The organism is Bacteroidota bacterium (assembly GCA_018816945.1).
Lineage (GTDB): Bacteria > Bacteroidota > Bacteroidia > Bacteroidales.
In genome coordinates, this window is sequence record JAHIVC010000025.1 from 1 (window position 1) to 57,671 (window position 57,671).

General features: G+C 34.6%; 45 protein-coding genes and 1 tRNA gene (1 of these 46 running past the window's edge). 24 read left to right on the plus strand and 22 right to left on the minus strand.

The window, feature by feature from the left end; translation table 11 throughout:
- The 3 genes from KKG99_04740 to KKG99_04750 form a co-directional block, all read right to left on the minus strand.
- Positions 1 to 543: hypothetical protein (locus KKG99_04740; GenBank protein MBU1012290.1), on the minus strand; the 543-nt coding region annotated here is incomplete at its 3' end.
- Positions 544 to 620: 77 nt separating this feature from the next.
- Positions 621 to 1,208 (minus strand): YceI family protein, encoded by a 588-nt coding sequence (locus KKG99_04745; protein ID MBU1012291.1) that lies wholly within the window; start codon positions 1,206 to 1,208, stop codon positions 621 to 623.
- A gap of 406 nt (positions 1,209 to 1,614) precedes the next feature.
- Positions 1,615 to 4,842, minus strand: coding sequence for a PDZ domain-containing protein (locus KKG99_04750; protein ID MBU1012292.1), 3,228 nt, complete (start codon positions 4,840 to 4,842; stop codon positions 1,615 to 1,617).
- Between the two features lie 106 nt (positions 4,843 to 4,948).
- Here KKG99_04750 and KKG99_04755 point away from each other — a divergent pair, with 106 nt between their 5' ends.
- The 6 genes from KKG99_04755 to KKG99_04780 all read left to right on the plus strand — a co-directional run bounded on the left by KKG99_04755 (position 4,949) and on the right by KKG99_04780 (position 10,220).
- Positions 4,949 to 5,308: a hypothetical protein gene (locus KKG99_04755; GenBank protein MBU1012293.1), complete on the plus strand. Its 360-nt coding sequence runs from the start codon at positions 4,949 to 4,951 to the stop codon at positions 5,306 to 5,308.
- A gap of 166 nt (positions 5,309 to 5,474) precedes the next feature.
- The gene (locus KKG99_04760; GenBank protein MBU1012294.1) at positions 5,475 to 6,302 is read left to right on the plus strand and encodes a mechanosensitive ion channel; all 828 of its coding nucleotides are present in this window, start codon (positions 5,475 to 5,477) and stop codon (positions 6,300 to 6,302) included.
- 116 nt (positions 6,303 to 6,418) lie between these two features.
- Positions 6,419 to 8,047: a M14 family metallopeptidase gene (locus KKG99_04765; protein ID MBU1012295.1), complete on the plus strand. Its 1,629-nt coding sequence runs from the start codon at positions 6,419 to 6,421 to the stop codon at positions 8,045 to 8,047.
- Between the two features lie 71 nt (positions 8,048 to 8,118).
- Positions 8,119 to 8,664: a TIGR00730 family Rossman fold protein gene (locus tag KKG99_04770; protein MBU1012296.1), complete on the plus strand. Its 546-nt coding sequence runs from the start codon at positions 8,119 to 8,121 to the stop codon at positions 8,662 to 8,664.
- 134 nt (positions 8,665 to 8,798) lie between these two features.
- Positions 8,799 to 9,227 (plus strand): NUDIX domain-containing protein, encoded by a 429-nt coding sequence (locus KKG99_04775; GenBank protein MBU1012297.1) that lies wholly within the window; start codon positions 8,799 to 8,801, stop codon positions 9,225 to 9,227.
- A gap of 60 nt (positions 9,228 to 9,287) precedes the next feature.
- A complete protein-coding gene (locus KKG99_04780; protein MBU1012298.1) occupies positions 9,288 to 10,220 on the plus strand; it encodes an MBL fold metallo-hydrolase in 933 nt (310 codons plus the stop codon).
- Here the strand turns inward: KKG99_04780 and KKG99_04785 are convergent.
- Complete coding sequence (locus KKG99_04785) at positions 10,217 to 10,669, minus strand: hypothetical protein (GenBank protein MBU1012299.1); 453 nt, start codon at positions 10,667 to 10,669, stop codon at positions 10,217 to 10,219. The two genes, KKG99_04780 and KKG99_04785, sit on opposite strands and share 4 nt — an antisense overlap.
- Before the next feature lie 92 nt (positions 10,670 to 10,761).
- On the opposite strand from KKG99_04785, the gene KKG99_04790 reads away from it, so the two are divergent.
- The 4 genes from KKG99_04790 to KKG99_04805 all read left to right on the plus strand — a co-directional run bounded on the left by KKG99_04790 (position 10,762) and on the right by KKG99_04805 (position 14,978).
- The gene (locus tag KKG99_04790) at positions 10,762 to 11,307 is read left to right on the plus strand and encodes a DUF5063 domain-containing protein (protein MBU1012300.1); all 546 of its coding nucleotides are present in this window, start codon (positions 10,762 to 10,764) and stop codon (positions 11,305 to 11,307) included.
- A 125-nt stretch (positions 11,308 to 11,432) separates the two neighbouring features.
- Positions 11,433 to 13,946, plus strand: a complete 2,514-nt coding sequence (gene feoB / locus KKG99_04795; GenBank protein MBU1012301.1) for a ferrous iron transport protein B — start codon at positions 11,433 to 11,435, stop codon at positions 13,944 to 13,946.
- A gap of 247 nt (positions 13,947 to 14,193) precedes the next feature.
- Entirely contained in the window at positions 14,194 to 14,571 is a 378-nt protein-coding gene (locus KKG99_04800) for a response regulator (GenBank protein MBU1012302.1), read from the plus strand.
- Positions 14,572 to 14,630: 59 nt separating this feature from the next.
- The gene (locus tag KKG99_04805) at positions 14,631 to 14,978 is read left to right on the plus strand and encodes an Hpt domain-containing protein (protein ID MBU1012303.1); all 348 of its coding nucleotides are present in this window, start codon (positions 14,631 to 14,633) and stop codon (positions 14,976 to 14,978) included.
- A gap of 4 nt (positions 14,979 to 14,982) precedes the next feature.
- Here KKG99_04805 and recA read toward each other — a convergent pair whose 3' ends face one another.
- The 5 genes from recA to KKG99_04830 form a co-directional block, all read right to left on the minus strand.
- Positions 14,983 to 15,984, minus strand: coding sequence for a recombinase RecA (gene recA / locus KKG99_04810; protein ID MBU1012304.1), 1,002 nt, complete (start codon positions 15,982 to 15,984; stop codon positions 14,983 to 14,985).
- Between the two features lie 32 nt (positions 15,985 to 16,016).
- Positions 16,017 to 16,460, minus strand: coding sequence for a thioredoxin-dependent thiol peroxidase (bcp, locus tag KKG99_04815; protein MBU1012305.1), 444 nt, complete (start codon positions 16,458 to 16,460; stop codon positions 16,017 to 16,019).
- 80 nt (positions 16,461 to 16,540) lie between these two features.
- Positions 16,541 to 17,185 carry an endonuclease III gene (gene nth / locus KKG99_04820; GenBank protein MBU1012306.1) on the minus strand — a complete coding sequence of 215 codons (645 nt, stop codon included), beginning with the start codon at positions 17,183 to 17,185 and terminating at the stop codon, positions 16,541 to 16,543.
- Between the two features lie 85 nt (positions 17,186 to 17,270).
- Positions 17,271 to 17,486 carry a hypothetical protein gene (locus KKG99_04825; GenBank protein ID MBU1012307.1) on the minus strand — a complete coding sequence of 72 codons (216 nt, stop codon included), beginning with the start codon at positions 17,484 to 17,486 and terminating at the stop codon, positions 17,271 to 17,273.
- An 80-nt stretch (positions 17,487 to 17,566) separates the two neighbouring features.
- Complete coding sequence (locus tag KKG99_04830) at positions 17,567 to 18,157, minus strand: sigma-70 family RNA polymerase sigma factor (GenBank protein ID MBU1012308.1); 591 nt, start codon at positions 18,155 to 18,157, stop codon at positions 17,567 to 17,569.
- A gap of 216 nt (positions 18,158 to 18,373) precedes the next feature.
- On the opposite strand from KKG99_04830, the gene uvrA reads away from it, so the two are divergent.
- From uvrA to ligA, 7 genes are all read left to right on the plus strand, one after another.
- Positions 18,374 to 21,190, plus strand: coding sequence for an excinuclease ABC subunit UvrA (gene uvrA / locus KKG99_04835; protein ID MBU1012309.1), 2,817 nt, complete (start codon positions 18,374 to 18,376; stop codon positions 21,188 to 21,190).
- Between the two features lie 59 nt (positions 21,191 to 21,249).
- The gene (locus KKG99_04840; GenBank protein MBU1012310.1) at positions 21,250 to 21,744 is read left to right on the plus strand and encodes a prolyl-tRNA synthetase associated domain-containing protein; all 495 of its coding nucleotides are present in this window, start codon (positions 21,250 to 21,252) and stop codon (positions 21,742 to 21,744) included.
- Positions 21,745 to 21,808: 64 nt separating this feature from the next.
- The gene (locus KKG99_04845; protein MBU1012311.1) at positions 21,809 to 23,026 is read left to right on the plus strand and encodes a dipeptidase; all 1,218 of its coding nucleotides are present in this window, start codon (positions 21,809 to 21,811) and stop codon (positions 23,024 to 23,026) included.
- 149 nt (positions 23,027 to 23,175) lie between these two features.
- A complete protein-coding gene (locus KKG99_04850) occupies positions 23,176 to 25,332 on the plus strand; it encodes an adenylate/guanylate cyclase domain-containing protein (protein ID MBU1012312.1) in 2,157 nt (718 codons plus the stop codon).
- Positions 25,333 to 25,353: 21 nt separating this feature from the next.
- Positions 25,354 to 25,938, plus strand: a complete 585-nt coding sequence (locus KKG99_04855; GenBank protein ID MBU1012313.1) for an HD domain-containing protein — start codon at positions 25,354 to 25,356, stop codon at positions 25,936 to 25,938.
- A gap of 84 nt (positions 25,939 to 26,022) precedes the next feature.
- Entirely contained in the window at positions 26,023 to 26,826 is an 804-nt protein-coding gene (locus tag KKG99_04860) for a universal stress protein (protein ID MBU1012314.1), read from the plus strand.
- A 76-nt stretch (positions 26,827 to 26,902) separates the two neighbouring features.
- Complete coding sequence (gene ligA / locus KKG99_04865) at positions 26,903 to 28,960, plus strand: NAD-dependent DNA ligase LigA (protein ID MBU1012315.1); 2,058 nt, start codon at positions 26,903 to 26,905, stop codon at positions 28,958 to 28,960.
- Between the two features lie 31 nt (positions 28,961 to 28,991).
- Here ligA and KKG99_04870 read toward each other — a convergent pair whose 3' ends face one another.
- The 4 genes from KKG99_04870 to KKG99_04885 are packed head-to-tail and all read right to left on the minus strand — an operon-like array spanning position 28,992 to position 31,940.
- Complete coding sequence (locus KKG99_04870) at positions 28,992 to 29,714, minus strand: DUF2807 domain-containing protein (GenBank protein ID MBU1012316.1); 723 nt, start codon at positions 29,712 to 29,714, stop codon at positions 28,992 to 28,994.
- Between the two features lie 23 nt (positions 29,715 to 29,737).
- Complete coding sequence (locus tag KKG99_04875) at positions 29,738 to 30,769, minus strand: hypothetical protein (protein MBU1012317.1); 1,032 nt, start codon at positions 30,767 to 30,769, stop codon at positions 29,738 to 29,740.
- 12 nt (positions 30,770 to 30,781) lie between these two features.
- A complete protein-coding gene (locus KKG99_04880) occupies positions 30,782 to 31,327 on the minus strand; it encodes a hypothetical protein (GenBank protein ID MBU1012318.1) in 546 nt (181 codons plus the stop codon).
- 13 nt (positions 31,328 to 31,340) lie between these two features.
- A complete protein-coding gene (locus tag KKG99_04885) occupies positions 31,341 to 31,940 on the minus strand; it encodes a sigma-70 family RNA polymerase sigma factor (protein MBU1012319.1) in 600 nt (199 codons plus the stop codon).
- A gap of 385 nt (positions 31,941 to 32,325) precedes the next feature.
- Here KKG99_04885 and KKG99_04890 point away from each other — a divergent pair, with 385 nt between their 5' ends.
- The 4 genes from KKG99_04890 to KKG99_04905 all read left to right on the plus strand — a co-directional run bounded on the left by KKG99_04890 (position 32,326) and on the right by KKG99_04905 (position 34,856).
- Positions 32,326 to 32,670, plus strand: a complete 345-nt coding sequence (locus KKG99_04890; protein MBU1012320.1) for a hypothetical protein — start codon at positions 32,326 to 32,328, stop codon at positions 32,668 to 32,670.
- A 10-nt stretch (positions 32,671 to 32,680) separates the two neighbouring features.
- Positions 32,681 to 33,583, plus strand: a complete 903-nt coding sequence (locus tag KKG99_04895) for a DMT family transporter (protein ID MBU1012321.1) — start codon at positions 32,681 to 32,683, stop codon at positions 33,581 to 33,583.
- Positions 33,580 to 34,716, plus strand: coding sequence for a saccharopine dehydrogenase NADP-binding domain-containing protein (locus KKG99_04900; protein MBU1012322.1), 1,137 nt, complete (start codon positions 33,580 to 33,582; stop codon positions 34,714 to 34,716). The genes KKG99_04895 and KKG99_04900 overlap by 4 nt, the downstream gene beginning before the upstream one ends.
- Positions 34,717 to 34,782: 66 nt before the next feature.
- Positions 34,783 to 34,856 (plus strand) — tRNA-Met (locus KKG99_04905).
- Positions 34,857 to 35,149: 293 nt separating this feature from the next.
- On the opposite strand, the gene KKG99_04910 is transcribed toward KKG99_04905, so the two are convergent.
- The 9 genes from KKG99_04910 to KKG99_04950 form a co-directional block, all read right to left on the minus strand.
- Positions 35,150 to 37,486 carry a hypothetical protein gene (locus KKG99_04910; GenBank protein MBU1012323.1) on the minus strand — a complete coding sequence of 779 codons (2,337 nt, stop codon included), beginning with the start codon at positions 37,484 to 37,486 and terminating at the stop codon, positions 35,150 to 35,152.
- Between the two features lie 38 nt (positions 37,487 to 37,524).
- On the minus strand, positions 37,525 to 38,757 hold the full coding sequence (locus KKG99_04915) for a DUF4249 domain-containing protein (protein ID MBU1012324.1): 1,233 nt from the start codon (positions 38,755 to 38,757) through the stop codon (positions 37,525 to 37,527).
- A gap of 90 nt (positions 38,758 to 38,847) precedes the next feature.
- The gene (locus KKG99_04920) at positions 38,848 to 41,625 is read right to left on the minus strand and encodes a TonB-dependent receptor (GenBank protein ID MBU1012325.1); all 2,778 of its coding nucleotides are present in this window, start codon (positions 41,623 to 41,625) and stop codon (positions 38,848 to 38,850) included.
- Between the two features lie 438 nt (positions 41,626 to 42,063).
- On the minus strand, positions 42,064 to 43,104 hold the full coding sequence (locus KKG99_04925) for an oxidoreductase (GenBank protein ID MBU1012326.1): 1,041 nt from the start codon (positions 43,102 to 43,104) through the stop codon (positions 42,064 to 42,066).
- A gap of 358 nt (positions 43,105 to 43,462) precedes the next feature.
- Positions 43,463 to 44,710, minus strand: a complete 1,248-nt coding sequence (locus KKG99_04930; protein MBU1012327.1) for a hypothetical protein — start codon at positions 44,708 to 44,710, stop codon at positions 43,463 to 43,465.
- A 453-nt stretch (positions 44,711 to 45,163) separates the two neighbouring features.
- On the minus strand, positions 45,164 to 45,775 hold the full coding sequence (locus KKG99_04935) for a hypothetical protein (GenBank protein MBU1012328.1): 612 nt from the start codon (positions 45,773 to 45,775) through the stop codon (positions 45,164 to 45,166).
- A gap of 156 nt (positions 45,776 to 45,931) precedes the next feature.
- Entirely contained in the window at positions 45,932 to 48,298 is a 2,367-nt protein-coding gene (locus KKG99_04940) for an ABC transporter permease (protein ID MBU1012329.1), read from the minus strand.
- A 1-nt stretch (position 48,299) separates the two neighbouring features.
- The gene (locus KKG99_04945; GenBank protein ID MBU1012330.1) at positions 48,300 to 50,690 is read right to left on the minus strand and encodes an ABC transporter permease; all 2,391 of its coding nucleotides are present in this window, start codon (positions 50,688 to 50,690) and stop codon (positions 48,300 to 48,302) included.
- Position 50,691: 1 nt separating this feature from the next.
- On the minus strand, positions 50,692 to 53,079 hold the full coding sequence (locus KKG99_04950) for an ABC transporter permease (GenBank protein MBU1012331.1): 2,388 nt from the start codon (positions 53,077 to 53,079) through the stop codon (positions 50,692 to 50,694).
- A 273-nt stretch (positions 53,080 to 53,352) separates the two neighbouring features.
- On the opposite strand from KKG99_04950, the gene KKG99_04955 reads away from it, so the two are divergent.
- From KKG99_04955 to KKG99_04965, 3 genes are all read left to right on the plus strand, one after another.
- Positions 53,353 to 54,708, plus strand: a complete 1,356-nt coding sequence (locus KKG99_04955; protein MBU1012332.1) for a sigma-54 dependent transcriptional regulator — start codon at positions 53,353 to 53,355, stop codon at positions 54,706 to 54,708.
- Positions 54,698 to 56,053 (plus strand): GHKL domain-containing protein, encoded by a 1,356-nt coding sequence (locus KKG99_04960; protein MBU1012333.1) that lies wholly within the window; start codon positions 54,698 to 54,700, stop codon positions 56,051 to 56,053. The genes KKG99_04955 and KKG99_04960 overlap by 11 nt, the downstream gene beginning before the upstream one ends.
- Before the next feature lie 83 nt (positions 56,054 to 56,136).
- A protein-coding gene (locus tag KKG99_04965) for a S9 family peptidase (protein MBU1012334.1) crosses the window boundary here: on the plus strand, positions 56,137 to 57,671 show its 5' portion. It continues 562 nt past the right edge of the window; the window shows 1,535 of its 2,097 coding nt (coding positions 1-1,535); it begins with the start codon at positions 56,137 to 56,139; the stop codon falls past the right edge of the window.

The following is a 57,671-nucleotide window of genomic DNA, read 5'->3' on the forward strand; positions in this document are numbered from 1 at the left end:
CATCGCCAACCATCCTTCATTACGGTATAATACCTCCATAGCAGGGGCAGTCGTAAAAGCATCCATAATATAATTACCCACAAATGGATTTGTACTAACACTACCATTATCAGATCTGCGAAAATGGGCGTCACCAAAATTAACTTCCATCACCCCAACTTTTACTGATAGGTTTTTCATTAAATCATCAACAAAGTCAGAATGGAAAAAGGGCATTTCATCCATCAATAAATAGCCACCCTTAACCCAGGACTCTGTATGATGACGAGATGAAAGATAGGTAGTAAGGCTAACTTTTACTCCACGATCTAAATAACCATCAATGGTGAAATTTGCAGTTGGAAGATTTATTCCTTTTCCAAGTTTTATTAATGGGGTAACAGACTCATGGCTTAAAGCCTGATATTGAAGTGCAAAATCAGCTTTCACATTTACCTTTAGTTTATCAAATGCATCACTTTTAATTTTAGTATTTTCAAATTGTTGACTAAAAACGGTAGTTGTAAAAAGCAATACAATAAAAAGCGTATTTATTTTTTTCATAATCATGTATAATTTAGTTGTTTGTCTTAGTTTAATATACTTAGTCAAAGCATCTACTCCTTCATTTTATATAGATGCTAATTAATTGTCTTAAATGTGAATTGGAATTTCAGGTTGACATCATCGCCCGTTTTAACTGCACCGAACATAAAAATTGGCGCACTAATTCCAAAGTCCGACATTTTAAGTGGGACAGTTCCTGAAATATCAAATTGTGATTCACTTAAAATCTTACCGACGAAAGGTATTGTGATTTCTTTTTTCTCACCGGCAAGGGCCAAAACCCCCATAATTTCACCTACAAATTGATCCTCTTTTTGCTCAAATGAAATTATTGATTCGAAAGCGAATTCTACTTTTGGAAACTCATCCGCCTTCAAGGCCTTATGAGCCTTCTTGTCCATCACATTCTTATCACTTAAAATTTTCTCAGCGTCACATTGGAAATGAACATATTTAATCTGTTTATTCTTTAACGCATCGAAATCGATGCTTGCAGTACACACAAAATCATTGGCAATCATCTGCCAGTCGTGCAATGTAGAGTTTCCATCAATAGTTAATTCACTCTTCTTGGGTATGATTTGATACTCCTTTTGTGCATAAGTGTTGTGACACATGAAGAGCAAAATAATCAAAGAAATTAGTTCTGCTTTTTTCATCATTTTAATGAAATTTAATTTTATCCTACTTATCCATCTATATTTATAGGACTAAATTATTTCATTTTATAATACACATAGACAGATAAGGCTTATTTAGAATGATAAAATCACTAATTCATATAAATTCGGTGATAAAAAAAGGATTATTTTTGAAGGATAATGAATTAAAATTGTGACAATTATATTTACATTTCAGTAGCTGTAAACGCTGTTAATAAATTATCGAATAATTTACTTGTATAAATAATAAAAAAAATGCTGCCTTAACAGACAGCATTTTTCAATAAAACTAATAAATGATATTAAACCTCAGGGTAGAATTCTGAACCCTTGTTTTCAGAGTATAACTCCGAGGAATTCAACCAACTTCTTGTCCGCCGAAGCGAACGCGAAGGAGGATTGAAATTTAGCGATCAATCTTAAAAGGTTTATGTGTTGGGAACACATAAGGCTTTTCTTTTATTTGTTTCATAAGTACTTCAACAGCTTTCATAAGCTGGGTATCGTATCCTTTAGCTAAATCCGTAGATTTTTGTTCAATGATAATATCGGGAGTTACTCCTTCATTTTCAACAACCCAATCTCCTTGTTCATTATAAATCCGATAATCGGGTGCAGTCAGACCACTTCCATCCATCAACTCTAAAAACATCGAAACACCAACAAGTCCACCCCATGTTCGGGTACCAATTACAGGGCCCATTTTGTTGAATTGAAACTCGTAAGGCAATTCATCGCCTCCTGAACCGGCATAACGATTCGTTAAACAAGCCATGTGGGCTGTAACAGCCAGTGCAGGAATTTGTTGATCTGCTGAATATCTTCTGGTCCAATATCCATGAGGCTTTTTCAGTAAGCGCTGAAAGAAAATTTCAGGATCAAGCCCTCCCCCATTAAAACGGCCATCGATAATCAAGCCTTCTTTTTTCGTTTGTGAATAAAAATATTTTGGGAAATCAATTGCCGATCCTTCATAAGTATCAGGGAAATAGATGTATCCAATTTTACCTCCGGAGGCCTTATCAACAGCTTTCCGGTTATCTTCCAACCATTCCATATATCGGATACCTGCTTCGCTGCGCTCAGGTACCACCGTGATTGTTCTGGCTCCCTTTTTATCAGGCACATTATTGATCAATAGGTCAATCTGTTTCCCACCTAAGTCAACGAAATAGCTGTAAATATTTTTATCAGTACTCACCTCAATTCCATTAACAGCCAATAAATATTCGCCTTCTTTTACGTTTAATCCGGGCTTGGCAAGTGGTGGGTAAATTTCTCTTGACCAATCCGGTTCAAGGTAAATCTTTTTGAATTGATAATGACCTTTGTCAATCTTCCAATCAACACCTAAAACACCAACATTTACACGACTTGCTTCACGCTCCCTTGGTCCACCATAAACATAGGTATGTGAGGTATTCAATTCACCTATTAATTCTCCAATGATAAATTGAACATCTTGTCGACAAGTTGCCAATTCAATTAATTTACCATATTTCACGCGCATTTGATCCCAATCAATACCATGCATTCCTGCCTCATAATAGAAATCACGTTCCATTCTCCATGCTTCATTAAATACAGCTTTCCACTCTGAGCGCGGGTCAATATTCATTTTTAATTCAGAGAGATTCAAATTATTGCCTTTGCTATTTTTGGCCTTTGAAGAGATGATGCCGATATTCCTTCCTTTACTGTATACAATGCTTGAACCATCAGCGGAGAGTTTATAATTATTGACTCCTTCAATAACGACTTCCTCTTTTGCCGATTCAAAATTATAGGCATAAAGTGTGCGTGGTGGTAAAGCCCGATAATCCATTCGATTGAAATCGCCATCTTCGGCATTTAAATAAAACAAATTTCCGTCATTAACAGTCAAATCACGATAGTTGCCTCTTGCAACAGGCAATGCTTCTATTCTCCCAACTAATCCATCAAAGTCAATTCGGAACGGGGTATTGACTTTTTCAACTTTTTTTACATTCTCTTCATCACTTTTATAAGGTAGAATTGACTTCCCATCAGCTTTCAAACTGAGGGCATAAACTCCTGCAATGTCTTTATAAACCATTTCCCATTCTATATCACAAAATGTAGGGTCGAAACGTCGGTTTGAAATAAATAACAGATATTCACCATCCTTTGTGAACACAGGGTTGAAATCATTGAAAAGCCCATTGCTTACCAAATAATTTTTTTTGTTTTCCAACGAATAAATATAAACCTGATATACAAAACTTGAATTCATATGTGAATAAGCAATGTATTTACTATCGGGTGACCACTGAAAATCATAGATCGGTTTATGATCCAATGAAATATCTACATTTTCGTGTTTTGCCTGAGCTACTTCGGTAATTTTTTTTGTAGCGACATCAATAAAATAACATCTTAAAGTTTGATCGGCAAATGCAATTTTTGTTCCGTCAGGCGACCATCTTAATGTATGTCGGTATCCATTTTTATGAGTTGTTAAACGAGCAGCTTCAGTCTCACCTTTGGCGTCCTGAACATAAATTTCAAACTCACCACTTTCATCGGATATGTAAGCGATTTTTGATCCATCAGGCGACCAGGCAGCATCTTTGTCTCTTGCACCACAATTATTACTGATATTTCTTATGCTTCCATCTTCGGTCGGTACACTAAAAATTTCGCCTCTTGCATTAATAAGTGCTCTTTTTCCGGTTGGTGAAATATCAAATCCTTGAATTATATCACTAACATTTTTAATTAAAGGACGAGTTTCAGGGGCATCAGCAAGAATCTCAATAGGTACCTGGCTTGCTTTGTTAGTTGCTATATCGTATTTCCAAATTTGCCCACCCAATTCATAAACAATGTTCTTATTATCAAATTCAGGTCTTCGAATATCATACTCACTATGTTTGGTAAGTTGCTTGGTTTCACCTGTATTGTTGTCAAATGAATAAAGATTCAACACTCTGTCTTTATCAGATACGTAATAGATTTTATCGCCGATCCACATTGGCATACGATCGGTACCATCGAAATTGGTGATATTTCTTTCTTCGTCTGTTGCAAAATCATAGATATAAACTTCCTGAGCACGGCCACCTTTATAACGTTTCCAGGTTCTGTCTTCACGGCTGGTTTTATTATAAGCGATCTTTGCGCCATCCGAAGAGAAACTTCCTCTTGCGGCATCATACATAATCAACTCTTCAATCCCTGTACCATCGGGTGAAATCAAAAACAACTTGGTGTAACGGCTGGTGCTATTGCGGCCCGAGCTAAAAATAATTTTGTTTTTTGTTGGATGCCAACCGATTACTTCATCTGCCCCGGGATGATAAGTCACCCGACAAATATCCCCACCATTGTTATTCATTACATAAACGTCAGCATTTCCATCAATTTCACCAGTAAATGCAATCATGGATCCATCAGCAGAAAAACGAGGATAACGCTCCTGACCATCATCCAAAGTCAATCGAATAGCAACCCCACCGTTTGCAGGGACGGACCATATATCTTCACCTGAAACAAATACAATTTGATTCCCATGAATATCAGGAAATCGCATTAATTGTGCTGCTCCCATTGCAGTCATGCTTATCATTACAAAGAATAATAAACCCGGAATAAACAATTTAAAAGTTTTCATTTTTTTAAATTTATATTAAACATTATTGAGTTTCAGAAAGGATTAATATTCAAAAGTATTGATATTATTATGTCTTTACAAAAAATATCAATTCAAATTCTTAATTATGGCAACAATTTGTAATAATTCAAAAAATATTTGTAACATTCAACGATCTTGCTCATCCAAGAAATGTACAAAACAGATTGAAAATGCTAAAAAACTTTCTCATCACTGCTTTAGAAACCTCAATAAGCAAAAGGGTTACTTTGTTATACACGAATTAGGCCTGGCCATTGGCCTTACCAGTTTTTTATTCATTTCACTATATGTTTACAATGAACTTACCTATGATCGGATCAATATAAGTCCAATTACTTTTGCATTGGCAACCTTTGTCGCATTACTCATTGGTTGGTTGGCTATTAGTTTTCAGGCCATTAGAGTAGCACTTAAAAACCCAGTAGAAGCTTTGAAGTACGAATAGGCCTATTTCGAGCACAACAAAAGTATCTCGGCTGTATATCCATCTATTTGGAAATTAGTCGGGTACTTTTTATTTCCATTCGTTGAAATAGGATTCATTTTTATGAGATTTGCCCTTTATTTATATTATATTTAACAATCTGAAAATAACTAGCAATTTTTAAAGAATGGAAATAAAGGAATTACTCAGCCAACCTATTATAAGCACTGGTACTGTAAATATTACGATTTATAGCATATTCATAATCTTGATTATCATCATTACAACAGCAATAACGCTACGATTTTTAAGGATGATCTTCAAGCGTTTAATTGCAAAAGAAGTGTTGGATCAAGGTCCAAGTTGGTCCGTATACTTAATCATAAAATATTTTATTTGGGTCATCATTATTATTGTAACCCTTGATACTATTGGCGTTCAAATTTCCATCTTACTCGCCAGTGTTGCTGCCTTATTGGTGGGTGTTGGTATGGGTATTCAACAATTGTTTAATGATCTCGCTTCAGGAATTATTATTTTAATAGAGCGGAATCTCAAAATTGGGGATATCATTCAACTGGACGACGGAACTGTTGGGAGGGTTTTATCTATAAGACTCAGGACTTCCATGATTAAATCGCGTGATGATATCGTGATGATCATCCCTAATTCAAAATTTGTAAATGACAAAATCATTAATTGGAGCCATTTGGACAAAACCACCCGTTTTCATATTAATGTTGGAGTTGCTTATGGCAGTGATGTTTTAAAAGTTAAAAAAGTGCTTTTACAATGCGCTGTGCAAAACAAAGCAGTCACTTCCAAACCAAAACCATTTGTCAGATTTTTGAACTTTGGAGATTCATCCCTGGATTTTCAATTATTTTTTTGGACTGCCCAGGCCTTTGAAGTTGAAAACTTGAAAAGTGATTTACGCTTCGCTATAAACGAAGAATTTATAAATAACGACATCCAAATTCCTTTTCCGCAAAGGGATGTGCATATTAAGCAATAAATGATACTTTGTCGAGGATTTACGATTGATCGTATAATTTAATCCTACTGATCAAAAAATTTAAATAATATTGAATTAAATTCATTTATTAAACGAAAGAAAAAAAATTGTACCACATGAAAAAAACGATAATGAGTATTACACTCATGTTGGCAATCAGCCTAAGTCTCATCAGCCAACAATTACCACTCACAGTAGCCGAAAAATCAGACTATAAAAGCACTTCAACCTATGCCGAAGTCATTGCCTTTATCAAGGATCTTAATGCTTCTCCATCTCAAATGAAAATTGAATACTTTGCCACAACCACTTATGGCAAGGAACTTCCATTACTCATTATTGCTGATCCTATGCCGCAGGGTCCTGCAGATTTAAAAAACGATAATCGGGTAGTTGTTTATATTCAGGCAAACATTCATGCAGGTGAGGTAGAAGGAAAAGAAGGCTCTTTAATGCTTGTTCGCGACTTGCTAAACACGAAATATGCATCCATTTTAAAAGATGTGGTGGTATTAGTCGTTCCAATTCTTAATGCCGATGGTAACGATCAGATAAGCAAAGCAAACCGCACCAATCAAAATGGGCCTGAGAATGGCGTAGGTGTTCGTCATAACGGGCAATACCTCGACATGAACCGAGATGCCATGAAACTTGAAACGCCCGAATTAAATGGTGTAGTTCAAAATATTTTAAACCGATGGGACCCCTCTGTTATGGTTGATTGCCACACAACAAATGGATCTTACTACGAAGAACCGGTGACTTTTGGTTGGGTAATGAGTCCGAATGGCGACTTAAAAATTAGGAATTTTATGAGAGATGTGATGATGCCGGATGTGCAAAATCGATTAAAAAATGATTACAAAACCGATAATTGTTTTTATGGCAATTTTATCGATAATCGAAACCCTGATAAGGGATGGATTTTTGATGCTGCTTCAGCTCGTTACATGACAAACTATATTGGGGTAAGAAGCCGCATGGCGATTTTGAATGAAAACTATGTACACGCCGACTATAAAGCCAGGGTTTTGGGTTCGTATAATTTACTAAAATCAATTTTAGATTATTCTGCAAAAAACAAAACCTTAATTAATAAACAAATTTCGGATGCCGATGAAAGAACCATTGCTAAAGGTAATAATCCTGACAAAGATTCGAAATTTGCTATTGAATATAAACCAACTCCTACACCTAAAGATGTTACAATCAAATCATATACAGTGGAAGAGTATAAGGATGAAAACGGGAGAACAAGATATCGACCTACGGATATCAAAAAAACGGTAACAGTGCCTTATCTTGCAGAATATATTGCCACAAAGGAAGTAAATACTCCTTACGCCTACGTTCTGTTGCATCCTGATGTAAAAGTCCTGAACAATTTGAAAGCTCATGGTATTAAAGTCGAGAAACTAAATAAAACCACTAAACTTGAGGTGGAACGATTTAAAATCAATGAGATCATTGGAGGACCAAATTTGAATCAAGGGCATTATAATACACTGCTTAAGGGTGAATTTGTTACCGATAATTTAGATTTTGAGGCAGGAACCTACATTGTGAGAACAGGTCAAAAACTAGGAAATTTAGTTGCCTATCTTTTAGAACCCGAATCAGATGATGGATTATTGTACTGGAATTACTTTGATAAATACCTGGCACCGCAATGGGGAAGAAATTATTTCCCTTACCCTGTTTTTAAGGTCATGAAAAAAACAGAACTTCCAACAATAAAAATTTGATTGTATTCATTTACACAAAAAAGATGAAAAAAATTTGTGTTTTTTTGGGTTAGAGCTATGGAAACAATAACATATATGTTGAGTCTGTAAAAAAACTTAGCGAAATATTTATCAAGAATAATTTTGTACTAGTTTATGGTGGGGCGAAGGTTGGATTAATGGGCAAATTAGCTGATCTAATCCTTGGTTCAGGGGGAAAGGTTATTGGCATAATTCCTAAATTTTTAATTGATAAAGAAGTTGCACATAATGGATTAACCAAACTTATTGAAGTTGATTCAATGCATGAACGTAAATCATTAATGCAGATGGAATCTGATGCATTTATCGCATTACCAGGAGGATTAGGAACAACAGAAGAGATTTTTGAAATGATCACATGGGGACAATTAAACATACATCAAAAACCTTGTGCTCTTTTAAATATTAATGGGTTTTATGATTTTATGAATGATTATTTAGATAATGCAGTAAATGAAGGGTTCATCGAAAAAGAGTTTAAAAATATGATTATTATTGAACATGACCCAAATAAAATAATTCAAAGATTTTTAAACTATGTTCATCCTAAAATTGACAAGGCAAAAATTGCGCTGACGAAAAATATTGTGATCTAAGATTTTTTTCAAAAGAGAAATCATAATTAAAGGTCAACAAAAACTACAGAACATATTGTATTAAAAATACAAAAATTGAAAGCGATGAGATATATTAACTGATTATTAAGTAGAACTATAATATGAGAAATAAAATGGAAAGACCCATGGTTGGAATCGGAATAATAATTGAAAATACAGAGCATAAAATTCTCATTGGTAAAAGGAAAGGAAGTCATTCTCCTTTTTATTCTATTCCGGGAGGACATATTGAATTAGGGGAAACCTTCGAACAATCTGCCATTAAGGAAGTTTTTGAAGAAACTGGATTGATAGTACAGTCACCTAAAGTAATTGCTGTCACAAATAACTTAAGGACTTATAAAAATGAAAAGAAACATTATATATCAGTTATTCTATATACAAACCGGTTCGAAGGAACAGCAAAAGTGTTAGAAAAAAACAAATGCGAGTTTTGGGAATGGTTTGAACCCACAAAAGTACCTGATCCACATTTTGATGCAAGTGAATTTGCGATTGAATGTTTTATTAAGAACCAGTTTTACATTCCAGATCAACATTAACTCATTAAAACAATATTTAACGATTAACAAATTATTACTAAGCATACATAAAATTTAATGATGATAAAGCTTAATATAAAAATAATTACATCTCTCATACTGGGATTTGTTAGTATTATTGCATACCCACAGTTTATACCTGTTCAGAACCCGATTACTAAAATTGCCATTCTTGGGAGTGGCAACCCCAATCCCGATCCCGATCATTCAGGTTGTTCAGTCGCTATAATCGTTAATGAAAAATCTTATATTATTGATTTCGGGCCGGGACTGGTTCGACAAGCATCAAAATTATCACCCCGTTATGGTGGAACACATACTGCACTGAGTGCTGAGAATTTAAAAATAGCCTTTCTCACCCATCTGCATTCTGATCATACAACAGGCTACCCTGACCTCATTCTTACACCTTGGGTTTTGGGAAGAGATAAACCACTTGAAGTTTATGGTCCGGAAGGTATAAAACATATGACTGAACATATTCTTGAAGCTTACAGAGAAGATATTAGATACAGGCTTTATGGTTTAGAACCGGCAAATAATCAAGGATGGCGTGTAAATACGCACGAAATTGAAGAGGGATTAATTTATACTGATGAATATGTCAAAGTTGAAGCTTTTAAAGTTGAACATGGAAGTTGGCCCAATGCATTTGGGTTCAGGTTTACAACACCTGATAAAGTCATTGTTATTTCAGGCGATGCAATGCCAAGCGAGAAGCTACAGAAATACGCTGAAAATGCTGATATTTTGATCCATGAGGTATATTCCAAATCAGGTTTTGATAAAAAAAACGATTTCTGGAAAGCATATCATTCAAGCAACCATACCAGCACCTTAGAACTTGCCGAATTGGCAAATAAGACAAAACCGGGCATGATTATCCTTTATCACACCTTATATTGGGGTGCAAGTGATCAGGACTTACTGGATGAAATAGCTACTATTTATAAAGGAAAAGTGGTAGTAGGTTTAGATGGACAAGTTTATTAACAAATTGATTCTATCTTAATAACTTCATCCCTGAATTTATAAACATCGCCAACTTTTAAGCCTTCCATAGCTTTATAAATAGGCACATTTGGTGAAATTGCAAAGTAGACATTATTATCCAGTTCAATACGGCCCAGTCCAATAGACACGAAAATCTTTTGTTTTTTAGTGAACACAAGTGCCCCAAACTCAACCTTGTTCAATTCTTGATCTGTAGAAATACGTTCAAGAACATCGGCCTGTTCATTTACTTTGGCCAGTTGTTGTGCAAACATATCCTTTTTACGCAATAATTGCATGCGAAACGAATCGTAACGATCTTTCGGAGCTCCATATTCATTTGCACTTTTTTGAGCATCTTCAATTACTGCTTTAAAATTTTCAACTGTTTCTTCAAGCTGTTTTCTTAAAACCTCTAACAACCTGGATTTCAGTCCAAGACAATTCATTTCATTTAGGTTATATTATTTAAAATCAGGTCAACACATGTTTGCTATAAATATAATTAGTAATTTTGATATCCCAAAATAAAAGACTTAAAATGACTCATAAAAATGATGAACCGGCTTATTCAATGCCTGTAATTGATATGCTAAAAGTAGCTAATGAATATTGCTTATTTATTGAACGGATTGAAAATTTTCCATCAGATGAGTTGTATCCTTTTATTCAAAAACTACTACCCCTATTGTATCTAAAAGGAAGTTTGCTTCCTAATGTGATCATGGATGAACCGGAAGCGAATGAACGATTTTTTACCGCTGAACAGTGGGAAGGCACCTTTGGGGTATTGCGGAACAAATTCAATACTGATGATGAGTTTTGGATTCTTGACTTAGAAGGCCCGGATGAAACAAATCCGATAAAAGCAAGTATTTCTGAACTCTTAACAGACATTTATCAGGATATGAAAGATTTTGTTTTACTTTATCAAAAAGAAGGCAGAACCTCAAAGCAAAATGCAGCTCATGATTGTAAATCATTATTCTTTTCGCATTGGGGAATAAGAGTAATTGACGTTTTAAAAATTATTCATAGCCGAAAAAGCCCGATCTTACCTGCCGATGATTACAATGATTTTATATAAAATATCATATTAATTATTTGATGCTTATTTAGAAAACAATTCCCTCTTTTATATTATTATGTTTACTATTTTTGCGTTTGATTAGAATTGATCTAAATTAGGATTGATTGTTTGAAGGGCTAGCAATGACATTATTTGATTTAACTCAGGGTGATAAAGCATATATTACAAAAGTAAGGGGACGAGGTGCATTCCGTAAGAGAATTATGGAAATGGGCTTTGTTGTTGGTAAAGAGGTAATTGTTGGCAAAAAAGCTCCATTAAAAAATCCGGTTGAGTATACAATAATGGGCTACAATATTTCGCTGAGAAATAGTGAAGCTGCCCTTATAGAAGTTACCACAACAAATAATTCAAACCCCAATGAAAATGGGTTTAATGGGGTTCTATCAGACAATACCTTAAAACATTCAACTCAATTTTTAAGCAAAGTCATCAACATTGCTTTGGTGGGGAACCCCAATTGTGGGAAAACCACTATTTTTAATTTTGCATCTAATTCGCACGAAAAAGTTGGAAATTACGGTGGGGTAACCGTGGATGCAAAAAAAGCCAAATTCAAACACAAAGGCTATACTTTTAATATTATCGATCTTCCCGGAACTTATTCCATCACCAGCTATACCCCTGAAGAATTATATGTTAGAAATCATATTTTTAACGAGCTGCCCGACATTATTGTGAATGTTCTTGATGCCTCAAATCTTGAGCGGAATTTATACCTCACAACACAATTAATCGATCTTGACCTCAAAGTTGTCGCAGCCTTAAATATGTTTGATGAACTTCAAAAAAAAGGGGACAAATTTGACTTTGATTCATTGGGAAAAATGATAGGAATCCCTATTGTTCCTACTGTTGGATCAAAGGGAACAGGTTTCAATGATTTGTTCGATAAGCTTATTCAGGTTTATGAAGATAAAGACGAGAGTGTTCGACATGTTCATATAAATTATGGTGAGGATATTGAAAAATCGATTCAACGAATTCAGGATAAAATTCGCATAGAAGAAAACAAAAAATTGACCAGCATTGTAGCTCCTCGTTTCTCTGCCATCAAACTTTTAGAACACGATAAAGAAGAACAGGATAGAATTAAGGAGAATTGCGTAAATCACAAAGAAATTCTTTCTGTTTCGCAAAAAGAAATTGAACGACTTGAAAATAATTTCAGCGATACAGCTGAAACAATTATTACAGATTATAAATATGGCTTTATTGAAGGTGCCCTAAAAGAAACTTATAAACAAAGCACTCTTGATATACGCCATTTCAGCAGAATGATAGACAATGTCCTAACGAGCAGGATTTTCAGCTATCCAATCTTTGTATTCCTGATGTGGCTCATGTTTCAGTCTACTTTTACGCTTGGTGCATATCCCGTAAAATGGTTGGAAACGCTTGTTGCAAATTTAAGTGAATTCGTTAGTACTATCCTCTTACCAAGTATTTTTACAGATTTGCTGGTTGATGGGATTATCGGAGGTGTTGGCGGCGTGGTTATTTTCCTGCCAAATATCCTGATTTTATTCTTCTTTATTTCAATCATGGAAGATACGGGATATATGGCGCGTATTGCTTTCATTGTTGATAAAATAATGCATAAAATCGGACTTCACGGCAGGTCGTTTATCCCGATGCTTATGGGATTTGGGTGTAATGTTCCAGCCATAATGGCAACCCGGACAATTGGAAGTAAAAATGATCGTCTGGTTACTATGCTTATTAATCCTTTCATGTCGTGCAGTGCACGATTACCCATTTATGTATTAATCATTGGCGCTGTTTTCCCAAATCATCCGGGGTTAATGCTATTTACAATTTATGGAATCGGAATTCTGCTTTCCATTATCATTGCCATCATTTTCAAGAAAACATTATTCAAATCAAAAGAAATGCCTTTTGTAATGGAGTTACCTCCATATCGAATGCCCACTATTAAATCCATTTTGAAACATACCTGGTTCAAAGGATCTCAATATCTAAGAAAAATGGGAGGAATCATTTTAATTGCTTCTATCATTATTTGGTGTTTACAATATTTTCCCAGATTTCACGAAAATGATTTAATTGCTGAGCAGCAAATTTCTCAGAGTATTGAAAAATACCAGCAACAAATTAGTGTAACTGATAATATTCCTGAGCAAATGCGACTCAAAGAATCCCATGAACAATACATTATGTCAATTAAACTAGAAAATGAAAGCTTGCAGCAGGAGAATTCATATATTGGTCGAATAGGTCATTTTATAGAGCCGGCTATGCTTCCCTTAGGTTTTGACTGGAAGATGGGTGTTAGTCTTCTGGCTGGTGTTGCAGGTAAAGAAATTGTGGTGAGTACACTTGGGGTAATCAACCAAACTGATATAAAAGCTGACGGAAGTACAAAAGGTCTTACACAAAAATTACAACAGCAAACCTTCAGCCACTCCAAATATATTGGGCAAAAAGTATTTACACCACTAACAGCATTTGGTTTTCTTATTTTCATTCTGGTTTATTTCCCATGTATTGCTGTCATAGCAACGATAAGAAGAGAGTCTGGTGGCTGGAAATGGGCCCTGTTTATGGCAACCTATACAACATTACTTGCCTATATTCTGGCGCTAGCCATCCATCAGATTGGCATACTGTTTTAAAGCAAATATGCCATTAGATTTGTATGAATCCAAATAATATATACCGGGCAATTCTTTAAATTTCAAAACTCTTAACTGATCATATTTCGCGATCATTAATATTATTTTTCCAAAATTTGGACACTCAATATCAAAATGAGATATTATAATTTATCTTATCACTTTAAACAAATACATATCAGTCTTTTAGCAATATGGCATATTATTAGTCATATATATTATAGTGATAAAAATAAATATTTTGAGAATGTTTAAAATTCTTGTCGTTGAAGACAACTATATAAACCAAATGGTAATAACAGCTTATTTAGCTCAGGATAATATTACCCTACTTATTGCCAACAATGGTATTGAGGCAGTTAATTTTTTTAATGACATGAATTTTGACTGCATACTGATGGATATTGCCATGCCTGAAATGGATGGAATTGAAGCCACAAAAGAAATAAGATTGAAAGAAAGATGGACTCGAAGGCACACACCAATCATTGCAGTAACTGCCAGTGACCCTGAATTTAACCGAGATAGGTTTTTTGCAGCAGGGATGGACGATTATTTAGCGAAGCCGGTTAACGAAAGAACGCTTAAAGAAAAGATTGAAAAATATAGCGAAATAATTTTTTAATCATAAAGACAAACATTTTTTCATAAATTAGCCGAGTGAATTAATACTTATCACGTAAAATGGTCATAAATAAAGAGCAATTCCAGGAAAACTTCAAATTCTTCGACAAAGAAATAATTGTTGAAATCATAGATTTGTTCATCGATGAATTTGATGATAGAATGAAAACTTTAAAGGAAAATATCGATGCTTCCGACAGGGAATCTCTTGTTTTTCATGCACATAGCATAAAAGGTGTAATCTCAAATTTTGTAGCTGAAGAACCACGTGAATTTGCTAAACAACTCGAAGAAAAAGCTAAACTGAGTGACCAATCTGAATTGCTTATAATCTATCATAAATTGTATGCATCTACAGCACAACTTGTTGATGAATTAAAAGCAATCAGAGTGATTTATGAAAGTTAGATGATTACGAATTTTGAATCCCAATTTCCATAATTTTCTTTTCAATTTCTTCTGATAATTCAGGATTATCCTTTAATAAAACTTTAACAGCATCTCTACCTTGCCCGAGTTTGGTTTCGCCATAACTGAACCACGATCCGCTTTTCTTTATAAGATTGGCTTCAACTCCCAAATCAATAATTTCTCCAATTTTTGAAATTCCCTCACCATAAATAATATCGAATTCTGCTTTTTGAAAAGGTGGGGCAATTTTATTTTTCACAACCTTAACTCTTGTTCTATTGCCTTTAACAATTTCACCATCTTTAATTTGGCTTAGCCTTCTAATATCTAATCGAACGGATGCGTAAAATTTCAATGCATTACCTCCAGTTGTGGTTTCAGGGTTGCCAAACATAACCCCAATTTTCTCGCGCAATTGATTGATAAAAATACAACATGCTCCTGTTTTGCTAATGGTAGCGGTTAATTTCCTTAAGGCTTGCGACATCAAACGAGCTTGCAATCCCATTTTTGAATCCCCCATTTCACCTTCAATTTCACTTCTTGGCGTGAGAGCTGCAACAGAGTCAATTACAATAATGTCAATAGCACCTGATCTTATCAGGTTTTCTGTAATTTCCAACGCTTGTTCTCCATTGTCAGGTTGAGATACCAGTAAGTTTTGAATATCAACACCAAGTTTTTGAGCATAAAAACGATCGAAGGCATGCTCCGCATCAATGAATGCTGCAATTCCTCCCTTTTTCTGACATTCAGCAATGGCATGAATGGCCAGGGTTGTTTTACCTGATGATTCCGGACCATAAATTTCAGTAATCCTTCCTTTGGGTAATCCACCAATTCCCAGGGCATAATCTAGTCCAATTGATCCGGTCGAGATAGATTCAATATTATCTATGGGATTATCGCCTAACTTCATAATGGCACCTTTGCCATATGATTTTTCAATATTCCCAAGTGTAATTTCAAGGGCTTTCAGTTTTTCCTTTTTCAATTTATCCATTGCATTCTCGGCTGTGCTCATATCTTTTTATTTTAAATGATTTGACTAGTGTGCTCTTTTGTATTAACCTTAGTAATAATATTTTCTATCATGCCATCTTCCGAAATTATAAAAGTGGTACGGATGATTCCATCATATTCATTCCCCATAAATTTCTTTTTTCCCCAAACTCCGAACTTCATAATGATATCTTTCTTCGTGTCGGCTATCAATGGGAAGGGTAAATTATATTTTTCGGTAAATCGTTGATGTGACTTTTGATCATCTGCACTTATTCCAATTACAACATAACCCTTTTCGATCAGCATCTGATAGTTATCGCTCAAATTACAGGCTTGTGCAGTGCAACCCGGGGTACTATCTTTTGGATAAAAATAGATGATAACTTTCTTACCTTTAAATTCCTTTAGAGATATTATTTTCCCATTAGTTGTTAAGCCACTGAAATCAGGTGATTTTTCTCCTATTTTTAGCATTTATCTTTATTTACAGTAATTACAAATATATTTAATATTAAGCCCAAACAGGGAAATGAATTAGATGTTTTTATTAACAATTAAGCCTTTTTATGGCTATCATAATATTTACAAAACATTGAAATCCCGCATTCGCTGCATTTAGGTTTTCTGGCAACACAAACATATCGACCGTGCAAGATTAACCAATGATGCGCAATTGAAATTTTATCTTCGGGAATGTGCTTTACTAATTGTTTTTCTGTTTCTAATGGCGTTTTTGCCCCAATAGTCAATCCCAATCTGGCCGACACTCTAAACACATGTGTATCAACTGCCATTGCAGGTTTATTGAATGCCACGGCTGCAATCACATTCGCTGTTTTTCGCCCAACACCCGGAAGCTTTTGTAACTCATCAATATCCTCAGGAACAATATTATTAAAATCTTCAACCAGCATTTTTGCCATTCCTACCAGATGCTTCGCTTTGTTGTTTGGATAGGAGCATGATTTTATGAGTTCAAAAACTTCTTCAGGTTTTGATTTTGATAAAGCTATTGCATCCGGATATTGCTGAAAAACCCGGGGTGTAAGCATATTCACTCTTTTATCGGTGCATTGTGCCGATAAAATTACGGACACAAGCAACTGATAAGGATCGGCATAATGCAATTCGGTTTCGGCAACCGGCTGATGAGTTGAAAAATAATTGATAATATGTTTAAATCTTTCGGTCTTTCTCATTGTTGTATCTGATGATTGATTCCTAAATAAACAAAAAGTCCCGATTAAGTGGAATTAATCGGGACCTAAAATACAAATTCAAATGCTAATTTGAAACTAAATATATGTTTCCTGCATTTTGCGTTTTTAGTAGGTTAACGGCTTTTGCATAATTTAAAATATTACGCAATACCCTGTCGCTTGGACCATCATGAATATTATCCGCAGATCGTAGATTAATCTCGCAATCGAAAAATTCTGCAGTAGGTTTTGTATTTGGGGCGTCTAATATTTCGTGATAGAGAGTAAAAGTTTTTTTCATTTAAATTAAATTAGTTACTACTCGCTTTAACGAAATAAGAACGGCCTAATATTTTTTATATTGTATAGATTAAAAAAAAATTACAATGTTAAAATTATGTTCTTATCCTTCACCAACTTTCGAAGGTTAATAAGTGCGTATCTCATTCTTCCCAAAGCAGTGTTTATACTAACATCCGTTTGGTCGGCAATATCTTTAAAACTCATCCCTACATAATGTCTGAGATATAATACTTCTTTTTGTTCAGGAGGAAGATATTCGATTAATGAGCGAACATCATTGTGAATTTGTTCTGTAATTATTTTCTCTTCAACAGAATGATCTTTTGCTGAAATGGTATCAAAAATATTGAAATCCCCAATATTATTATTTTCCATCACGGGAATTCTTTTGGCTTTTCTAAAAAAGTCAATAATCAGATTATGCGCAATTCGCATCACCCATTGTATAAATTTACCTTCTTCTTTATAAGCACCGGCTTTTATTGTATTGATTACCTTAATAAAGGTATCCTGGAAAATATCATCTGCTAATTGACGGTCTTTAACAACCATCAATATATAAGCAAATACACGATTTTTATGACGATTTATCAGTGATTCGAGACAACTAATTTCACCATTTAAATATCTATCAATTAACTCTTTATCGTTAATTACTACGACTTTCATAAAGCCTCCCTCTTAAAATAAATTATTGCTAAAAAAGGGTAGATATTTATTCGATAATTAGTCCTCCATTTTAAGGGCGTATACCTTAAAAACTAAGATATAGCATACGTTTCAAGTTGTTTTAATTCATGCAAATATATGGATTTTATCAAATATTGCAAATATTATTAATAATTTAGCATTTTTTAACATTTACCAAAACTGCGCTCTCAACGAATGAATCTAGATCAATTAAGTTCAAAGGATTTTATCATCATATCTAAAGCCAGAGTTCATAATCTCAAGAATTTGAGCGTGGCTATCCCCAGAAACAATCTCGTAGTAATCACAGGTTTATCCGGTTCCGGAAAATCATCGCTTGCTTTCGACACACTATATGCCGAAGGCCAGAGAAGATATGTTGAAAGCTTAAGTTCCTACGCACGACAATTTCTGGGCCGGATGAGCAAACCAGAAGTTGATTACATCAAAGGAATTTCACCTGCAATTGCCATCGAGCAAAAAGTAAATACCAAAAATCCTCGTTCAACGGTTGGTACCTCGACTGAAATTTATGAATATTTAAAATTACTATTCGCCCGCATTGGTAAAACCTATTCCCCCATATCTAACCAACAAGTGAAACGTCACAAGGTTTCGGATGTTACAGATTTTATATTAAGCCTTGAGGAAGAAACCCGATTGATGATCCTCTCCCCCATTCAATTGGTTAAAGGGAGAAAACTCAATGATCAATTAAAAATATTAATGCAACAAGGTTTTAGCCGAATTGTTATTGATGGCAATACTTTTAAAATTGGTGATTATCTAGACGAAGGTCAGAAACCATCTTCTAAAATATCTATTTTCGTACTTATCGATCGTTTCGTTGTCAAAAAGGATGATGAAGATTTAAAATCCCGCATGGGTGATTCTGTACAGACATCTTTTTATGAAGGTAACGGTAGTTGCATTATCGAATACATTTATAATGAGAAAAGCCATCAGGAATATTTTTCGAATAAATTTGAGTTGGACGATATCACTTTTGAAGAGCCCACCGTAAATTTTTTCACATTCAACAACCCATTTGGTGCATGCAAAACCTGTGAAGGTTTTGGAAGTGTAATCGGAATTGACAAAGATCTTGTGATTCCAAATAAAACGCTTTCGGTATATGATGAAGCAATTGCATGTTGGAAAGGTGAAAAAATGAGCGAGTATAAAGATAAACTCGTATTAAATGCTTACAAATTCGATTTTCCTATTCACAAACCATATCATGAATTAAGCGAAGAGCAAAAAGAACTTCTTTGGACAGGTAACAAATACTTTGAAGGGATCGATGAATTTTTCAGGCAAGTAGAAGAGCAAACTTACAAAGTACAATACAGAGTGATGTTATCCAGATATAGAGGAAAAACAATTTGCCCCGATTGCCTTGGGACACGTTTAAGAGTTGATGCTTCTTACGTTAAAATTGCTAAAAAATCAATTCTTGACTTGGTTCTTACCCCAATTGACAGGCTTTTGACTTTTTTTAAAGAACTGGAATTAGATAAACACGATCAGCAAATTGCCAAACGATTAATTACAGAAATCATAAATCGGCTTCAATTTCTTTCAGATGTTGGTTTGGGTTATCTCACACTGAACCGGAAATCAAATAGTTTGTCGGGTGGCGAATCGCAACGTATAAATCTGGCTACATCGCTCGGAAGCAGCCTGGTTGGCTCAATGTACATCCTCGATGAACCAAGTATTGGACTTCACCCCCGCGATACACAGCGATTGATAGGTGTATTGCTTAAGTTGAGGAATATTGGAAATACGGTTATTGTTGTTGAACATGATGAAGATATCATAAAAGCAGCTGATCAAATTATTGATATCGGACCGGAGGCAGGAATTCACGGAGGCGAACTGGTTTTCCAGGGCCGGTTCTCCGATCTTAAAAATAGCGAAACGCTTACTGCCCAATACATGAACGGTATAAAATCAATTCCCCTTCCAAAGAAAAGAAAATCGTGGAATGACCATATTCTGATTGAAGGTGCTGAAGAAAACAATTTAAAATGTGTCAGTGTTAAAATTCCCTTGAACATCATGACCGTAATTACCGGCGTAAGTGGTTCAGGAAAGACTTCATTGGTAAAAGGAATCCTCTTTCCGGCACTCAAAAAGCGTTACGGGGGCTTCAGTGGAAATACGGGGAAGTATAAATACATTAATGGCAGCATAGAAAAACTGAGCGATATTGAGTTCATCGATCAGAACCCGATCGGGCGATCATCAAGATCCAATCCGGCCACCTATGTCAAAGCCTATGACGAAATAAGAAACTTGTTTGCCGATCAAAAATTATCAAAATCAAGGGGATATAAACCCGGATTCTTCTCATTTAACATACCCGGAGGCAGATGCGAAGTTTGTGAAGGGGATGGAACGGTAAATATCGAGATGCAGTTTATGGCCGACATACAACTTGTGTGTGAAGAATGTCATGGCAGCCGATTTAAAGAAGAAGTGCTGGATATTAAATACAAGGATAAATCGATCTCCGACATTTTGAACATGACCATCAATGAAGCCATTGGTTATTTTGATGGTGGCGATAATATTACCGCTACAGAAAAAAGGATTATTTCAAAATTAATCCCCTTACAGGATGTTGGTTTAGGTTACCTTGGATTGGGCCAACCATCGAGCACCATGAGTGGTGGTGAGGCACAGCGAATCAAACTGGCATATTTCCTTACCAAAGGAATTTCGGAACAACCAACCATGTTTATATTCGATGAACCTACAACCGGGCTTCATTTTCACGACATATCCAATTTGCTTTCTGCTTTTAGGGCATTAATAAGTAAGGGTCATACATTGGTAATCATAGAACATAATTCGGAAATTATTAAATCAGCCGATTGGATTATTGATTTGGGCCCGGAAGGAGGTGATTTGGGAGGAAATATTGTTTTTGAAGGCATTCCGGAAGATTTAATAAAAAATGAAGAATCATATACCGCTAAGTATTTGAAAAGCAAATTTCATTAAACCTTATTAACTATATTAATCCAAAAGATAATTATTATTGATTCATTAAACCTCAAAAAATGGACAGAAAGGAAAGTGTGTTTAAAGTCTTGGCTGAATTAAATATAACCTATGTCCTCACCAATCACCCCCCTGTTCCTACGGTTGAAGAAGCCGCAAAATACTGGGTTGATCTGGATGCTGCCCATTGCAAAAATTTATTCTTTAGAAATCACAAAGGTGATAAACACTATCTTGTTTTGTTAGACTTTCGTCAATCATTATTCATTAAAGATTTGGAACATAGACTAAAACAAGGAAAAATTAGTTTTGCATCTGCCGAAAGAATGGACAAATACCTTGGATTAAAAGCAGGTTCGGTTTCTCCTTTCGGACTAATTCATGATCTTGAAAACCATGTGCATGTATTCATCGATAAAAACTTGGAACATGTCGAAAAGATCAGTTTCCATCCCAATGATAATACCGCAACTTTAGTACTTTCGTTAAAAGATTTTATAAAATTCCTCGAATGGTCGGGGAATAATTACGAATTTATTAACCTTTATGATTAAGATGAATCGAATTCAGAGTTGATGAAATAAGATTTATCCGTTATATAATAATTTAAACTTACCAATGAAAAAAAATATCTTATTCCTTGCATCCATAGCAATTGGTTTTGCATCATGCAATACCAGTCCTAAATTTAACAGTATTGAAGAAAAAGCTGCTTATATTCACAACAAAGTTTTTACAGTTGATTCGCATACTGATACTCCGATGAGCTTTAGCTCTGAAAGCTTTGATTTTAGCAAAGACAATAGTGCCAATCGCAGAAGCAGTGTTGACATCCCACGCATGGAAAAAGGGGGTCTGGATGGCGTATTTCTGGCAGCCTTTATTGGACAAGGCCCTCGAAATCCTGAAGCACATTTAAAAGCCAAAGAAAGGGTTGACAAAATCATTAAATCAATACATACAGAAGCTGAAAAAAATAAAGATAAAGCTGGTATTGCCTTAAACTCCAAGCAAGCATATAAACTTGAAAAAGAAGGTAAGCGGGCATTGTTTATTGGAATTGAAAATGGATATCCTTTAGGTAACGATATTGCATTGGTCAAAATTTATCATGATATGGGTGCAAGATATATCACCTTAGTTCACACAAAAAACAATGACATATGCGATTCATCAGGAGATACAACCGAGTATCACGGCTTATCAGCCTTTGGTGAAGAAGTGGTAAAAGAAATGAACCGAACAGGCGTCATGATTGATATTTCACATGCCTCAGATGAGAGTTTTTATGATGTGATTGCCTTAACAAAGGCGCCTATTATCGCTTCTCATTCATGTGCCCGTGCCTTATGTGAGAACGATAGAAATATGACCGATGACATGTTGAAAAAGCTTGCAGAAAATGGCGGTGTAATTCAAATGTGTATCTTAAGCGCTTATATAAAGACGCCTGAACCGCAACCCGCAAGAGACAGTGCTAGATCAGCCATGCGTGAAAAATTTAAAAATTATGAAGACCTTGACGAAGCTCAAAAGGCTGAACGAAGAAAAGAATGGTATGCGATAGATAGCATTTATCCTGAAAAATTAGCATATGTATCTGATGTTGTGGATCATATCGACCATGTTGTTGCAATCGCCGGTATTGACCACGTAGGCATCGGGACTGATTTTGACGGCGGTGGCGGTATAACCGACTGCATTGATGTCAGTCAAATGGGCAATATTACCCTTGAGTTGGTGAAACGTGGTTATACAGAAAATGACATCCGTAAGATTTGGGGAGCCAATCTAATGCGTGTACTAGAAAAAGTTGAAAGACTGGCCGAAAAATAGATTTATTTCTGAAACAAAATTTATGTACTCGGGGCAATATTTTGCTCCGGGTTTTTTTATAAAAAAGAAAGTTTGTATTTGATTAATTTGTTTAAATTTATTCGATCATATTATAAACACATTAACATAGCTAATTCCAACTCAAAAATATGAAGAAGAAGAGAATTAAAGGAATCCCAAAATATCATGGATTTAGGATTTATTTCTTTTCCACCTTATTATATTTCATCCTTGTGATGCCGATTGTTGGAGTTTTATCTTTAAAATATAGCCCTGAATGGTTTCCTAATTCCGATTTTATAAGAACAGGATCTGGAGTTACAATTAATGTAGACTCCACGAATAAGCATACTGGTAAAATAAAAAATGACTCTTCTGATAAGAGAGCTATCGATACTTCAGCCCCTGATTTATATTATAGAAGCGCAGAATTTAACAATATTGAAAATTCAATTGATTCTATATTTAATAAACAAGTTTCAAGATCAGTACCAGAAATTAATAACAATAACAGGAATGAACCAACTGGCGACAATAGATTTATGGCCACTCTCAGTGTGTTATTAAAGCTACTGTTATTAAGCTTTCTGGCAGGACTGGCTTATAATCTGCCTTTCAAAATATTTTTCAAGAAAAAGAGGAAAGGCAAACCAATTCAAGACAAACTTTTCCAATATTGTAAAAAGTTTTTAATAAAATCGCCGACAATAAATAGCCTTATTCTATTAATCCCTTATGCAATTAGCCTAGTATATACTGTCTATACCTTACTTTTTGCTAAAAACATAGATCAAATAACCGCTAGATTCTATATCCAGTATTTTTTCATCTCGCTGATTGCAACCATATTAACCATTATATTTGTATATTATTGGCAAAAACACAGAGTCCAGATTAAGTACATAGAACATGTTTTTACCGGAGAAGAATTACGTAAACGCATTTTTAACATTAGGATTGGTAGAATAAGAAATCGATTATGGGTCTCCAGTGGAATGACCACTTTGTTGCCTTTAATCATCGTTATATTCTATTTATTCTTGAGTATTACTTCGTTAAAAGATATAGAAGTATTAGAATTCACTGACGCGCAATTAAAAATTCTATTTGGTAACTACATGAACTTTTTTAGTGGGTCCAGTTTTGAGGAAATAAAAGGTTTATTTTATATCAATGCATTCGATAGTGCCCTTTTATTTGGAGGCATATTTACGGGTATTTTCACCTCTTTTATTTACATTTTTCTTTTCATACGGTGGACCACCGAAGGCATTGTAGGTCCTGTAAGAGAACTTTTAGCCAATATGCAATTAACCGGACAGGGCGAACTTGATCAATTCAGTATTGTTCGAACCAATGATGAAATTGGGGAGCTTACGGAAGGCTTTAATGAGATGTCGCAGAAATTACAAGATTATTTCGAAAGTATTTCACGCATCAATAAAGCAAATTCTCGATTTGTACCAAGACAGTTTATCGAGTTTTTAGGTAAAAATAGTATTGCCGATGTTCAGCTCGGTGATCAGGTGCAAAAAGAAATGACCATATTATTTTCTGATATCCGCGATTTTACAACAATTTCGGAAGTGATGACCCCAAAAGAAAATTTCGATTTTCTGAACAACTACCTGGGTTATATGGAACCCGTAATCAGAAACAATCATGGGTTCATCGATAAATTCATGGGTGATTCCATCATGGCCATTTTTAGTGAGAGCCCCGAAGATGCGATCAATGCAGCTATTGAAATGCGCATAAAACTTCAGGAGTTCAATCAGGTTATGGGGCAATTTGGAAAGCCCCCGATTGATAGTGGGATAGGAATACATACAGGGATGCTAATGCTCGGTATTGTTGGTGGTGAAGGCCGAATGGATGGAACAGTTATTTCGGACGCGGTAAATCTAGCATCACGCATTGAGGGATTAACAAAAATATATGGTGGATCCATTATTATTTCTGAGGACACACTGATTAAACTCAACGATCCTAGCCATTATAACTTCAGGTTTATTGATATTGTAAAAGTAAAGGGGAAAAGGGAAGCGGTTTATGTTTTTGAAATCATCGACGGCGAATCTTCATCCATTAAAGCCTTGAAAATTGAAACCAAAGAAAAATTTGGAAAAGCTTTGCAGCATTATAAAAATAAAAATCTTGAAGAGGCATTAAAACTTTTTAAAGAGGTTTGTCAAAAAAACAAATTTGATAAGGCATCAGGACTATACACTGCAAGATGTCAACGCTTTATCAGAGATGGAATTCCAAAAGACTGGGATGGGATTGAAGTGATAACGGAAAAATAGTATGATTTTTAATGAAAGATTATGGACTTTACTGGAGCAAAGGAATATATTTTAGAAAGGATTAAACAGGAACTGGATCCTCGACTTGAATATCACACCATAGAGCATACATTAGATGTGTTGAATGCAGCCATTATTATCGCCGAAAAAGAAGGAATCGGGAAATACGAGCTTGAATTAATAAAAACAGGTGCACTTTTTCATGATTCGGGGATTATTAAAACATATATCGGACACGAATATGCATCCGTGCAAATTGTACGTGAGGTGTTGCCTAAATTTGATTATACAAAAGAAGAAATTGACAGGATAGCGAATATGATCCTGGCTACACAATTACCACAAGATGCCTCATCTTTTTTAGATCAGATATTATGTGATGCGGACTTGGATTATTTAGGTCGGGATGATTTTTTTATGGTTTCACTTCGCCTGTTTCATGAATGGAACGTATTGGGCATAAAGAATCTTTCTTTGAAAGAGTGGTATAATTTACAAGTTGAGTTCCTGAGTTCTCATAAATATTTCACTAAATGCGCCATTAAAACGAGACGAAAAAAGAAACTGGAAAACCTTAAACAAATCAAAGAATTATTATCAATATAAAATGCTTTTTATATTTAAAGACTTTTTACAAAATATTTCTATATTTGTGCTACAAAAATATTTAACGCAAAATTTTGGTCATACATGGAAACAAAAATGAACATTTTATTAGTCCCAACCGACTTTTCTGAAGTTGGAAATAATGCCATTGACATGGCTGCTAAATCAGCAAAATTACTAAAATACAAATTATGCTTACTTCATGTTATCGAGAGCGATGACGCATCTGTAGCTACAAAACTTGATCATCTTGCAAATGAAGTGAAAAACAAATTTGGTATTGAAGTTGAAACCATGATCCGCAAAGGCAGCATCTTCACTACGATTGGTCAAACTGCAAAAGATATTGGTGCTAAATTACTTTTCATGGGCACACATGGAAAAGTTGGTTTACAAAAGGTAACCGGAAGCTTTGCAATTAAAGTTGTTACAAGTTCTGAAACACCAGTAATTGTAGTTCAAAAACGTCCTTTTGAAAAAACATTTAAAGATATCGTACTTCCAATAACCACTGATTACGGCCCATGGGAAAAAACCAAATGGTCGGAATATATTGCTAAAGAATTTAATGCAAAAATTCATATTCATCACTTAAATACAGAAAGTATCGCTAAAGCAGTTGAAACGATTACTGCACATTTTAAGGAAAATAAAGTTGCTTTTACTGTGAAAGTTGCGGAAAAATCAGGTAATTTCGAGAAACAAGTTGTTGATTATGCAACGAGTATCAACTCAGAGCTTATCATGATCATGACCAATCCTTCTAAAGGTTTAACTAACTTCATTTTGGGAAGCTATGACGAAGACATTCTCTTTAATACTCCTCAAATTCCGGTAATGTGTATCAACCCGCGTGATTTAAATTGGAAGAAAATCGTTTCCAGATAATCAGCTCAAAATAATTGAAAAGCCTCGAAATTTCGGGGCTTTTTTTATATTATATTTGTAAGAATAAGACTAAAAAATGACCAAAGAAGAAGCCCGGCAGAAAATTGAGAAACTATCGGTTGAAATAAATAACCACAATCATCGGTACTATGATTTATCACAACCTATTATTGCCGATTACGATTTTGATATGCTGCTGGAAGAGTTAATCAAACTCGAAACTTCTTTTCCTGAATTAAAAAAACCGGATTCACCAACACAACGGGTAGGTGGCGAAATAACCAAAGAATTTCGCCAGGTTGCTCACAAATACCCCATGCTTTCACTCGGGAATACATACTCTGAAGGCGAAATTCTGGAATTTGATCAACGTGTAAGAAAATCGCTTACAGAAGATTTTGAATACGTTTGCGACCTCAAATTTGATGGAGTTGCCATTGGCTTAACCTATGTTGATGGCATCCTGACTCAAGCTATTACCAGAGGCGATGGAAGCAAAGGCGATGATGTTACAGCCAATGTAAAAACCATCCGGTCAATTCCATTAAAACTGCAAGGGAATTACCCTGCCGAATTTGAAATCAGAGGTGAAATTTTTTACCCGCACGATGGATTTAAAAAACTGAATGAAGATCGGATCGAAATTGGTGAAAGCCCTTTTGCCAACCCCCGCAATGCTGCTTCAGGTACCTTAAAAATGCAGGATTCATCGGAAGTGGCAAAACGCCCATTGGAATGTTTCCTTTATTTAATGTATGGCGAAGAACTGCCTTATATCAACCATTACGACAATTTACAAGAAGCGAAAAAATGGGGATTTAGCATCTCAAATAACTTTGCCATTTGCCATAATACCGATGAAATATTCGAATTTATTGATGATTGGAATGAAGCCCGAAAAACCTTGCCCTATGATATTGATGGCGTTGTAATTAAAATTAATTCGTTACAACAGCAAAAGCAATTGGGATTTACGGCAAAATCGCCACGCTGGTCCATTGCGTATAAATTTAAAACAGAACGTGCACTAACTGAACTTTTATCAATCGATTATCAAGTGGGCAGAACAGGATCAATAACACCTGTAGCAAATTTACGCCCGGTTTTTTTACTCGGTACCATTATCAAAAGAGCATCTTTGCATAATGCAGATATTATTGAACAACTTGATGTAAGAATTGGCGACCAGGTTTATATTGAAAAAGGGGGCGAAATTATCCCTAAAATCGTGAGCGTAAATTTATCAAACAGAAAAGCCGATGCTAAACCGGTTACTTATATCACATACTGTCCTGAATGTAGAACAGAATTATACAGAAACGAAGGCGAATCAAACCATTACTGCCCAAATTATACCCAATGTCCACCTCAAATAAAAGGCAAACTTGAACATTTTATCAGCCGTAAGGCGATGAATATTGATAGTTTAGGCGAAGGCAAAATTGAAATTTTATATGATAATGAACTGGTTCATGATTTGAGCGATCTTTACAAATTAACTTATGAAAGCATCCTTGGTTTAGAGAAAATATTTCCTTCATCTGAAGGGAAGAAAGAACGCAAAATCAGCTTCAAAGATAAAACAGCGAAAAATATCATCAAAGGATTAGAGAAATCGAAGGAAGCTCCATTTGAAAAAGTATTATTCGCACTTGGGATCAGATATGTAGGTGAAACCGTTGCCAGAAATCTGGCAAACCATTTCCAAACAATAGATGCACTTATGTTAGCTGATTATGACACACTTATTTCTGTTGAAGATATCGGCGAAAGAATTGCAAAATCCATTATTGAATATTTTTCGATAGAAGCAAATATAAATTTGATAAAAAGGCTAAAAGAACATCATCTGAACTTTAGCTTATCCAATCAAAGTCAATTACTTTCAAATTTGTTGGAAGGAAAAACTTTTGTAGTTAGTGGTGTGTTTGAAAACTACAGCCGGGATTATTTAAAAGAACTTATTCAATTACATGGTGGCCAAAATACGGGTTCAATATCTGCAAAAACTGCTTATATTTTGGCTGGTGAAAATATGGGACCGGCTAAGCTTTCCAAGGCAAATAAGTTAGGCATTCCAATAATTGGTATCAACGAATTTGAGGCTATGATTCATAAAAAAAGCCCCGACTAACGGAGCTTTTAATCAATATAAATTTTTTAACTTAGTACCTTCTAATACTTGAAGCACCTGATGAATCAAGGCTTACCGAAGGTTTTCCTTTGTACCTCACTGTGGATGCACCGGAAGCATCCACGCTTAACTCTTCGGTAGCAAATACTTTTATGGTACTTGCACCTGAAGCATCAATTGAACATTCTTTTACTTCAAAATCCTGAGCATATAGCTTTGTTGCACCGGATACATCTACTGTTAATTTATCTGCACTTCCTGTAAATTCAATATCAGAAGCTCCGCTTAAATCTAAATATACCTTATCAGCAGTGAAGTTCATATTTATTTCAGATGCACCACTAACTCCAATTTCAAGATCATTAAATTTGTAAGTACCCTCTCCTCTTATATTACAGGCGCCGCTTAACTCAATCTTATCTATCATTTTAAAACTTATGTATGCCTTCATTGTTTTTACATTTCGAATATTACTTTTGACATAAATTTTCAAAGTTCCACCTCTAACCTCAGTAATAATGTATTCCATGATATTCTCATCGGCCTCAATTACCAACGATTCGCTGTTACCCTGTGTCAGATATATTTCGAAAGCACTGCTTACATCAATTGCGCTAAAAGAAGATATATTGCGGGTCTCTTTTTCAACGTTACCGTTTCCTCTAATATACTTTTCAGCAAATGTTGAGTTCGGTATTACAGCTATCAATCCGGTCATTAGAATGGCTAATCCAATTTTTTTAATTGTTTTCATTTTTGATTTATTTTAATTTATAATTAGTTTATTTCGATTGCTCCAAATTGTGATTCAATTTTTATTAATGCCTTGCTTCCTTTATCACCAGCACTTCCATAATATTTATAAGAGTTAAAGCTGACTTTTTCCTTTGACGGTTTAAAGTTCGAGGGCAGATATACGCTTGCGAATTGGGCACTTATATCATATGAAAAACTAGCTCCATTATCCAATCCTATGCTTATGGATGAATGTTGCCCATTGATATCAACTTCTGTAAAGCCTCTAGATATATGGTCGATGCTCAACTTGCCTAATTTACATTCGGCCAATATCGACTCCTTCAAATAATTAATACTTGTGCCTGTTCCATTTAGTTTACAGTCAATCACACCCACTTCATCTATTTCAAGGCTTCCAAAATTTGCGTCTATGAAAAGCTTGCCGATTTTTTCAAATTCCATTTCAGTAAACTGAGCATCAACCTTTAATCGTTCTGCTTTTTCGATATTAAAATCCGAATGACTAATATCGATCACAGCTTCTTTTACAATCCCAAGTTCCAAAGCACCGTGCTGCACTATAATCTCATTATCTGCATTCTGTAATTCAGAAGCATGCAAAGTGCCAAATGACTGTTTTAAGTATGTTTTACCTTTAACAATACCAATATAAGTATTCCCAAATTTGTTTGAAAAATCAAGATTTAATGATTCGGGCAAATAAACATTCACTAAGATATTGAACTTGGCATCGCGCGAATTTATATTACCGACCTTTGTTTGCTCAACTACTTTATATTTATCACCGGTAATTTCAATACTTATCTTATCAAAGATACGGCCTGCACTCTTTTCATCATCAGCGGTAACTTCAACCAATACTTCAATACTTACCTTGTTCTCGTCCCAAGTAAAACATTGAATATCGCCAAAAGTATTACTAATCTTTACCGTTGCGTCCCTATTTACTTCAAACTCTTTCTTAAAGGTAGAAGTAAACTTTTCTTTTGCCTGTAGCGAAACACTTACAAGTAAAAAGAAAACTATACTGATTAAATTAATCCTTTTCATTTTTCCTATCTTTTATAAAACTCCTAATTTCTTTTCCTGAACTTCATTCATATTATCAATTACCTTATCCAAAACTGAAGTTAAGAATCGGTAATTTCTTACAATAGCTCCAAGAACCCTTTCATCTTTATTACTTTCAATGTATTCTTGTTCGAGCTTTTTTGTTTCCATCGCAATGGCATTCGCATTATATAATGCATTTTCTTTTAGCTTTTCACTTTCGGCATCAGCTTTACTCAATTCATCAATTTTTGCAAGTTTTTGTTCGTTCATTGTTGAGTAATAGTCTACTGCCTCCAATAATTCAGGTGATGCTTCGGTTGCAAATAAATTTTTTGATCCATTATTATAGATAAAAAGCATAAATGTAACTGCGAGTAAAATAATAACCGATGCAGCTATTTTCATTGTGCCCACATATAATCTCCTGTACGATCGTTTAACTTCAGGCTGAATTTTCTGTAGTTTTTCCTGAAATCTTTTGAAATGACCTTCTTCGGGTTCATTCACATCAAAGAGTTCTTTATTTTTCGTTATTCTTTGTTCTAATATTGACATAAATTCACCTCCTTTAATTTAAGTTGATGCTGTCGGATAACTGGTATTGCTTGATATTTGCCAGTAATTTCTTTCTGGCCCTGGAATACTTGGTTCTGACTGCATTGTAATTAATCCCAAGTATTTCCGATATTTCCTGATGATCATAGCCTTCGAGCAGGTACAAAGAAAGGATGATGCGGTACGAATCGTTCAATTGCTCTATTCCTTTTCTGATGGCTTCAATTTTCATTGAAAGCACTTCAAAATAATCTTCTTCATCCCTTTCAATTAGTTCATTTTCTAAATCATCAATCGAAATATCATGTTTCATTTTTTTTAATCGATCAAGCGATTTATTGATTACAATGCGCTTTAACCATGCGCCAAATGCTGCACTTCCATCATATTGGTAAATCTTTTGGAAGGCATCTAAAAAAGCCTCTTGCATCACATCTTCTGCTTCCATTTGATCGTTTAATATTCTATATGAAGTGTTATACATCGCTTTATAATACAAATTATAGATTTTGAATTGAGCCTTCTGGTCGCCGGCAAAACAAGCAGTGATAAGCTCATTATGAATATTATTGACTTTTTTGCTCAATTCGGTTCTATTTTTATCTAAAGACATCGTTTTTTTTTTACTGTTACACTTTTTTGAAAAAAAAATGAACAAGCTTGAGTAAAGTTAATTTAATTAGTCAATTCAAAATAGTGCTATTTGAATATAAGCAGAGTAAAGTTTTTATAGCAAAACTGAATTCCGGTTTCATCTGTTTATTTTTATTTCTAAACGGTCAGATGCCTGCCTGTCGGCAGACAGGGAACTAACCATGATAAAATGATCATTCTCGTGTGTGTTAAAATCATGATTATTTTATCATGGACGTTTCATTTTATGAATAATGCTTGTTGGATTCAATACGTTCAAGTCTTTACCTCCTGAAAAAATATGACAAAAATGAAATAAAATTTAAATACTTTTGCCCAATGCATCTTAACTATAAAATCTAAAAATGGCACTCATTCACTCATGCGAAAAAAATGGTAATACCTTATTTAAATACTGTGGTCAGATACCGGTATTATTATTCCTATTTGCTGTCCCTATTATTCATTTTACCGATTACGGTTTTTTAACTGTTCAACAATATAAAATATTCACTTATACAGCCATTGGAATTAGTGTTTTTGGATTTCTAATCAGGGCTTATGCAATCGGTGCGACACCAAAAGGTACTTCAGGTCGAGATACAAGGGAGCAGATTGCCGAAACTTTAAATATAACAGGTTGTTTTGCATTAATCCTATGCTCACTTAAGCATAATACTAATTTCTTGAACGAAGAAGGGCGATCATAAATTATCAGGTTTGGAAAAAGGAAAATACACCGTACATCTGCTTGCCGTAATCTCAATGCTCCTGTGGGGTCTGTCCTATATTTGGACCAAAATTGTATTCAAATATTATGAACCACTAACTACCATATTCCTTCGATTAGTTATTTCTTCCATCATACTTTTATTTTTCATTCATCTGTTTCGAAGGCCTCGTAAAATAAAAAAAGAGCATTATAGGCACTTTGCAATCTCTGCTTTATTCAACCCTTTTTTATATTTTTTAGGAGAGAGTTTTGGTTTGAGTTTGGTTTCGTCAACCATGAGTGCAGTAATCATTTCAACTATACCTCTCTTTACTCCTGTTGTAGCATATTTTAGTTTAAAAGAGCGGCTTTCCATAATTAACCTTATTGGGATTTTGATTTCTTTTGCAGGCATTATGGTGATGCTTTTCGATAATGAACTGCATATTAGTGAAAGTCCTTTAGGCCTCCTCTTTCTATTTGGTGCGGTTATCGCTGCGCTTATCTACGGGATTCTGCTTAAAAAACTTACGGCATCTTATTCGTCGCTGACGATTATTACTTATCAAAATGCCATTGGTGCATTTTATTTTTTACCGCTATTTTTATTTTTCGAATTTGATCAATTTATTCAAATACGCCCTAATACTGAACTAATCACCACCTTATTATTACTCGCCATATTTGCGTCAAGTGCAGCGTATATTTTATATACTTCGGTTGTGCGTAAAATCGGGATAAGTAAGGGAAATATCTATACAAATTTAATACCCGGCTTTACAGCACTATTTTCATATTTTATTTTGGCCGAAGAATTCCCTTTTTCAAAAATAATCGGGATGATAATTGTAATTTTAGGGGTGATACTTTCACAAACTAACAGATTGACTTACAAAAAAAATATCGAATGAACATCATCGTACTAGGAGCTGGTTTAGTTGGAGCACCCATGGCCATTGATCTGGCAAAAGATCCACAATTTAAAATTACGGTTGCAGATATTTCGGAAACCAATTTATTCAAACTAGCATTGGTCGAAAATATTAAAACAATTCAAACCGATCTTTCTGATAAGGACCGGCTTAAAAAGCTATTATCTTCATTCGATATGGTGCTTAGTGCCGTACCCGGATTTATGGGTTATGAAACGTTAAAAACCGTTATTGAAGCAGGCAAGAATGTGATTGACATTGCATTTTTCCCGGAAGATCTCTTCACCCTTGATGAATTAGCTATCGAAAAAGGAGTAATCGCCATTTCGGATATTGGTGTAGCACCCGGAATGAGTAATGTTTTAATCGGGCATGTTGATCATTTATTGGACAGTACACTTAAAGCCATTACTTATGTTGGAGGATTGCCTGTAATTCGTGAATGGCCCTACGAGTACAAAGCCGGATTTTCACCTATCGATGTAATTGAAGAATATACGCGCCCTGCACGATATATTGAAAATGGAAAAGAAGTGATAAAACCGGCACTTTCCGATCCCGAATTAATAAACTTTAAAGGAGTAGGTACTTTGGAAGCATTTAATAGTGATGGTCTGCGAAGTCTGGCAAACACCATTGATGCACCATATATGATTGAAAAAACGCTGCGTTATCCCGGACACATCGAAAAAATGGCAATGCTTCGTGATACCGGTTTTTTCAATAAAGAAGAAATTGAAGTGAATGGGGTATTGATCAGTCCGCTTGATTTGACGACAAAACTTTTGTTTCCTAAATGGGAATTAAAAGACGGTGAAGAAGATTTAACTATTATGCAAGTAATTATTGAAGGAATAAAGGATAGCAAAAAATTAAGGTATACTTACGATTTACTTGATTATTACGATCCGGAAACCAAAACCCATTCCATGGCACGTACGACAGGTTATACAGCTACCATGGCTGTCAGGATGATCGCCAGTGGCCATTATACCAAAAAAGGGGTGTCCGCACCCGAATTTATCGGACAGCATAAAGAATGTGTAAATTTTCTGTTGGAAGGCTTGGCAGAGCGCGGAGTGATCTATAAAGAAACAATCGTTGAACTTTAAATAAAAAATATCAAAAAAGGAGTTTGTAAGAGTTAATATTTTTCTATTTTTGCAAACTCAAATAATGGCGGGGTAGCTCAGTTGGTTAGAGCGTCGGATTCATAACCCGGAGGTCTCGAGTTCAATTCTCGATCCCGCTACAACAAAAACCCTTACACGTAAGTGTAGGGGTTTTTTATTTTAAGTAGTTCAAACTTGCTTGATAACGATCTTAAAATAAAAAGAACCTATTACGAAGTAATAAGGGGTTTTGGGTTAGCCTTCCCCCAACGCAGAATCAGCAAAACCAATTCTTTCAGGTTTGCAGGTTTGCAGATTAATAAAATGTTTTAAATATGAAATAGTTAAGAAACGAAATAAGAATTTACAATAAATTTATTTTTATGTATTGCAATAGAATTAAGATTCTTATTTAAAATATGATAACTAAGCTTTATTCAACCTTAAATGAAGTTTTACCATAACACTTACTTCCATCATTTGTATAGCCTTTAATAATCACTTCATATTCTGAGCAGTGATCAGAAGTGTAAAAAGATACGGATGCCTTATTATCTGTCAACCTTAAGTTTGGATTCCAATAAAGTAAGTTTCTAAAATCGGCCAATCGACTTGATTTTTTTTCCGCTGTATCATACACGGGCGGGTCAAATCCATAAGAAGGAGAAATTGCTTGGTATTCGAGAAATGATGATTCTTCGGGTAATTTAACTCCACCAAAATTATCGCTGTTTGTTGATAGCACAACAACCCCGTTTATAATGTGCCCACCTATCATACGAGTTCCTAGGTGCAAATCAATTTTTTCGACCTTAGCTAGGGGAATATCTAATAGGTTATTTACATTAAAAATAGGAATGTTATCAACCATAATCAATGGATCGTCAATAAAAAGATCTTGTCCATCATCGAAAAGGGATAAAGAATATTGGTCTTTCTTTTTTCGTACCACAAGATCAGGAATAATTTCTCTTAAAAACATTTCTAATGTTGCTGTTTTTACGTAGTCGTCAATAGCTACTGATACTTGAGGAATCCAAAAATTAAATGGAAAAGTGATCTCTGGCGGATGTATTGTGCCCCTTTTTATTCTGAAGATTTTTTCTGCTTGCATATTAACATACATTTCTTCCAAAAATTCGTATTGAGAAGCATCTATTGAAAGAGGAACATTATTTATAGCAGGAAATTCAGATAAAAATTCATCATTTATTTGGAATTCTACTTCACTACCCAAATTAGAATTTGAGCATAGAAAAATATTTTGATGATCGACTAGATTATTCAGCGAGAATACAAACGCTCCATTCTGTTGTGACCTATAGATATGAAGTTGGTTGGGAGCAAATGTAGAGAGATAGACAAGGGTATTTGGTAAGGGCAAACCGTTTGTTTTATTGTAGATTCTACCGCTAATAAAGCTTTTATCTCGAATTTCTGGTATCCATTGCGTAATGCTTGTGTTTTTCTTAAGCATTTTATGGAAAGAGGTTTGAGATACCATATTACTATATATAATCATTAAGGTATTAATTTGTTCATCAGTTAATAAGCTTACAAACTCAATATCTTGTAAGTAAGATTCTATAAGCTGTGGACACTCCATGATATATTTAAATAAAATATCTGGCTTATATGTTGTGCCCTTTTTAATAACTGATATTGATAAATCCATTGGTGTGTAATCACTTGAATTGATAAAGGGTTCGATATTCAATTGGATACGTTCTCTTTGTGAATAATTTTCCTTGTCTGTGCTTATGTTTAGCTGGTTGCCTTTATTTTGATGATAAAAGGCACTGAACTTAATTATGCTGTCTTGTTTGTTTTTGATGATTAGATTGTTGATACCTTCTTCAAGCACATCGGCTGAGAACTTTAATTGACTTTCTTGATTTATTAAATCAAAATTGGATTCAGCAAGTATTCTAGCGTTTTGGGAATAAATCATAAGTCGGTAATTTTGACTTATTTCACTGATTCTCTTCCCTTTATTGATGATATCCACAACTAGCTCACCGTTGGATGATATTTCTGACTTTACAGCCATTCCAATCTCAGACACATCAGGTAAAGGCTGAACAATTGAATCATTGCTTTCCAGTAATAGTTTAATTGCATAGCTTGATAATTTAGAGGGAGTGATTTCAAAAAGGCAAATTCCATTTTTTGAAATCGAAGGGCTAGAAATGATATTCTTCTTGCCATCAATAAGGTAAATACTTTCTATTCTATGACTTATATCTTCATTGATTTTACAAACAACCTGAGTTTTAATCCCATCTAGTAATTCGCCTCCACTAGGAATTATTTGAATGTTCGCTCTCTCTAGATTAGTTTTTTCTGATAATGCAATATTTGGATTAACAACTGTAATGAGTGAAGTAAAATAATTGCCTAGGGGGTGATTTTTCAAAAACTGTGTATATGCTCTTAAAAAATAATTCCCTGATAAAAATTCTGAAGGTATATCAATTGATCCAAATGCACTTCCATCCGAAATATTAAACTTTCTTTTTACCATAAACTCTCTTGAGTTATTGTAAAACTCAACATAAAGCACATTACTTAAATTTGTCTGTCTTGTTTCTCCGGGTAGGTAACAAAAGGCTTTAAACCAAATTTTCTCTCCCGATATGTACAAATTTCTATCTGTTCGTAAAACAACTTTTTCGTCTATATTTTCCAAAGAATTGCTAAAATGCCTATTGTTATTAATCTGTGCTAAACTCGAGTTTGAGATCAGTAAAAATAAAAATATGTATTTCATTTAAATTATTTTAATATTAATAATTTTTAATCACGTAATTAATCATCCCAAAAATCCGGTTTTTGGTTTGTTCCCCCTCTTGTTCTGCAATCGATACAATCTTTTGACACAAATGTCTCTATAAATACGTATTGACCATATAAAGGGGGAATCCTTACCCATCCGTAAGCTACATATAGTGGATAGTTGTCAGGATGAACCCATGCAAGATAGGCTTCAACATCGTCTATTAAAGGGATAAAACAATGATCTATAGAATAATCATAGTCAGAATCAATAAACACCTTAGGAGTGAATATATGCGGGCTTTTATAAACACCTGCAACCAAAAAATATCCAAGTACTGCTTCCTCCGGATTTTGTGTGTTGACAAGGTTTCCTAAAATTCGATAGGGCTGAGATGTATACAAATCGTCTGTATTTGAATTTTGATCTGCTATTCCTTTATAAAAAACATATGCATTTTTTGAAATGGTGAATTGCTTGATAAATAAACAATATTTTTCCCTAAGTTTATAATCTTTAAATGATGCAAAACTCAGTGGAAAATTATTAATTTTAGGGCTAGACAGAAACTCAGTGCTCTGTGTGAACACTTTTTTTATTGTATTGATATTCCAACAATAAAATAAGCTGTTTGCTTCTTCATACGTGACCTTGGTGAATTTCCCATTGAATATTTTTGTGGCTCTATAATAGGCATGATATTCGTAACTTTCTTCCAATTCCCAATAATAATAGTTTTTATCCTCCGCTGCTGTTTTAGTTGTTACATAAAATTGATAGCCTTTTTCTTCGGTACCAGCTTCGTCTAATCTGTCCTCTGTTAACCGGGTTTCTATTTCAAAATGAGCAGATTCTATTTCAACAGGCGATCGTAATTCTTCAAATTCCGATTCATAGTGTTTTTCACTTGCAATGATGCTAAGTTTGTACTTTCTTCCAATAATCCCTTGTATTCCTGTTTCAGATGTTTTATAAACCCCGGCTTCTACTTCTAAAAGTGTTTCTGAATTTCCTTCATCATCAGTAATTGTAACTATAGCGTCCGATACCGGATTAAAATCAGATATCGAATCAAAATCTTGAAGAGAGCTCGTAGTTGATAAAGTTATGGTGTATGGACCTGGCTCGTTAGTAATTTTTCCATCGACAACCAATAAGCTTTCGTGTCCATTTTTTAAGTCGGGCCAATATTTCTCGACGCAGGAAATACAGGCAACCATTAAAAATATAAAAATAGATAATTTTGTGTTTACTGATTTATTCATACTAATTAGTTCATTTTTTAATATTGTTATATGAGATAATTAATCATCCCAAAAACCGGTTTTTGCTTTATTCCACTTTTATTACTAATGTTAACTATCAAAATTTCCAAGCTTAAAATTATAGGTTAATGAAACAATTGGAGCAGCAAAAATGGACAACTTATACCCTTGTATTTTATTCTCTTCTTGCTTAAAATAAATTGAATAGGGGTTATTAGTTCCCAAAACATTGTATATAGAAAAGGTCCAAGAACCATGAGCAGCCTTATTTTTTAGCAAGTTACCTTCTGTTGTGAATGATAAGTCTAGTCTGAGATAATCGGGAATCCGATATTCATTGCGTTTTGAATAATTTAATATTTTTATCCCGTTCTGAAAATAAAAAGAGGTAGGATATGTGATTGGCCTCCCTGTTGAATAGACAATATTGTATGATAGTCGATGTCTTCTAGCAAAATCATAATTGGCTACTAAATTAAGAGCATGTGGCTTATCATAATTTGAGGGATAAGGTTCTCCATAGTTTATTCGATTTTCAGCAAATTCACTGTCAATCAATACGCTTGTATGGGAGTAGGTGTAGTTGATCCACCCAGTGAGAGATCCAATGTTCTTTTTTAACATTAGCTCGACCCCATAAACCTTCAAATCACCCTGCAGAGTGCTTTGTTCGATGTATTTATTTAAAGAGAAATCATGCCCATCTTTTATTTCTACTATGTTTTTATTCTTTTTATAATAAGCTTCTATCGATACTTCATATTCATTTGCGGAAAGGTTTGAGAAAAAGCCTACCGAAAATTGATCGCCAATAATAGGCTTTGTATTATAATCAACCAGTTTCCAAGTGTAATCAGGTGAAACAGCAATGGTGTTAGAAAGCATATAAATATATTGATGCAATCTGTTATAAGATACTTTTACAGACACATCATCTGTGATGCTGTACTTAGCAGCTGCTCTGAAATCTAAACCACCATAAGATTTTGCAATTTGATTATTATCAAAAAATAGTGAGTCCTGAATATTAGATCCTAGCATTGGTAAACCTTCGGAGTATTGATAAACTTTTTGTGGTCCAAGGGATGCGTAAATATTATATCGAACACCTGCATTCAATGATAATTTGGGCGTTACATCCCATTCATCTCCTAGATAGATTCCAGATTCGAGCCCTTTTTCAGTGCCCAAATATAAGTCTTGCACCAAACTGCCAGGACCAAGTGGGAGTCTACTTCCTCTATCAATTTGATAAAGAATTGAGTTAACTCCTGCATCAATACTATGTTTGTGATTAGGTCTGAAATTAAAGTTTGCTTTTATTTCACTATGTTCCAGTTTGTAATTTTGCTTAAAAGCAGAAAATACAAATTCAGACACTTCCTTTTCGAAATCGTATATGCTATGAGCAAGGCTTAATTCAAAGGTGTGTTTTTCTTTTAAAAAATGTTTCCAGTTTGCCGAAACTCCAATGTTTTTATAGTCATATTCGGTGTTTGTCGATACCAATTTCATCTTATCATAACTGTAATATGCGAAAACATTTAAGAGGTTATTTTTATTGAGTTGAAAAGAAAGATTACCAACAAAATCAGCAAAGTTTGCTTTGCTGTCTTCTATGTCTTGGTCATCAAACATCATGTCAATCGCCCAGTCTGAATATGTCGATCTCATCCCAATTAAAAAACTACTTTTATCCTCTTTAATCGGCCCTTCAACCAATACTCTCCCTGTAATAAGGCTAATCCCACCGTTAGCAGTAGTTTTGTCTTCCCTCCCTTGTTTCGTTTTTATGTCAAATATTGATGATAAGCGACCTCCATATTTTATAGGGATATTACTTTTATAAAGGGAAAACTCATCAATGGCATCGGTGTTAAAAGATGAGAAAAATCCAGAGGCATGAGAGGTGTTGTAAATAGGTACATTATTTATATAAAATAAATTTTGATCTGTTGGACTACCCCTTACATTAAACCCTGCCGAACCCTCTCCAATGGCTTGAACACCAGGCAGCAACAATGCTATTTTCATAACATCTTTTTCACCAAAAACAAGAGGGATGTTTTTTACTGCCTTTGAGCTCAAACTTTCTATCCCCATTTGCGTTCCTTTCACTTTATTCTGCCTTTGAACACGAATAACGACATCATCAAGTAAATAAATTTTTTCTTCAAGTAACAATTCTATGGTTCCGTTTGATAAAAGTTCAACTGGAACTCTTTTTTCATTAATATTTATCCCATTTATGACCAGTATGTGCTTCCCTTTTTCTAAAGTTATTTGAAAAAAACCAGTATCATCAGCTGCAACTCCAATTTTAGAGCCTTCATCCATGATGGTTGATCCAGTAATAATCTCACCCGTTTTAGAATTTTTAGTATAGCCGCTTAGTGTGACATTTTTTTTATTTACGCCATCTTTTTTGGTTCCAACCACAATTGTTTTTGGAGCATATTGATTTATAGTTTTTAAAAAATCTGCATCAATTTTGTCAACTGAAATCTCATTTTCTTCTTGCTTAGGTTTGATCAATTGAGAGAAAAAATTGGATGGTAGACTTGTATTAAGTACAACACCTTTTGTTAAAAAAATATTCCCCTTCCGATCGATAGAAACAGCAATATTATATGCATCTAAATTTTCATTCAGGATTTTTTTTAAAGATGAAGATTCTCTGATAGCGATGTTAAATTTGGGAATGTCTATTTCGTAGTAGAAAAAATGAACATCATATTTCATTTCTATTTTTTGTACAAAATCAGCCCAAGCTAAGTTATTATATGTTTCTGAAATAATAATATCAGACTGACCGAATGATTGTATGCTTAAAAGAAGAATAAATCCTGAGAGAAGTACAAACTTCATTTTGGAATTCTTATTTTGATGAGATTTCATCACAGTATTTTAGTAAAAAATATAATTGAATGTAGCTAACCTTACTAAAGTTGATCCTGTTCCTTTTAATACATTTATCAATTTCGTTTTTATTGGTTGAGAAATAAATGCAAAAGTAGAACAAGATAAGACTACTAAAAAGAGTATAGATGGCTTTTCTAAATGAGAATTGGTCAAGCTCATATTTGATTTTATGTTAATAAATATTAACCTATTTCAAGATAAGAGAATTGTTAGTTGTGTAGAGTTAGAATAGTGCTAGAATCAATAAATTGTAACTGCTAATATATAAATATACGCTAAATAATTAACTTGTACAATTTTAAATAGCTTTTTCTACTTCACATTGGCATGATATTCATGTTTTTGGCAGAAAGGAATCATCCCCAGCCTAGAGATTTACTTTCTTCAATTCTCTTCTACTGATACCTTCACAATCTTCCCATTCAATCCCATCCCATAACCAACTTTACCTCCGGCAGTAAAAACCATGCCATGCAGTATTTGATCGGAAATGGTTTCCCAGTTTTTGCCTCCATCATAACTCACGTCGGTTCCTTTTAATCCGGTGGCTAAATAAATATTGTTAAAAAGGTAGCAGCTACCTGCGAGATAATGATCGACTCCTTGTCCCAAGGTCCAGGTTTTCCCACCATCAGTGGTATAAGCCCTGCTATTGGGCGGGTTTTCATTTTTATACTCCCCTCCTACTGCAATTCCTTCCTTTTCATTTTTAAAGGCCATCGAATAAATACCGCGCATCCCTGCCCCTGAGTATATTGGGGTTTCAACCACCTGCCAGTGTTGGCCTTTATCCTCCGTAAAAAACACACGGGCTTTGGTTCCACCCATTCCAACCCACGCTTTTGATTTTCCATTCACAACAATACTGCTTCCACTCGAGGCAAAACCACCTTCAATTTCCAAACTTTCAGGAATGTTTTCAGGATCAGTTTGCACCCAATTCTCACCACCATCTGTAGTAGTTATGATCAACATTTTGCCGTTCATCGGATCACCAAAAGCAATTCCATTTTGCTTGTCCCAAAACTTCATTCCATCTAAAAATACTGCTGAATCGCTATTATGGTAAACTTCATACCAATTTGTTCCACCATCAACGGTTTTATAAATTACACCCGGAAAACCTGCATTCATCACGAGTGCTATATTTACATCAAGGGCGACTACATCACGAAAATCCATTTCGCTTGCACCCGGTACCTGATTTATGATCAAATTGCCATTTTCATCACTATGCACAACTGTTCCTTTGGTCCCGCTTACCCAAAACACATTTTCGTCAATAACGGATAATCCACGAAAACTATTGGAAAGGCCTAAATCATATTCAATATATTCCAAACGAATAGGATCGGTTTTTAATTCATCGGTATAACAAGAGGTCAGTATTACCATGGAGATAATAAAAATGTTTCGGATTTTCATTTTAATTTTTTTTTGATTTGTATTCTAATAAAACAAACTTAAGTAATAATTCATTAAAATGCATAGCTCATTTCTTTTATGTTTTTTCATTACCCCCTCTCCCGATAAATCGGGATCTCCCTTATAAACAGGGGAGAAAAATAACCACGCAAAAAGTTCACCTCTAAAAAAAGCCCCTTCCTGAAAAATCAGAAAGGGGCTCAGAAATTACACTTTTACTTTATTAATATTTTCCGAAAAAGGGCTATTGATCCTTCGACTATATTTCCGCTACGCTCAATGTAAACGCTCGGGATACCAGCCTGCGTCTGGCAGGAGTTCGACTTTTGTGATTTTGAATTCAAAATCACAGTCTCACTTATTTAAAAACAATTTCTTCTACGTCTCTCCAAGGAATGTAATGATATTTGCTATCCGATTCAAAAACCAAAATTCCGGTATTTCGATCTGAAACATCTTGGCCTTTACCGAGTAAAAGCATATCCCCATCCCTTAATGTAACTTGAGTATAATAATAGTTTTTAGGGCTGATCTTTTGAATCGCCCTGAATGGAATCAGATACTCAATATCATCTTTTTCTCCGTTGAGTATTTCGATATCAATGGATTCATCTAAGTCATAAACAATTAAACCAGAATAAGAAGTTCCATTTACCAAACGTACTGTTCCTGCTAATTTATTTGGTCCTATAAAATCATTATAGCCCACTAAATCATTTTTTGTAGGATCGGATATGGTAAGTTTCTCAAATTCGCTCCATGGAATATCAACATACCCCATGCCGAGAGTATTTACAATGATGCCACGATTTTCACGATTTACATCGTTTGTACCTTCAAGTTCAAGTTCTTTTCCTGATTTTGTTTTCAACAAAACTCCCCTGCCATATTTTTCAATGGTTTGCATGTTCTCAAAAGGAATGGAATAATTATCACGACGTGTTTCACCATCAATTTTATCAACTGACAATCGTTCGTCATGATCCCATTGAATATAACCGGTAATCTCCCCATAACGGGTTTGCACCTTTCCAAAGATGGGTTCCCCGAATTTGTCCCTCAAGTTTTTAGGAGTCTCCATAAAATCAACACGCTCCAAACGATCCCATTTTACTTCGACTTTTCCAAGTTCTTCATCCAAAATCCGGATAGTTGCACCAATATCGTTCGACCCATCATCCAAACGGATCACCTGATCGTCTTTCAAAATTACATTGACCCTGTTACGGCTTCTCACCTCGATAGATTTAAGATCACCAAACTGGCAGGCAAAAGTATGTGTAAAATTGTTGTTGTAACTACCATCGTTGACTGAGAAAACGCGCTCAACCCAACGTTCTGCCCAATGCTCTGAAGTTTCGCGCAAATCGTTCATTTCACTTCTGCTTAAAAACTCAAGGTTTTCGTTAACAGGTTTGGTTGCATTAAAAAAATCGAACCAGAATACTTCTTCTGTTCCCCATCTGATTTGTCCGACATACTGATCTCCATCAATGGTAGTTACTTTTCCATAGATAAATAATTCGTCGGTATTAACTTGTGAAAATGCTTTTATTGCAAACAATGATATAAGCAATAAGGTTGTGGCTAAAAATTTTGTCTTCATATTTTAACGATTTTGTTTTTTAGAATTTCATACTGGCTGACAGGATGATTCACGATTAACTTACTGTTTAAATCTTAGACGACTTTAGATTGCCAAATGTTACAAACTGTTTTGATAAAAAACAGCTTACGTTTAATTCATATTTCAATGATGATAATGTTATAAAGAAATTTATCTTTAATCGGCCAGAGATCTGCCTAAAAAACTACGAGCTTAAAAAATTGCCATGGTCAACAAAACAATCCTAAATCGAGATGGGTAAGATAGACCAAACTAACCACCATTTATCCTAAAATACTATACCTCAGATCTTGCAAATAATAGCAATTAATACCCATCGTGTGAAACACATCGAAAGTATAAGAACGACGCTATTATTGAGCTATGAATTCTATTATATAATCAAAACACTGTCAAACTTATCACAAAATCCTTCCTAAAATTATTAGTCTATCATTTGTGTGGGTTATGAGTCTTAACATTATCAATTTTAATTGTAGGAAATTTATCTTTAAAAAAATTTGAATCTATATTCTCCATTATTATATGGACAGCTAAATAAAGAATGAAGAGCATAAAGTAGAATAGTATGTGAGTAAAGGAAATTTTCAATTTAAACTTATAGACCCACCAAACTAAAATGCTTAAAGAAAGCACTAAGAATAGTATGACGGCAGGATAAAAATTTAGCCCAGCTAAATTCATAATACTTTCAATTTCGCCACCATAATTTTTTTTAATTGCAATTATCGATCTGAAAATAAAATAAAATGTATTTGCAATTATGATAGCTGAATATATGGTCCATTTTATAGATTTCTTTTCGTGTTTTCTGATGAGATAAAACGACCCAATGATCAGAACGATATTTACAATTGGACCACCTAAAGATCCAATTCCGTATTGAGTAGCTGTAATATCGATGAGTGGATATTCCATTACCAAAGACATACCTGCCGGTATTCCCTGTATCCAATAAAAGATACAATGCCCCAGTTCGTGTAATAAAGTTGAAATAACTCCAACTGCAATTACAAGTAATAAAAAGTTTAGTTTATATTTCATCCGTAAATAAATTTTTATGATGGTCGGATGGAACTCGCATGATGAATTTTCATCCGTATTTGTGATTAACGAATCATGCTCGTTTCATAATGCATTAATTTAAATGATGTTAAGTTTTATTATCTATAAGATATTCAAGATTTATTAAATAAATCTTCATTCATACTTTAATGTAGATACAGGGTTTATATTAGTGAGTTTCATTACCTGGAAAATAATGGTTATAAGTGCAATAATTAGGGATATGAACAATGCCATAGCAAATGGAACGATATTCAGTTGTATTGAATAGGCGAAGCCATCCAGAAACCTTACTGAATAATAATAAGCAATGGGGATGGCGATGAAATTTGCAATTAAAATCCATTTCAGGAAATCAACGACCACCAATTTCGCAATTTGATAGGTATCGGCACCAAAAACTTTGCGGACACCAATTTCACGTTGTCGTCTTTCGACTGTGAACATCGCTAATCCGTATAAGCCCATACAGGCAATTAAAATAGCCATAAATGCAAACAGGCCCATGACGCTAATTGATTTTCTTAATTCTGTATAATTATCCCACAAGCGGATATCATAAAACCCATAATTCAGGGGTTCGTTTGGCAATAGTTTGTTCCATTTTTCTTCAATACCGGCAAGTGCCTGCTCATAATTCCGGCTTTTTAATTTTACGTAAACAACTACATGTTCATCAGCTCTGGCCTTTCCAATTATTAATGGAACAATCTCACGCTGAGATCCTTCAAAATTAAAATCTTTCACAACTCCTATTACCGGATAAGCACCATCACGCATAATTTTTTTCCCGATCGGATTTTGCCATCCAATTTCTTTAGCAAAGGACTCGTTAATAATGTAGGAGGTATCATCCGATGCATATGAATCAGAGAAATAGCGTCCTTCTGCCATTTCTAATTTGAGCATTTCAGCCAAACCCTCATCTGTAGCTATAAACTTAACCAACATCGGATTTTTGACACCTTCAGGTAAGTATCCGTTTTGTGTAATCCCTTGTCCGACGAGCTGTGACGATGAACAAACGGATTCGACTTCTGCTAACTGTTCCAGTCCGATCTTTAATGCTGAATATGCCTTTATTGCCGTTCCACTCGACATATTAACAATTACCGTATTCGCAGTATCAAATCCCATATCTTTTTTCTGAATGAAACTAAGTTGCAGAAACATCACCAAAGTGTAGGTAATGATAGTGGTTGAAATCACAAATTGAATAACTACCAGGATATTCCTCAAATAGGGTGTTCCACCACCACTGATCATTTCGCCTTTTAGACTGTTGATTGGTTTAAAACGAGAAATAAATAAGGCAGGATATGAACCGGCCAGGAAACCTATACCTACGGTAAAAAATATGATCAATGCGATAAATGGGATATTGGATTTGGTATATAATTCATAATCGCCTATAAATCTGGTAAATTGAGGTTGAAATATTTCGATCAGGATTAAAGAAATGATGAAGGAAATTAGGCTAAAAATCACGGCTTCACCTAAAAACTGACCAGTGATCCGCGATCGATGAGCTCCCAGCACTTTTCTGATCCCTATTTCGATCGATCGCTGAGTTGATCGGGCTGTTGTTAAATTCATAAAATTAAAAACGGCAATTAAGAGGACGAATAAACCTATCAAAGCGATGATCCACATTTTTTTCAAATCTCCCGCAGTCATATCATTATCAATAAAACCATGAAGATGCATTCGATCCATACGGTCAAAAGCCAATTCAATTAACCAGCCATGTGGTCTGTACATATAATTAATATGCTTTTCCAAGAAATCAGGCAACTTTGGCGTAATTGATTCCAGCGATGCAGAAGGAGCCAGTTTTATATAATTATAATATTGATTTCCTCCGTTCCAACCTAGATAACTGTTTGGTTGGTCGTATAAAGTCGTAAAAGAAATAAGGGCAGTAAACTGAATAGATGAATTTTTGGGACAATCTTCGGCAATGCCTTTCACCACAACAGAATAAGCATTCTCCCAATCTAAAACCTGTCCAATCGGATCAGCATCCCCAAATATTTTTTCAGCCAAACTTTTGGTCAAAACAATAGAATATGGTTCAGCTAAAACAGATTTAACAGAACCCGACAATAACTTAAAAGAAAAAAAATCAAAGAAAGACGAATCAGTGAAACATACATTTTCCGAATGATAATTAATTTCATATTTCGCCAAAAACCCCGGTCGAGGCATTCTGATTCTCACCATTGACTGAACCTCAGGGAATTCCTCTAGTAAAGATGGAGCAACTGCAGCTGTAATTACAGCAGATTTTTCGTGACCATCAGGCATGGTTAGATTAAATCCTACTCTGTAAATATCCCTTTTATGAACATGCATATTATCGTAGGTAAGTTCATTTTTCAGATACAAGAGCACCATAATGCTACAGGCCAAACCAATTGAAAACCCTAAAATATTAATGATTGAATAAGTCTTACTTTTAACAAGATTTCGAAAGGCGGTTTTAATATAATTCGTTATCATGTTATTCGTATTTTAAAGCATTTACAGGGTTCATCCTACTCGTTTTAACAACCTGAAATATAATTGTTAGTAATGCAACAAAGAAGGCAATGAAAGATGCCAGAATAAAAATCCAAATACCAATTTCTATTCGGTACGAAAATCCATCAAGCCATTTACTCATAAAATACCAACCCAGAGGAATGGCAATTAAACTGGCAGCCAAAATTAACTTTATATATATGTGCGTCAGAGAAATCGCAATCTGATGTAACTCGGCACCTAATACTTTTCTGATTCCTATTTCCTTGACTTTTTGAACCAATGCAATTGAAACGATGCCAAAAAGACCTAATGTTGCAATAATTATAGCCAAAGCAGATAAGGAGGTAATGATAATCGCCGCCTTATCTGCTTCTGAGTACATCTCTTTGAGCTCTTCTTTAACACTCATTGATTCGATAAAATAGCTTGGGTACAAATCGGACATTTTTTGGTTAATTTGTGTAATGGTTTCCTTAAGTCTGCTGGGTTCAACTTTCACAAACATGTTCCCATAAAACCTTGGATGACTCGCAAATACCAAGGGATCAATTTCTAAATGTAAAGAGTAAGTATGGAAATCTTTAACAACTCCACAAATGATTCCGGTAGTGCCACTAAACGAAATTCTTTTGTTTATTGCATCTTCAGGATTCTTAAACCCATAAATTTTATAAAGCTTCTCGTTGACAACTACTCTAAAAATAGAGTCGCCTTTGGTTCTTTCATCAAACCATTTACCTGCCAGTAAATTAAGATTAAATACTTCTGAATATCCAGCATCTGCAGGTTTGAAGTTCAAAAGCCGGTTAATGCTTTCATCCTCGCCTTCTACTGTAAACGCTGTTGTAAAATTACGAGAAGATGATGGTGAACCAATCCCAAATCCGAAGTGTTGCACCCCAGGCATCGTTTCTAAAAACTGCCTTAAAGATTGTACACTTGAAGAATCGTTCTCGGGCAATGAAAACTTAATTACATTATCAATCTGAAATCCTAAATCTTTATGATTTACATAACTGATTTGCATTTTTATAACAATAGTTGCAATAATTAAAGCAATTGAAACCGTAAACTGGAATACTAGCAAGATATTTCTTAGACTAAATATCACTTGTTTCGAATTTGACAATTTACCTTTTAGAGCTTTTATCGGTGTAAACCGCGACATAACAAAAGATGGATACAAGGCGATAATAATATTAACAATGACGTAAACAGCAACAAAATAAATAATAAAATAGGAACTATTATAGATACTCAATTGATGGTTATTCCCAAGAAAAATGTTGATATATGGCAATACAACTTCAACTATTATTACCGCAACAACCAATGCAATAATTGAGATCATTGCATTCTCTTTAATAAACAGGAAACTTAGCTGTGATTTAGAAGCACCTAAAACTTTTCGAACCCCCACCTCCTTTGCTCTTTTCAACCCTTGAGCCATTGATAGATTAATGAAGTTAATTCCGGCTATAGCAATAATTAAAATACCAATAAAAGCATAAATCCATAAACTCGTTTCAGAGGTAGTATAGGTATTTGGTAAATTTTGATAATCCGGCTCGAGATGCATTTTGCTTAATAGCTGAAAATTAAAATGTGTAGTTTCATATTCATCATTTCGGTATTTCCTAATTACTTCATTCATTCTGGTTTCAAATTCATCCAGATTAACATTCTCTCCAATTTTCACATAACATTCAAATCCTGAAATAGTATTACTCCAACTATCATATTCAAATCCGAGGGTTTCAGCATTTAAATTTTCAACAGAAAGGATCATTGAAAAGTCAAGGGTTGAGTTTAGAGGTTGGTCCTTTATCAAGCCAACAATTTGATAATTAATATTCGGAGAAAAAGTGATTATTTTGCCAATCGGGTCTTCACTACCAAAGTATTTTTCGGCAACGGATTTAGTAATTGCAATATTTTGTGGGTGTTCAAGAATAACTTCCGGACTTCCCACAATGAACTGAAGATCAAAAACGCTAAAGAAAACCGAATCCACAAACAAAATATTCCTTTCTCTGAAAATTTTTTCGTTAGATAATATATCCTGACTACCAGACATATAAATTGAAGTGAAATCAAAATCAGGAAAATCATTTCTTAGTGAATATGCCATTGGAAACGAAGTAGCCCCATTTCGATTAGTGCTGCTTGCATGACTTATCGTTCTGGTTATCCTATAAATTTGATCTTTATTTTTATAATAATTATCAAAACTAAGTTCAAACTCAATAAAGAGAAAAACAATTATTGAGCTCGCTAAGCCAATTGATAAACCTAAAACATTAATAAATGAAGAGGTTTTATTCTTCCAAATATTACGTAGAATATACTTGATACTGATTTTTTTCATATTATTCGTATTTTAAAGCAGTCACCGGATTCATTCTCCCAGTTTTTATAATCTGAAACATAATGGTGATCATCGCTACTGAAATTACCAGGAGTATTGCAATCATATATACCCAAATACCAATTTCAATACGGTATGAGAAACCATTCAACCAATGATTCATAAAATACCAGCCCAATGGTACTGCAATCAAACCAGCGATAATGATTAATTTAAAATAAGTTTTTGTAAGCACCATAGCTATCTGAGTCACTGAGGCACCCAATACCTTCCTTATGCCAATTTCTTTAATCCTTTGAACCATCATAAATGAAACAAGTCCAAAAAGCCCCAAAGAAGCAATCACAATTGCCAGCATAGAAAGCACCGTAATGATCATTGAAATCTTATTGTCTTCGGTATACATTTCATTCAGGCTTTCTTTCATACTTTTATACTCAATTGAATTAGAGGGATACAAATCTTTTAGCTTATTTTCAATATTTTCAATGGTTTCTTTTGTTCTACTTTCATCAATTGTTACAAACATCCCCAGGTAATATTGTGGAATGCTAAGAAAAGCAGTTGGCTCTATTTCACTTCTTAATGAATAGATATGAAAATCTTTTATCACGCCACAAATACTAGCTTCATTGCCACCAAATGGTATTTTTTTATTCAATGCATCTTCAGGACTTTTAAACCCGTGTGTTTTGTAAAGCTTTTCATTTACTACCATCTTGTATGTAGAATCTCCTGCTACCCGTTCAGAGTACCACTCTCCGGCAATTAAATCCAATTTAAAAGTTTTATAATATTCAGCATCTGCCAGTTTCAGGTTCATATAATGCTTCGCTTCATCCCCTTCTACTTTGAAAGAAGTTCTGAAATTTGAGGTGGATGAAGGGGCACCAATTCCAAAAGTAAAATTCACGATCCCGGGTTGGGTCAGGAGATAATCTTTCATCGATTTAATTTTATTCTCATCACTGTCAGGTAATAAGAAATTAAAAATCCCTTTCACTTCAAAGCCCAAATCCTTATTATTGATATAATTGATTTGTTTTTTTATGACCAGAGTTGAAATAATTAATGTAATGGAAATAATAAATTGAAAGACCAAGAGAGAATTCCGAAGATTAAAACCCTTGTTCTTATTAGTTCTCAAATTACCTTTCAATGCCTTGATAGGCATAAATCCTGACATCACCAAAGAAGGGTATAACGCAATCATCACATCAACAAGCAAGTAAACCAAAAACAAAAAGATGACAAAATAGCGACTTTGGTAAATACTCAAATTCAGGTTATTTCCCATAAAATTATTCACATAAGGAAGTACAATTTCAACAACGATGACCGAGAATACAAGTGAAAGTAATAAGACAACTGAATTCTCCTTGACAAAGAGCATGCTTAATTGCGATCTGCTGGATCCAAGAACTTTTCTTATCCCGACTTCTTTTGATCTTTTTAATCCCTGAGCTGTTGAAAGGTTAATATAATTGATACTTGCAATACATAGTATGAGTAACCCAATGAAGCCGTAAATCCACAGGCTGGCTTTTGAAGTAGTATAGGTATTCGGAATATCTTCGAATTCAGGTGAAAGATGAATCTGATTTAAAGCCTGAAATTGATAATAGGTATTTGTTGCCTTGTTATCACCGGTAGCATAATTTGATTTAATGATATCATTTATTTGTTTTTCAATGACAAGTGGTTCAACCGATTTCGGAATTTTCATATAGGTCTCAAATCCCGAAATACTATTCTCCCAGCTGTCATAATTAAATCCTACCATCTTGGTATCCAGAATTTCAGTTGAGGCAATAATGCTATAATTAAGGGTTGAATTCAATGGTGCATCCTGTATTAAACCTGCAACCTGAAAATGCTGATCATTTGAAAAAGTCAGAGTCTTACCTAAGGGATTTTCATTGCCAAAATACTTTTGGGAAATAGATTTTGTCAGAATTATATTTCCCGGATTACTTTTGAGAATTTCAGGGCTGCCAATAATCCAATCAGAACTAAAAATATTAAAGAAAACAGAATCAACAAACAGAATGTTTTTCTCTTTATAAACATCCTTATCAATGACAACATCCAACTCCGACATCATGTAAAGTGTACTAATCAAGTAGTCGGGAAAATCATTCCTTAATGAATAACCTAAAGGGTAAGTAGTAGCTCCATCCGTATCAACTCCACTAGCATGATTAGAGATGGCAGTAATACGATAAATTTCATCCTTGTCTTTATAAAAATTATCAAAACTAAGTTCATACTCTATAAAAAGAAATATGATAATGGCCGAAGCCAATCCAATGGATAAACCTAAAATGTTAATAAACGAAGAAACCTTGTTCTTCAAGATATTACGGATCATAAATTTCATACTATTCATAATTATTCGCATTTTAAAGATTTAACCGGATTCATTAGCGCACTTCTAAATATTTTAGAATAAAAAGTTAATGTCAAATCTTTTTCGACAATACAATTTAATCCAAATATTTCAACAAGCGTACCACAACTCATAAAATATTCTCTTTCTATTACTTATCTTGTTTTTAATAAATTAAAAACTCCTAAATTGTTTCACTTCGGAACAATTAATTTGAACATAAACCGATCATTTTTATATCTTTGAAAACACTTTATAAATGGCATCATTAAAATGGGCAAATTACTAGTTGTCGACGATGATAAAGATATTCTGTTAACTTCAAGAGTTGTTCTCAGGGATGAATTTGAAATGATCCGTACGGAAAGTGATCCTTTTAAATTACAACAAATCTTACGAAAGGAAGAATTTGATGTGATTTTACTGGATATGAATTATTCAACCGGAACCTCAAATGGGATTGAAGGGATTCATTGGCTCAAAGAAATTTTAAAAATTCATCCCCAGGCAAATGTCATTTTGATAACTGCCTATGGAGAGCTAAACCTTGCCGTAGAGGCCATGAAAATTGGGGCCATTGATTTTGTAGTAAAACCATGGGATAACGAAAAACTATTGGCAACCGTCCGATCAGCCTTACGACTTAGCCAATCAAAAAATGAGATTCGCTCATTAAAATCAAAACAAAATATTTTAAGAGAAGAGGTAGATAAATCATATCAGGAGATTATTGGCAAATCTAAAGTAATGAAGGACTTGCTCGATATTGTTAAAAAGGTTGCTCCTACCAATGCCAATATTTTAATTTTAGGTGAAAATGGTACAGGAAAAGAACTGGTTGCCAGAGCAATACACCGATATTCGAACAGAAACAATCAAATATTTGTAAATCTGGATATTGGGGCAATTACTCCAAGTTTATTCGAATCAGAAATGTTCGGGCACAGCAAAGGCGCATTCACGGATGCACAAGCGGACAGACAAGGTCGGTTCGAAATAGCTTCGGGCGGAACCTTATTTTTAGATGAAATTGGCAACCTTAATCTAGCCCAACAAACCAAACTCCTTTCGGCTCTCGAAAAACGCGAAATATACAGGGTAGGTTCAAATACAGCTATTCCAATTGACATCAGATTGGTTTCTGCAACAAATCTTTCATTAAATGAATTGAACGATGAAAAAAACTTCAGAAAGGACCTGTTATATCGAATAAATACGGTTCAGATTGAAATGCCACCCCTAAGAGAACGCAGAGATGATATTCCTTTACTGATCAATTTTTTCGCAGAGAAATATCTTACTCAATACAATAAATCCAATATCAGCTTCGCTGAAGATGCCATTCAGAAATTGATGAAACACCAGTGGCCAGGAAATATCCGTGAGCTAAAACATTTGGTTGCACGCGCCATTATCATGTGTAATACAAACCTGATTAAAGCTTCGGATATTTGGTTAAACGTTGAATCAAGTAATACTGAATCTTCCTCGTTCAACATTGAAGTTCTTGAAAAAAATGCAATCCAGAATGCTTTATCAGAGAATAAAGGAAACCTCACAAAAACAGCCAGGGCATTGGGATTGGGCAGGACTACCCTTTACCGTAAAATGAGCAAATATGATCTTTAAAAATTTCAGAATCAAAATCGTTTTCAGGGTAATCATTCTGGGAATCATGATCTTTCTTTTCATTTTATCTTTAAATCAGGAGAAGTGGTATGTTACTTCAGCGGTAAGTTTTTCCCTTATCATTATTTTACTCATCGAGCTCATTTACTTTGTAGAATCGACAAATCGCGAGATTGGAAAGTTTTTATTGGCAATCAAACACAAAGATTTTTCTTCGACGTATGCAGATTCCGGACAAGGCTCAACCTCATTTTCAGAACTCAAACAGGCATTACGCGAAATAACCAGGGAATTTCAAAATGTTCGGATCGAGAAAGAACTGCATTATCAATATTTGCTTACCGTTTTTGAACACTCAAAATCAGCCATTATTTGCTATTCTGAAACAGGCAACATTGAACTTGTAAATCAGGCAACCAAAAACCTTTTAAAGTTTAATAAACTAACTTCAATCGACGAGCTTAAGCGCATTGACGTAAATTTATTTCAAGCCATAAAAGAAATTAAAGGTGATTGCGAAGAGATTATCAAAGTAAGCATTAATAATCAGATCACCACTCTGAATCTACATTGTTCCGTTTTTAAGCTAAAAGAAATTATTTACAAAATGGTTTCATTACACAACTTAGGTGATGTCTTAGATAATCAAGAGATTGAATCATGGCAAAAGCTGATCAGAATATTAAATCACGAAATCATGAATTCAGTGACCCCAATTTCATCATTAAGTGAAGCCATTAATAAAATGTTATTAACGAAAGATGGGAAAAGAAGAACGATCAACAATGTTTCAGCCACTGAAGCAGAAGACATTTACGATAGTCTGGAAACCATCGAAAGCCGAAGTAAAGGCTTGCTGAAATTTGTAACTACTTATAAACAATTAAGCAAGCTACCTAAACCACGGCTTTCCCAAGTTAACATTAATGGATTGATCAACCACATCGCAACACTGATGAAACCTGAATTACAGAAACAAAAAATCAATATCCGGATACCAAATATTACGCAGGAAGTATCTGTTAATATCGATTCGGAAATGATTGAGCAGGTGCTGATAAATTTACTGCTAAATGCCATCGAAGCCATCAAGAATAACGACACAAAACAGATTGAATTTAATACGAGTAAAACCGGAAACAGTGTTTTCGTGTCCGTTAGCGATAATGGTTATGGCATTAAAAGTGAAGTGCTTGATCAGATTTTTATTCCATTCTTTACTACAAAAAAGGAAGGTTCCGGAATTGGGTTAAGCCTTTCCCGTCAAATTATGTTGATGCACAAAGGCAGCATATCAGTTCAATCAAAATTGGGATCGGGAACAACATTTATCTTAAAATTTTAAATTGGTTTCAAAGAATTTTCGGAACTTAGCGATAACCATTTTGCAAATTGCACCATAAACAAATCATAAAATCAAAATAAATCATGAAAAAAACAATCATCTTATTATTCGCGGCAGCCTTTGGGTTTACGGCTTGTCAGCAAGCCAGTACTGTTGATAAAACAAAAGCCCAAGCGCCATACATTGGAAAAAAGGATCTGAAACTTACATCCGATCTAATGACTCCTGAAGTTTTATGGTCGTTCGGACGCTTAGGAAATGTTACAGTTTCTCCTGATAACTCAACCATTCTATTCAAAACAACTTATTACGACATTCCTCAAAATAAAGGAAATGGAGAATTTTACACCATTAAGACCGATGGTTCAGAATTAAAACAAATTACCAACACTAATTTCAGTGAACAGGAAGGCACCTGGCGACCCGATGGTAAAAAAATAGGATTTCTTTCTTCCGAATCTGGATCAAGCCAGCTTTGGGAGATGAACCCGGATGGAACCGAACGTACTCAAATCTCCAATGTTGAAGGCGGGCTGAATGGATTTAAGTATGCCCCCGATCAATCTAAAATATTGTTTATCCAGGATGTTAAGGTAACTCCTGATGTGCACGATCAATATCCCGATTTACCAAAAGCAAGTGGAATGATTTTTAACGACTTGATGTACAGACATTGGGATCATTTTGTTGATGCTTTGTCGCATGTTTTTGTAGCTGATTATGATGGGACAACTGTAAGTAATCCAATTGATATCATGAAGGGTGAACCTTACGAATCGCCTAATGCTCCTTTCGGTGGGATGGAACAAATAAACTGGAGTCCTGATAGTAAAACGATTGCCTATACCAGCCGTAAAAAAGTTGGGATGGCTTATGCAATTTCAACCAATTCCGACATTTATCTTTATAATTTGGAAAATGGTAAAACCATAAATATTTCTGAAGGAATGATGGGATATGATGTATCTCCAATCTATTCACCCGATGGGACCATGATTGCCTGGGAAAGTATGGAACGCGATGGATACGAAGCAGATAAAGTTCGATTATGGATTTACAATATCGCAACAGGAACCGGCAAAGATTACACGGCCAATTTCGACCAACATACTGAAGGTTTGGAATGGTCGGCTGATTCAAAATCTATTTATTTTACAAGTGTTTGGCAGGCAAAGGGTCAAATTTATCGACTGGATGTTGCTGAAAACAAAATCGCCCAACTTACCAATGGGGTTCAGGATTATCAAGGAGTTATTCCGATAGGCGAGCAATTAATCGCTACCAAAATGTCGATGTCATACCCTTCAGAGATTTTCTCAGTCGACCCGACAAATGGAAGCGACAAACAATTAACATTCATCAACAAAGAGTTACTTGAACAGTTAAGCATGGGTAAAGTGGAAGAAAGATGGGTAACCACTACGGATAACAAACAAATGCTGGTTTGGGTAATTTACCCGCCTCATTTCGATCCAAATAAAAAATACCCTGCTTTGCTTTATTGTAAAGGTGGGCCCCAAGGTGCTCTTAGCCAGGGATGGTCGTACCGTTGGAACTATCAAATTATGGCAGCTAACGACTACATTGTAGTTGCACCAAACCGAAGAGGTGTTGCCGG

Coding starts and splice junctions, on each gene's coding strand:
- KKG99_04745 (MBU1012291.1), bottom strand. CDS start 1,208: ATGATGAAAAAAGCAGAACTAATTTCTTTGATTATTTTGCTCTTCATG.
- KKG99_04750 (MBU1012292.1), bottom strand. CDS start 4,842: ATGAAAACTTTTAAATTGTTTATTCCGGGTTTATTATTCTTTGTAATG.
- KKG99_04755 (MBU1012293.1), top strand. CDS start 4,949: ATGGCAACAATTTGTAATAATTCAAAAAATATTTGTAACATTCAACGA.
- KKG99_04760 (MBU1012294.1), top strand. CDS start 5,475: ATGGAAATAAAGGAATTACTCAGCCAACCTATTATAAGCACTGGTACT.
- KKG99_04765 (MBU1012295.1), top strand. CDS start 6,419: ATGAAAAAAACGATAATGAGTATTACACTCATGTTGGCAATCAGCCTA.
- KKG99_04775 (MBU1012297.1), top strand. CDS start 8,799: ATGGAAAGACCCATGGTTGGAATCGGAATAATAATTGAAAATACAGAG.
- KKG99_04780 (MBU1012298.1), top strand. CDS start 9,288: ATGATAAAGCTTAATATAAAAATAATTACATCTCTCATACTGGGATTT.
- KKG99_04785 (MBU1012299.1), bottom strand. CDS start 10,669: ATGAATTGTCTTGGACTGAAATCCAGGTTGTTAGAGGTTTTAAGAAAA.
- KKG99_04790 (MBU1012300.1), top strand. CDS start 10,762: ATGACTCATAAAAATGATGAACCGGCTTATTCAATGCCTGTAATTGAT.
- feoB (MBU1012301.1), top strand. CDS start 11,433: ATGACATTATTTGATTTAACTCAGGGTGATAAAGCATATATTACAAAA.
- KKG99_04800 (MBU1012302.1), top strand. CDS start 14,194: ATGTTTAAAATTCTTGTCGTTGAAGACAACTATATAAACCAAATGGTA.
- KKG99_04805 (MBU1012303.1), top strand. CDS start 14,631: ATGGTCATAAATAAAGAGCAATTCCAGGAAAACTTCAAATTCTTCGAC.
- recA (MBU1012304.1), bottom strand. CDS start 15,984: ATGGATAAATTGAAAAAGGAAAAACTGAAAGCCCTTGAAATTACACTT.
- bcp (MBU1012305.1), bottom strand. CDS start 16,460: ATGCTAAAAATAGGAGAAAAATCACCTGATTTCAGTGGCTTAACAACT.
- nth (MBU1012306.1), bottom strand. CDS start 17,185: ATGAGAAAGACCGAAAGATTTAAACATATTATCAATTATTTTTCAACT.
- KKG99_04825 (MBU1012307.1), bottom strand. CDS start 17,486: ATGAAAAAAACTTTTACTCTCTATCACGAAATATTAGACGCCCCAAAT.
- KKG99_04830 (MBU1012308.1), bottom strand. CDS start 18,157: ATGAAAGTCGTAGTAATTAACGATAAAGAGTTAATTGATAGATATTTA.
- uvrA (MBU1012309.1), top strand. CDS start 18,374: ATGAATCTAGATCAATTAAGTTCAAAGGATTTTATCATCATATCTAAA.
- KKG99_04840 (MBU1012310.1), top strand. CDS start 21,250: ATGGACAGAAAGGAAAGTGTGTTTAAAGTCTTGGCTGAATTAAATATA.
- KKG99_04845 (MBU1012311.1), top strand. CDS start 21,809: ATGAAAAAAAATATCTTATTCCTTGCATCCATAGCAATTGGTTTTGCA.
- KKG99_04850 (MBU1012312.1), top strand. CDS start 23,176: ATGAAGAAGAAGAGAATTAAAGGAATCCCAAAATATCATGGATTTAGG.
- KKG99_04855 (MBU1012313.1), top strand. CDS start 25,354: ATGGACTTTACTGGAGCAAAGGAATATATTTTAGAAAGGATTAAACAG.
- KKG99_04860 (MBU1012314.1), top strand. CDS start 26,023: ATGGAAACAAAAATGAACATTTTATTAGTCCCAACCGACTTTTCTGAA.
- ligA (MBU1012315.1), top strand. CDS start 26,903: ATGACCAAAGAAGAAGCCCGGCAGAAAATTGAGAAACTATCGGTTGAA.
- KKG99_04870 (MBU1012316.1), bottom strand. CDS start 29,714: ATGAAAACAATTAAAAAAATTGGATTAGCCATTCTAATGACCGGATTG.
- KKG99_04875 (MBU1012317.1), bottom strand. CDS start 30,769: ATGAAAAGGATTAATTTAATCAGTATAGTTTTCTTTTTACTTGTAAGT.
- KKG99_04880 (MBU1012318.1), bottom strand. CDS start 31,327: ATGTCAATATTAGAACAAAGAATAACGAAAAATAAAGAACTCTTTGAT.
- KKG99_04885 (MBU1012319.1), bottom strand. CDS start 31,940: ATGTCTTTAGATAAAAATAGAACCGAATTGAGCAAAAAAGTCAATAAT.
- KKG99_04890 (MBU1012320.1), top strand. CDS start 32,326: ATGGCACTCATTCACTCATGCGAAAAAAATGGTAATACCTTATTTAAA.
- KKG99_04900 (MBU1012322.1), top strand. CDS start 33,580: ATGAACATCATCGTACTAGGAGCTGGTTTAGTTGGAGCACCCATGGCC.
- KKG99_04910 (MBU1012323.1), bottom strand. CDS start 37,486: ATGAAATACATATTTTTATTTTTACTGATCTCAAACTCGAGTTTAGCA.
- KKG99_04915 (MBU1012324.1), bottom strand. CDS start 38,757: ATGAATAAATCAGTAAACACAAAATTATCTATTTTTATATTTTTAATG.
- KKG99_04920 (MBU1012325.1), bottom strand. CDS start 41,625: ATGAAGTTTGTACTTCTCTCAGGATTTATTCTTCTTTTAAGCATACAA.
- KKG99_04925 (MBU1012326.1), bottom strand. CDS start 43,104: ATGAAAATCCGAAACATTTTTATTATCTCCATGGTAATACTGACCTCT.
- KKG99_04930 (MBU1012327.1), bottom strand. CDS start 44,710: ATGAAGACAAAATTTTTAGCCACAACCTTATTGCTTATATCATTGTTT.
- KKG99_04935 (MBU1012328.1), bottom strand. CDS start 45,775: ATGAAATATAAACTAAACTTTTTATTACTTGTAATTGCAGTTGGAGTT.
- KKG99_04940 (MBU1012329.1), bottom strand. CDS start 48,298: ATGATAACGAATTATATTAAAACCGCCTTTCGAAATCTTGTTAAAAGT.
- KKG99_04945 (MBU1012330.1), bottom strand. CDS start 50,690: ATGAAAAAAATCAGTATCAAGTATATTCTACGTAATATTTGGAAGAAT.
- KKG99_04950 (MBU1012331.1), bottom strand. CDS start 53,079: ATGAATAGTATGAAATTTATGATCCGTAATATCTTGAAGAACAAGGTT.
- KKG99_04955 (MBU1012332.1), top strand. CDS start 53,353: ATGGGCAAATTACTAGTTGTCGACGATGATAAAGATATTCTGTTAACT.
- KKG99_04960 (MBU1012333.1), top strand. CDS start 54,698: ATGATCTTTAAAAATTTCAGAATCAAAATCGTTTTCAGGGTAATCATT.